This is a genomic window from Amycolatopsis sp. FDAARGOS 1241, from assembly GCF_016889705.1.
In the GTDB taxonomy this organism is placed as follows: Bacteria; Actinomycetota; Actinomycetes; order Mycobacteriales; family Pseudonocardiaceae; genus Amycolatopsis.
The window spans coordinates 5,427,311-5,484,450 of the sequence record NZ_CP069526.1; the positions used below are offsets into that span (position 1 = coordinate 5,427,311).

53 protein-coding genes and 3 pseudogenes are annotated in these 57,140 nt (G+C 68.7%); 34 read left to right on the forward strand and 22 right to left on the reverse strand.

Going from position 1 to position 57,140, the window contains the following annotated elements; translation table 11 throughout:
• Nucleotides 1-217 precede the first annotated feature (217 nt).
• From I6J71_RS26670 to I6J71_RS26700, 7 genes and pseudogenes are all read left to right on the forward strand, one after another.
• Nucleotides 218-421 (forward strand): cold-shock protein, encoded by a 204-nt coding sequence (locus I6J71_RS26670; RefSeq protein ID WP_204089353.1) that lies wholly within the window; start codon nucleotides 218-220, stop codon nucleotides 419-421.
• A gap of 229 nt (nucleotides 422-650) precedes the next feature.
• On the forward strand, nucleotides 651-1,109 hold the full coding sequence (locus I6J71_RS26675) for a DUF6292 family protein (RefSeq protein ID WP_204089354.1): 459 nt from the start codon (nucleotides 651-653) through the stop codon (nucleotides 1,107-1,109).
• A gap of 279 nt (nucleotides 1,110-1,388) precedes the next feature.
• Nucleotides 1,389-1,727: a hypothetical protein gene (locus tag I6J71_RS26680; RefSeq protein WP_204089355.1), complete on the forward strand. Its 339-nt coding sequence runs from the start codon at nucleotides 1,389-1,391 to the stop codon at nucleotides 1,725-1,727.
• A 21-nt stretch (nucleotides 1,728-1,748) separates the two neighbouring features.
• Nucleotides 1,749-2,063, forward strand: a complete 315-nt coding sequence (locus tag I6J71_RS51130; protein WP_370541979.1) for an STAS domain-containing protein — start codon at nucleotides 1,749-1,751, stop codon at nucleotides 2,061-2,063.
• 103 nt (nucleotides 2,064-2,166) lie between these two features.
• Nucleotides 2,167-2,589 carry an ATP-binding protein gene (locus I6J71_RS26690; protein WP_204089357.1) on the forward strand — a complete coding sequence of 141 codons (423 nt, stop codon included), beginning with the start codon at nucleotides 2,167-2,169 and terminating at the stop codon, nucleotides 2,587-2,589.
• Between the two features lie 8 nt (nucleotides 2,590-2,597).
• On the forward strand, nucleotides 2,598-3,116 hold the full coding sequence (locus tag I6J71_RS26695; protein WP_239153928.1) for a zinc ribbon domain-containing protein: 519 nt from the start codon (nucleotides 2,598-2,600) through the stop codon (nucleotides 3,114-3,116).
• A 115-nt stretch (nucleotides 3,117-3,231) separates the two neighbouring features.
• Nucleotides 3,232-3,804 (forward strand): annotated as a pseudogene (locus I6J71_RS26700) (leucine zipper domain-containing protein); the annotation flags it as partial.
• 107 nt (nucleotides 3,805-3,911) lie between these two features.
• Here the strand turns inward: I6J71_RS26700 and I6J71_RS26705 are convergent.
• Nucleotides 3,912-4,058 (reverse strand): annotated as a pseudogene (locus tag I6J71_RS26705) (integrase core domain-containing protein); the annotation flags it as partial.
• A 578-nt stretch (nucleotides 4,059-4,636) separates the two neighbouring features.
• On the opposite strand from I6J71_RS26705, the gene I6J71_RS26710 reads away from it, so the two are divergent.
• Nucleotides 4,637-4,873: a transposase gene (locus I6J71_RS26710; RefSeq protein ID WP_204089359.1), complete on the forward strand. Its 237-nt coding sequence runs from the start codon at nucleotides 4,637-4,639 to the stop codon at nucleotides 4,871-4,873.
• Between the two features lie 14 nt (nucleotides 4,874-4,887).
• Nucleotides 4,888-5,424: an IS3 family transposase gene (locus I6J71_RS26715; protein WP_204089360.1), complete on the forward strand. Its 537-nt coding sequence runs from the start codon at nucleotides 4,888-4,890 to the stop codon at nucleotides 5,422-5,424.
• 93 nt (nucleotides 5,425-5,517) lie between these two features.
• Here I6J71_RS26715 and I6J71_RS26720 read toward each other — a convergent pair.
• Nucleotides 5,518-6,314, reverse strand: a protein-coding gene (locus tag I6J71_RS26720) for an IS5 family transposase (RefSeq protein ID WP_204097260.1) whose coding sequence is annotated in 2 segments (ribosomal slippage) — nucleotides 5,518-5,984 and nucleotides 5,984-6,314 — 798 coding nt in all. Because the reading frame shifts where the segments join, the coding sequence is not laid out codon by codon here.
• A gap of 262 nt (nucleotides 6,315-6,576) precedes the next feature.
• On the opposite strand from I6J71_RS26720, the gene I6J71_RS26725 reads away from it, so the two are divergent.
• From I6J71_RS26725 to I6J71_RS26740, 4 genes are all read left to right on the forward strand, one after another.
• Nucleotides 6,577-9,798 (forward strand): ALF repeat-containing protein, encoded by a 3,222-nt coding sequence (locus I6J71_RS26725; protein ID WP_239153929.1) that lies wholly within the window; start codon nucleotides 6,577-6,579, stop codon nucleotides 9,796-9,798.
• A gap of 7 nt (nucleotides 9,799-9,805) precedes the next feature.
• Nucleotides 9,806-10,141, forward strand: coding sequence for a hypothetical protein (locus I6J71_RS26730; RefSeq protein WP_204089362.1), 336 nt, complete (start codon nucleotides 9,806-9,808; stop codon nucleotides 10,139-10,141).
• Between the two features lie 168 nt (nucleotides 10,142-10,309).
• Nucleotides 10,310-10,522 (forward strand): hypothetical protein, encoded by a 213-nt coding sequence (locus I6J71_RS48950; protein ID WP_239153930.1) that lies wholly within the window; start codon nucleotides 10,310-10,312, stop codon nucleotides 10,520-10,522.
• Between the two features lies 1 nt (nucleotide 10,523).
• On the forward strand, nucleotides 10,524-11,294 hold the full coding sequence (locus tag I6J71_RS26740) for a hypothetical protein (protein WP_204089363.1): 771 nt from the start codon (nucleotides 10,524-10,526) through the stop codon (nucleotides 11,292-11,294).
• 561 nt (nucleotides 11,295-11,855) lie between these two features.
• Here I6J71_RS26740 and I6J71_RS26745 read toward each other — a convergent pair.
• The 4 genes from I6J71_RS26745 to I6J71_RS26760 all read right to left on the reverse strand — a co-directional run bounded on the left by I6J71_RS26745 (nucleotide 11,856) and on the right by I6J71_RS26760 (nucleotide 14,046).
• On the reverse strand, nucleotides 11,856-12,089 hold the full coding sequence (locus I6J71_RS26745) for an integrase core domain-containing protein (protein ID WP_204089364.1): 234 nt from the start codon (nucleotides 12,087-12,089) through the stop codon (nucleotides 11,856-11,858).
• A 69-nt stretch (nucleotides 12,090-12,158) separates the two neighbouring features.
• Nucleotides 12,159-12,955 (reverse strand): IS5 family transposase gene (locus I6J71_RS26750; protein WP_204096803.1). Its coding sequence is split into 2 segments (ribosomal slippage): nucleotides 12,159-12,625 and nucleotides 12,625-12,955, totalling 798 coding nucleotides; the frame shifts between segments, so codons are not numbered across the junction.
• Nucleotides 12,956-12,976: 21 nt separating this feature from the next.
• Nucleotides 12,977-13,684, reverse strand: a complete 708-nt coding sequence (locus tag I6J71_RS26755) for an IS3 family transposase (RefSeq protein ID WP_204089365.1) — start codon at nucleotides 13,682-13,684, stop codon at nucleotides 12,977-12,979.
• A gap of 41 nt (nucleotides 13,685-13,725) precedes the next feature.
• Nucleotides 13,726-14,046 carry a transposase gene (locus I6J71_RS26760; RefSeq protein WP_204089366.1) on the reverse strand — a complete coding sequence of 107 codons (321 nt, stop codon included), beginning with the start codon at nucleotides 14,044-14,046 and terminating at the stop codon, nucleotides 13,726-13,728.
• 693 nt (nucleotides 14,047-14,739) lie between these two features.
• On the opposite strand from I6J71_RS26760, the gene I6J71_RS26765 reads away from it, so the two are divergent.
• Nucleotides 14,740-15,294: a YceI family protein gene (locus I6J71_RS26765; protein ID WP_204089367.1), complete on the forward strand. Its 555-nt coding sequence runs from the start codon at nucleotides 14,740-14,742 to the stop codon at nucleotides 15,292-15,294.
• 13 nt (nucleotides 15,295-15,307) lie between these two features.
• Here the strand turns inward: I6J71_RS26765 and I6J71_RS26770 are convergent, their stop codons facing one another.
• Entirely contained in the window at nucleotides 15,308-15,823 is a 516-nt protein-coding gene (locus tag I6J71_RS26770; protein WP_239153931.1) for a hypothetical protein, read from the reverse strand.
• 444 nt (nucleotides 15,824-16,267) lie between these two features.
• Nucleotides 16,268-17,397: pseudogene (locus tag I6J71_RS26775) on the reverse strand (IS3 family transposase).
• Nucleotides 17,398-18,576: 1,179 nt separating this feature from the next.
• Between I6J71_RS26775 and I6J71_RS26780 the strand changes: the two are divergent.
• The 5 genes from I6J71_RS26780 (at nucleotide 18,577) to I6J71_RS26800 (ending at nucleotide 21,955) form a co-directional block, all read left to right on the forward strand.
• Nucleotides 18,577-18,810, forward strand: a complete 234-nt coding sequence (locus tag I6J71_RS26780) for a hypothetical protein (RefSeq protein WP_204089368.1) — start codon at nucleotides 18,577-18,579, stop codon at nucleotides 18,808-18,810.
• A 752-nt stretch (nucleotides 18,811-19,562) separates the two neighbouring features.
• Nucleotides 19,563-19,745: a hypothetical protein gene (locus I6J71_RS26785; protein ID WP_204089369.1), complete on the forward strand. Its 183-nt coding sequence runs from the start codon at nucleotides 19,563-19,565 to the stop codon at nucleotides 19,743-19,745.
• Between the two features lie 396 nt (nucleotides 19,746-20,141).
• Nucleotides 20,142-20,840, forward strand: a complete 699-nt coding sequence (locus I6J71_RS26790; protein ID WP_204089370.1) for a hypothetical protein — start codon at nucleotides 20,142-20,144, stop codon at nucleotides 20,838-20,840.
• Between the two features lie 175 nt (nucleotides 20,841-21,015).
• Nucleotides 21,016-21,309, forward strand: coding sequence for a hypothetical protein (locus I6J71_RS26795; RefSeq protein WP_204089371.1), 294 nt, complete (start codon nucleotides 21,016-21,018; stop codon nucleotides 21,307-21,309).
• 58 nt (nucleotides 21,310-21,367) lie between these two features.
• The gene (locus I6J71_RS26800) at nucleotides 21,368-21,955 is read left to right on the forward strand and encodes a hypothetical protein (protein WP_204089372.1); all 588 of its coding nucleotides are present in this window, start codon (nucleotides 21,368-21,370) and stop codon (nucleotides 21,953-21,955) included.
• 40 nt (nucleotides 21,956-21,995) lie between these two features.
• Here I6J71_RS26800 and I6J71_RS26805 read toward each other — a convergent pair whose 3' ends face one another.
• The 9 genes from I6J71_RS26805 to I6J71_RS26845 form a co-directional block, all read right to left on the reverse strand.
• Nucleotides 21,996-22,193, reverse strand: coding sequence for a hypothetical protein (locus tag I6J71_RS26805; RefSeq protein WP_204089373.1), 198 nt, complete (start codon nucleotides 22,191-22,193; stop codon nucleotides 21,996-21,998).
• A 71-nt stretch (nucleotides 22,194-22,264) separates the two neighbouring features.
• The gene (locus I6J71_RS26810; protein ID WP_204089374.1) at nucleotides 22,265-22,969 is read right to left on the reverse strand and encodes a maleylpyruvate isomerase family mycothiol-dependent enzyme; all 705 of its coding nucleotides are present in this window, start codon (nucleotides 22,967-22,969) and stop codon (nucleotides 22,265-22,267) included.
• Entirely contained in the window at nucleotides 22,966-24,630 is a 1,665-nt protein-coding gene (locus I6J71_RS26815; RefSeq protein WP_204089375.1) for a (2,3-dihydroxybenzoyl)adenylate synthase, read from the reverse strand. The genes I6J71_RS26810 and I6J71_RS26815 overlap by 4 nt, the downstream gene beginning before the upstream one ends.
• Nucleotides 24,611-26,698: an acetate--CoA ligase family protein gene (locus tag I6J71_RS26820; RefSeq protein ID WP_204089376.1), complete on the reverse strand. Its 2,088-nt coding sequence runs from the start codon at nucleotides 26,696-26,698 to the stop codon at nucleotides 24,611-24,613. Before I6J71_RS26820 ends, I6J71_RS26815 begins: the two co-directional genes overlap by 20 nt.
• A complete protein-coding gene (locus tag I6J71_RS26825; protein ID WP_204089377.1) occupies nucleotides 26,695-28,272 on the reverse strand; it encodes an FAD-dependent monooxygenase in 1,578 nt (525 codons plus the stop codon). Before I6J71_RS26825 ends, I6J71_RS26820 begins: the two co-directional genes overlap by 4 nt.
• Nucleotides 28,269-29,084, reverse strand: a complete 816-nt coding sequence (locus tag I6J71_RS26830; protein WP_204089378.1) for a fumarylacetoacetate hydrolase family protein — start codon at nucleotides 29,082-29,084, stop codon at nucleotides 28,269-28,271. Before I6J71_RS26830 ends, I6J71_RS26825 begins: the two co-directional genes overlap by 4 nt.
• Nucleotides 29,081-30,163 carry a cupin domain-containing protein gene (locus I6J71_RS26835; protein WP_204089379.1) on the reverse strand — a complete coding sequence of 361 codons (1,083 nt, stop codon included), beginning with the start codon at nucleotides 30,161-30,163 and terminating at the stop codon, nucleotides 29,081-29,083. The genes I6J71_RS26830 and I6J71_RS26835 overlap by 4 nt, the downstream gene beginning before the upstream one ends.
• Nucleotides 30,164-30,396: 233 nt before the next feature.
• Nucleotides 30,397-31,230, reverse strand: coding sequence for a PaaX family transcriptional regulator C-terminal domain-containing protein (locus tag I6J71_RS26840; protein ID WP_204089380.1), 834 nt, complete (start codon nucleotides 31,228-31,230; stop codon nucleotides 30,397-30,399).
• 190 nt (nucleotides 31,231-31,420) lie between these two features.
• Complete coding sequence (locus tag I6J71_RS26845; RefSeq protein WP_204089381.1) at nucleotides 31,421-32,140, reverse strand: IclR family transcriptional regulator; 720 nt, start codon at nucleotides 32,138-32,140, stop codon at nucleotides 31,421-31,423.
• 93 nt (nucleotides 32,141-32,233) lie between these two features.
• Between I6J71_RS26845 and I6J71_RS26850 the strand changes: the two genes are divergently transcribed.
• The 12 genes from I6J71_RS26850 (at nucleotide 32,234) to I6J71_RS26905 (ending at nucleotide 45,139) form a co-directional block, all read left to right on the forward strand.
• Nucleotides 32,234-33,595, forward strand: a complete 1,362-nt coding sequence (locus I6J71_RS26850) for an MFS transporter (RefSeq protein WP_204089382.1) — start codon at nucleotides 32,234-32,236, stop codon at nucleotides 33,593-33,595.
• Nucleotides 33,592-34,608 (forward strand): dihydrodipicolinate synthase family protein, encoded by a 1,017-nt coding sequence (locus I6J71_RS26855; RefSeq protein ID WP_204089383.1) that lies wholly within the window; start codon nucleotides 33,592-33,594, stop codon nucleotides 34,606-34,608. The genes I6J71_RS26850 and I6J71_RS26855 overlap by 4 nt, the downstream gene beginning before the upstream one ends.
• 160 nt (nucleotides 34,609-34,768) lie before the next feature.
• Nucleotides 34,769-35,173, forward strand: coding sequence for a hypothetical protein (locus I6J71_RS26860; protein ID WP_204089384.1), 405 nt, complete (start codon nucleotides 34,769-34,771; stop codon nucleotides 35,171-35,173).
• Nucleotides 35,174-35,535: 362 nt separating this feature from the next.
• On the forward strand, nucleotides 35,536-35,871 hold the full coding sequence (locus I6J71_RS26865) for a hypothetical protein (RefSeq protein WP_204089385.1): 336 nt from the start codon (nucleotides 35,536-35,538) through the stop codon (nucleotides 35,869-35,871).
• Nucleotides 35,872-36,069: 198 nt separating this feature from the next.
• On the forward strand, nucleotides 36,070-37,065 hold the full coding sequence (locus I6J71_RS26870) for a DNA ligase (protein ID WP_239153932.1): 996 nt from the start codon (nucleotides 36,070-36,072) through the stop codon (nucleotides 37,063-37,065).
• The gene (gene ligD / locus I6J71_RS26875; protein ID WP_370541980.1) at nucleotides 37,010-37,801 is read left to right on the forward strand and encodes a non-homologous end-joining DNA ligase; all 792 of its coding nucleotides are present in this window, start codon (nucleotides 37,010-37,012) and stop codon (nucleotides 37,799-37,801) included. Before I6J71_RS26870 ends, ligD begins: the two co-directional genes overlap by 56 nt.
• Nucleotides 37,802-38,870: 1,069 nt before the next feature.
• On the forward strand, nucleotides 38,871-39,650 hold the full coding sequence (locus I6J71_RS26880) for an SDR family NAD(P)-dependent oxidoreductase (protein ID WP_204089386.1): 780 nt from the start codon (nucleotides 38,871-38,873) through the stop codon (nucleotides 39,648-39,650).
• Nucleotides 39,651-39,789: 139 nt separating this feature from the next.
• Nucleotides 39,790-40,512, forward strand: a complete 723-nt coding sequence (locus tag I6J71_RS26885) for a sugar phosphate isomerase/epimerase (protein WP_204089387.1) — start codon at nucleotides 39,790-39,792, stop codon at nucleotides 40,510-40,512.
• 52 nt (nucleotides 40,513-40,564) lie between these two features.
• Nucleotides 40,565-41,743 carry a DUF993 family protein gene (locus tag I6J71_RS26890; protein ID WP_204089388.1) on the forward strand — a complete coding sequence of 393 codons (1,179 nt, stop codon included), beginning with the start codon at nucleotides 40,565-40,567 and terminating at the stop codon, nucleotides 41,741-41,743.
• Nucleotides 41,744-41,808: 65 nt separating this feature from the next.
• Nucleotides 41,809-43,287 (forward strand): FAD-dependent oxidoreductase, encoded by a 1,479-nt coding sequence (locus tag I6J71_RS50170; RefSeq protein WP_204089389.1) that lies wholly within the window; start codon nucleotides 41,809-41,811, stop codon nucleotides 43,285-43,287.
• Nucleotides 43,288-43,292: 5 nt separating this feature from the next.
• Nucleotides 43,293-44,069: an SDR family NAD(P)-dependent oxidoreductase gene (locus I6J71_RS26900; protein ID WP_204089390.1), complete on the forward strand. Its 777-nt coding sequence runs from the start codon at nucleotides 43,293-43,295 to the stop codon at nucleotides 44,067-44,069.
• A gap of 128 nt (nucleotides 44,070-44,197) precedes the next feature.
• Complete coding sequence (locus I6J71_RS26905; protein ID WP_204089391.1) at nucleotides 44,198-45,139, forward strand: LysR family transcriptional regulator; 942 nt, start codon at nucleotides 44,198-44,200, stop codon at nucleotides 45,137-45,139.
• On the opposite strand, the gene I6J71_RS26910 is transcribed toward I6J71_RS26905, so the two are convergent.
• The 5 genes from I6J71_RS26910 to I6J71_RS26930 all read right to left on the reverse strand — a co-directional run bounded on the left by I6J71_RS26910 (nucleotide 45,044) and on the right by I6J71_RS26930 (nucleotide 50,301).
• Nucleotides 45,044-46,360, reverse strand: coding sequence for an MFS transporter (locus I6J71_RS26910; protein ID WP_204089392.1), 1,317 nt, complete (start codon nucleotides 46,358-46,360; stop codon nucleotides 45,044-45,046). The genes I6J71_RS26905 and I6J71_RS26910 overlap by 96 nt on opposite strands.
• A 99-nt stretch (nucleotides 46,361-46,459) precedes the next feature.
• Complete coding sequence (locus I6J71_RS26915; protein ID WP_204089393.1) at nucleotides 46,460-47,716, reverse strand: CaiB/BaiF CoA-transferase family protein; 1,257 nt, start codon at nucleotides 47,714-47,716, stop codon at nucleotides 46,460-46,462.
• Nucleotides 47,717-47,762: 46 nt separating this feature from the next.
• Nucleotides 47,763-48,530 carry an SDR family NAD(P)-dependent oxidoreductase gene (locus tag I6J71_RS26920; RefSeq protein WP_204089394.1) on the reverse strand — a complete coding sequence of 256 codons (768 nt, stop codon included), beginning with the start codon at nucleotides 48,528-48,530 and terminating at the stop codon, nucleotides 47,763-47,765.
• Nucleotides 48,527-49,801 (reverse strand): CaiB/BaiF CoA-transferase family protein, encoded by a 1,275-nt coding sequence (locus tag I6J71_RS26925; RefSeq protein WP_204089395.1) that lies wholly within the window; start codon nucleotides 49,799-49,801, stop codon nucleotides 48,527-48,529. The genes I6J71_RS26920 and I6J71_RS26925 overlap by 4 nt, the downstream gene beginning before the upstream one ends.
• Nucleotides 49,798-50,301: a MaoC/PaaZ C-terminal domain-containing protein gene (locus I6J71_RS26930; protein WP_204089396.1), complete on the reverse strand. Its 504-nt coding sequence runs from the start codon at nucleotides 50,299-50,301 to the stop codon at nucleotides 49,798-49,800. Before I6J71_RS26930 ends, I6J71_RS26925 begins: the two co-directional genes overlap by 4 nt.
• Before the next feature lie 205 nt (nucleotides 50,302-50,506).
• Here I6J71_RS26930 and ilvD point away from each other — a divergent pair, with 205 nt between their 5' ends.
• The 3 genes from ilvD (at nucleotide 50,507) to I6J71_RS26945 (ending at nucleotide 56,850) form a co-directional block, all read left to right on the forward strand.
• Nucleotides 50,507-52,354 (forward strand): dihydroxy-acid dehydratase, encoded by a 1,848-nt coding sequence (ilvD, locus tag I6J71_RS26935; protein ID WP_204089397.1) that lies wholly within the window; start codon nucleotides 50,507-50,509, stop codon nucleotides 52,352-52,354.
• Nucleotides 52,355-52,940: 586 nt separating this feature from the next.
• Nucleotides 52,941-55,994: a glycosyl hydrolase gene (locus I6J71_RS26940; protein WP_204089398.1), complete on the forward strand. Its 3,054-nt coding sequence runs from the start codon at nucleotides 52,941-52,943 to the stop codon at nucleotides 55,992-55,994.
• Nucleotides 55,995-56,712: 718 nt separating this feature from the next.
• Nucleotides 56,713-56,850 (forward strand): hypothetical protein, encoded by a 138-nt coding sequence (locus I6J71_RS26945; RefSeq protein ID WP_204089399.1) that lies wholly within the window; start codon nucleotides 56,713-56,715, stop codon nucleotides 56,848-56,850.
• Nucleotides 56,851-57,140: the final 290 nt, after the last annotated feature.

The following is a 57,140-nucleotide window of genomic DNA, read 5'->3' on the forward strand; positions in this document are numbered from 1 at the left end:
CACGAGGGGCAAGACCCGACCCTGCTTGACGGCACGCCTGCGGGTGTGCTCCACTGCTTGCGGTTGAAGATTTTTGTGCTCGTTGTTTCCTGACGCCCGCAGAGGTTTTTGGCGAGCGTCGTCTCGGTGCCTCTCGGGCGTCCTTGGTTTCACGCTCGCAGCCCGGCCGCCTCGTCCGAGGTTGCGCCGCATGTTCGACGCGACAAGGAATACTTGTATGTCCCAGGGCACTGTGAAGTGGTTTAACTCCGAAAAGGGATTCGGATTCATCTCCCCCGACGACGGTGGCAGCGACCTGTTCGTCCACTACTCGGAAATCACCGGCGGCGGTTTTCGCAGCCTCGACGAGAACGCCCGAGTGCAGTTCGACGTAGGCCAAGGCAACCGCGGCCCGCAGGCCACGGCGGTGTCGGTCCTCTGACCACCACCATGCAGGCCGGGCGTCCACGTCGACGTGGACGCCCGGCGGCACCCGCCCGCCCACCCACATCCCGGTCACATCCGACCCTCTGGGCTTCGAGGTGCAGACCATGACGTCAACACCCGCCCAGCCAGGCGAAGGACCGGCAGCGCGACTCACGTCCTGCCGTACCCGTCACCTGCGCGAGCACCAGCGACACCGCGCCCGCGCAGCGCGCACGGTCGCCCGCATGGCCCACGACTCGCGGGACAAGGAGCTCCTGCTGTCGATTTTGGACCTTCAATCGCCGGCCTACACCACAATGCCGAGTCTGGAGAGCGCGCTCGCGGCCTACACCCGCGCCGTGGCCGAGCAGATCGGCGTCCCCCTGCACGCGGTGACGCACGAAGTCACCGACACCGCCACGGCCTACCTCGGGCTCACCGCCCGCACCGCCGACCGCCCGCAGCGTGACCTGATGCTCATCGGGGACGAACGACTCGGCTGGTACGTCGCGATCGAACCCCGCGGGAACGATCAACCGCCCGTGATCTGCCACCTCCGCGGCCAGATCGCACCACCGCCCACCGCGGTCGCACAGTTCGTCACCGACGTCCTCGACGGACACCGCAGCGGACAACTCAGCCCGGTACCTCCACGGCTCGACCGAGCAACCCTGGCGGCCCACATGAGCGGAACCCCGGCATAACTGACCGAACCTCCGAAGCGCCCGATCGCCGTCGGCCACTGCCCCAGCGTTCATGGGCCTTCCACACCATCGTGTTCGCCCGTCATGGTGGGGCCCGACCGGTTGAATGAGGTCGGCGCCCGCGTCGATCGCGTCGATGAGCACCGTCAGCTTCGCAAGGGCCTCGTTCACCTACCTCCAGCAGTTGGCCCCCGAGGTGATCAAGCCCCTGGAGTTTTGGGGGGAGCGTTGCCGTGCCGGCCGGCTCAGCGGCGTCGACGAACAGCGAGCACGGACGCCGTGAGGCACACCACGGGCGCCACGATCGCGACGACGCGCAGACCCCGGACCGGCAGGCCGGGCGTTGCCGGCTCGGTCACCCCGACCGCGGACGTGCAGGTGCAGTCGCTGGGCGCGTCAGTGGTGCTCGCCGCGCGTGGCGAGTTCGATGTGCTCACCGTTCCGACGCTGCAGGAGGCGCTGGAGCAGGCCCTGGCGGGCATGGAGCCGCTGTTCCGCTTTTTCACCGTCGTGGAGGCTCTGCCTGCCGCCGTGACCCTTCGGGTTCCTTCTGACACCGGCGATGTCTGGTTGCGCGTCACCCGCAGCGCCACGCCAGTGGTGCCGTGTCCGACGTAGCTGGCGCTGCACACCGGGGTGGTGGCAGGAGAGGATGGAATAGATGCGGCCTGCCAACCACAGAAGTGCCCACGGATATACCGTCGGCACCGGCCCGCGGTCCATGGTGTCCTGGCCGAGGCGCCGCCGGTGCTGGTCATGGACCTGACCGGGACCGTGTTCTTCTCCTCCGTGGCGATCGGCGTCCTCATGGATGCCGTGCTCACTGCCGGCGAGCGCACCTGCGTGCGGGTCGTGGCCGCCCGGCCCATCCGCCGGACCCTGCAGATGCTGGGTCTGGACCCGCAATTCGACTACTTCGACACCACCCAGGAAGCCCTGACCGCCCCGGCCTGAATGATGGCCACCAAGGGTCGTGCATATCCGCGCTACCGGGGGGGTATGCGAGGACGTGCACTACAAGCCCGCGAAGCAGCGGAGAATCAGGAGTGGCCGCGCGATGTGCCCGGCAAGCGACCCGGCCGACAACCGTGCGCCGGCGTTGCATCTGCACCGCCCGGCCCGTCTCCAGGATGCCTCCGAGCTCAGATACGCCCTCACCGGCTGGGCCCGGACCCGAGACCTACCCGAGGCGCTGATCGCCGATCTCGAGCTCGCGGCCTACGAAGCGCTGGTCAACTCCGCCGAGCACGCCTACCCCGACGGCACCACCGGCACCCTCGACCTGCACGCCCACCACGACGACCACACCGTGCGGGTCACCGTCACCGACCACGGCCAATGGCGGCCCCAGCCCGCCCCCGACCCCTTGCGCGGCCGCGGTCTCCCCCTGATCCACCTGCTGGCCGACCACGCCGACATCGCCCCGACCGACCAGGGCACCGTCATCACCATGGCTTGGCAGCTCACCCGCGACCGCTGAGCTACGCCGTGAAGCTGCGCGGAGTTGGACAGCTGACTGGATCACGCGAGCACTACGGCCTCCCAGGGGCGTTGCACCGCGGCTCCCATCGGCGATTTGTCTGGGAAAGGGGGGCCGCCGGGATACCGGAGAAACCTGCCAAGTGGGCGCGTAGCGCCTGGGCGGCGCGGCAAGCCGGCGACGGCCGGACTCGCCGGTTCGCGCTCGCCGGCCTGATCCACTGCGGTGTTTGCGACCGGCGGCTGGACTCGCACTGGAACCACGGGCGTCCGACCTACCGCTGCCGTCACGGCCATACCAGCACCCAGTGCGCTGGCCAGCCGCGGCCGAAGACGCTCTACATCCGCGAGGACCATCTCATCGATCAGATCAGCATCCGGCTCGGAGACCAGGTCAACGATGACTACGCCACGCCCGAGCTTGACCGACCACGACACAGACTCGTGGCAGCAGCGCTGCGCAACTCAGGAAAGATCATCGTCTACGACGGCACCGGATGGCGACCACGGAAGACCGATTCGAGCTAGGTGTTGCGGGTCGTGACGTTGGTGTCGGCTGGCGGGGCCTGAAGATGGGGACGGGTCTTTCGGCGGCAGGATGAGAAGTGCGACCCACTCGTCCGCCGAGCAGAAAGGCCCGTCCATGCACCACCGTAATGCCCCGCTGTCGCTCGAGGGCCGTCGCCGGCTCGTCGCGCGCTGCCAGACTCGCCGGATCGCCCACGTCGCCGCCGAGATGGGCATCTCCCGCCAATGCGCATCCAAGTGGGTCAACCGCTACCGGCGCCACGGCGAGACCGGCTTGCTCGACCGGCCCAGCGTCCCGCACCACCAGCCCATCCCCACCCCAGCCGTAGTGGTAACCCGGATCGAGCAGCTGCGCCGGCAGCGGAAATGGTCCGCTCGCCGGATCGCCACCGAACTGGCCGCCGACGGCACCACGATCTCGGTGCGCACCGTGGGCAGGCACCTGCTCCATCTCGGCCTGAACCGGCGCCGGTTCCTCGACCCGACCGGCGCCAGCAACGGGAGTCACGGCGGATTATCGCCCGCTGGCCCGGGCACATGATCCACCTCGACGTGAAAAAGACCGGCCGAATCCCCGATGGCGGCGGCTGGCGCGTCCACGGCAAAGGCAGCGACCGGGACCGGCTGATCGCCCGGGGCAAAAACCCGAGGCCAGCGGGCCCGCTACACCTACCTGCACTCCGCCATGAAAACGTGGCGGACGTGTATTGCGTGCCGCGGTCGGAGTGAAACACCGCGCCCGGGTCGAGGTGTCCGTGGGTGATGGCCATGCCCAGGGCGTCGATGACCAAAGACTTCGATGTAGTTGGCGACGGCGAAGCGGGCACGGGCGCGGGTGGGGAACGGTTCGCGGTGATACATCTCGTTTTTCAGTGAGGCGAAGAACGACTCGGCAGCGGCGTTGTCCCAACACACCCCGGTCCGCCCGACACTGGCGCGGACGTGATTTTTCCTGCAGAACCGGGCCTCAGCCTTGAACTGCGCACTGAACCTCCGACGCTGCTCGGGCATACACACATCCTCTCAAACAAGAGGCCCAGTCCAAGATTCCGCCGAAGTACTCGAAGACCATCTCACCGCCACCGCAGCCTGAGGAAGCCCGCGCGTTCTTCGCCCGCCACGTCATCACCCACATCCACCGCCTCGTCACCGACATTCAAGGTTGGTGGATTCCTTCGGAGGCTCGCTTGGCACGGCCGGCCTTGTGAGAATCCGGTGGTGCCGGCGCCCGCTTGCCACCGCTGCTTGACCGATTGGGGTGAGGTGTACCAAGGATCTTGGACTGGGCCAGGCTCGTGCGCATATGATCCGCTAACTGCCAACCGACGACCATCCGTGTGGCCAGGTCGATCACGGTCGCCAGATACAGCCACCCTTCACCCGTTTGGGGTTCGGTAGCCGAGGCTGCTGTGGAGTCGTTTCCGGTTGTAGAGCGGTGGGTGAACCCGATCGCGATTCGGGCGGTTTCGTCGGGCAGGGCTTCGGTGTAGGCCAGGCGGGAGTAGCCGTCGACTGTGCAGATGGTGATCGAGACTGGCAAGCCGGTGGCTGAGGTCGCGCGTGATCTGGGAATCAACGCGGGCACGCTAGCCAACTGGGTCAACGCGTGGCGGCGAGAGAACCCTGGACCTGAGCAGCCGGTGAGTCCGTTCGAGCGTGCTCGGGTGGCTGAGATGGAAGACGAGATCCGCCGGTTGCGGATGGAAAACGAGTTCCTGAAAAAAGCCGCGGCCTTCTTCGCTCGGACGTCGCAGTAGCCGAGCGCTGCGCCGTGATCGACGCGGAGAAGGCCCACTATCCGATCACCTGGATGTGCCGGCTGCTCGGGGTGCCACGCTCGTCGTTTTATGCCTGGCGCCAACGGGTAGACACCGAGACCGCCACCCAGGCCCGCCGCCGCGAGTTGAGCACCCACGTGACCCGAGTGTTCACCCAGGGACGGGGCACCTACGGCTGCCGCCAGGTCGCCGCCCAGCTCAACCGGGAAGGCCACGCATGCAGCGTCGGGTTGGTCGCCGACGTGATGCGTGAACTCGGGCTGGCCGGATGTCAGCCACGGGCCTACAAACGCACCACGGTGCCCGGCGAAGAGCCGGTGCACAGCCCGGACTTGATCGGTCGCGCGTTCACCGCGCAGGCGCCGGGGCGGCGGCTGGTCGGCGACATCACCTACCTGAAGGTCATCGCTGGTGCCGTGACTGTCAGTGCGCAGTCACGGTGGCTATCGACGAGCTCACTGGCGACGCGACAATGGCTTGCCCGCGCTGCCGCCGCACCCCCAAGGGCATCGCCACTCGCCAGATTGTGAGCGCCTGCCGGGCCAGCCTCGCCACTGTCCACGCCCACCGCGCTCAGCCGGCACCCAGTATGCTGCATTTCGGCGAGCGGCTAAGAGCTTGTCTCATTTGGCGAGTTTCTTGTGGCAGGTGATGGTGGCGGCGAGGGTGAGGAAGGCGAGGTAGTGGCCGGCTTTGCGTTCGTAGCGGATGGTCAGTCGCCGGTAGCCGGTCAGCCAGGCGATGGACCGTTCGATCACCCACCGGTGTTTGCCGAGTTTCTCGGCGGATTCGATGCCCTTGCGGGCGATGCGCGGGACGATCCCGCGCTGGCGCAGCCAGGCGCACAGGGCGGGGATGTCGTAGGCCTTGTCGGCGTGGAGTTTGGCCGGTTTCCGGCGCCGCGGTCCGCGGCGCGATCGGATCGGCGGCAGCGCGTTGACCAGAGGTCTGAGCGCGTGGCTGTCGTGAGTGTTGGCCGCGGAGATCGCGACGGTCAGGGGCAGCCCGGCCCCGTCGGACAGTACGTGGATCTTCGAGCCCGGTTTGCCGCGGTCGACCGGGCTCGGACCGGTCAGACCGCCCCCCTTTTGGCCCTGACGGATGCTCCGTCGAGGACCGCGCGAGACCAGTCGATCAAACCCCGGCCGCCCAGTTCGTCCAGCACTGCCTGATGCAACTGCCGCCACAGCCCGGCCTCGGTCCATTCGGTGAACGTCCGGTGCGCCGTGGGCACCGATACCCCGAACGAGGGCGGCAGGTGCCGCCACGCACAACCACTGGTCAACACGAACACGATCGCCGTGAACACCGCCCGCGGATCAGTCCGCGCACGACCACCACCCTGCGGACGCTCCTTTGCCGGCGGGACCAGCGGTTCCACCAACGCCCACAAGTCATCGGGCACCAGCCGTTGCGACAGCGAGTCGATCACGGTACAAGATCATTGCAGCCCAGCGGGAAAGATCCAAACGAGACACGCTCTAAGCCTCTACGGCGATTCTCGTTAGCTCTTGGGGGATTGAGGAATGCGTTCGTCTGTCAGACGTCTTTTAGCTGTCTTTTGTGTTACCGCAATACTCACCTCAGCGAACGATGTGGTCGCTGCGCTGCCTGCGTCCGCCGACACACCGAGCGGGGCGACAGTCTTCACGCCACCCGCCGACAGAACTAAGGTAGAGGTGTTGTGGAGGCTCGGCGGCCCGGTCACTCGCGCCGATGCGGCCAAGGCACTGACTGGTTCCGATGCCGATGTCGCCACCTTCCTTGATACACGGCTTCAACAGGACCTCGCCATAGATCGCGACGTGCGCGTCAATCAGATGATGTCCGCGGGCGGAGCCTCCACCAAGATGGCAGCGCAGCAAGCGCTCGACGCTGGCACCGACGATGCACTGGTTCAGTTCCTAGGTGAAGGTTGGAAAGCGCCCTACGAGATTGACCTGACCTTGCGGGTCAACCAGGTGATGTCCGCAGGTGGCACGCAAGTCAAAAAGGCTGCCCAAGCCGCACTGGACGCAGGGACCAAAGACGCACTGACCCAGTTCCTCGCGAGCGGCTGGCGGACTCCGTTCGGGATCGACCAGAGCGTTCGGGTCAACCAGGCTATGTCGGCAGGCGGCCCGGAGGTGAAGAAGGTTGCCCAGCAGGCTCTGGACGCCGGGACTGCGGACGCGCTGACGCAGTTCCTGGATATCGATCTGCCGGTCGCGCAGGCCCGTGACGCCGAAACCACGAACATCACGCAGTTGGCCGCGACTGCCACCAACGCGGCGACGCAGGCCGCAACCGAGACTGCCGCTGCACAAGCCGCGTCCGACCGCGCGGTCGCAGAAGCCGCGGCTGCGCAGACTGCAGCCCAGGCAGCCAAGGACGCGGCTGCGGCCGCCCAAGGTCACGCTGGCCAGGCCACCGATGCCGCAAATCGTGCTGCGGTGGCTGCTCAACGCGCAGCTGCGACCGCTCGCGAGGCGATAAGTGCCTCGAACGCCGCTGCTGCGGCGGCCACCACTGCTGCCGCTGCTGCGTCCCGTGCGGCCGCAGCAGCGGGTGCAGCCGGCCGAGCCGCGTCGAGTGCCTACGACGCCGCCGCGCTTGCCGTGGCGGACAGAAAGAATGCGGACGGCGCCAAGTTCGCGGCGCAAGTCGCGCGAGATGCGGCTAACGCGGCGAGCACCGCGGCTAACGCGGCGGACTGGGCCAGGACTGCTGCGCAACAAGCCGGGGCGGCGGGAGATGCCGCGAAGGACGCCGCTGCTCAGTCCGTGACGGCCGCCGATGCTGCGACTGATGCGGCCAATAGTGCCGCTGCCGCCGGCGCAGATGCGCGCGAAGCGCAGGCAGCCGCCGCGCGTGCCCGTGCTCAAGCAGCGCGTTCGGTCGCCGCGGCCAACGCCACTCAAAATTGGGCCAACCAGGCTGCAACGAACGCCGGTCAGGCCGCGGCCGCGGCCCGCGCGGCCGGCACCGACGCCACGAATGCGGCGCTGGCAGCAGATGACGCCGCCGCCCACGCTGGCGAAGCGGCTGACGCGGCCCAGAAGGCTACTGATCACGCAAATGCTGCAACCGCCGCGGCGAACTCCGCCACCACCGCCACTAACCAGGCGATCGAAATCGCTACCGCCGCCCGGAAGGCCGATGCGGACCGGATCGCGCTCGCCGGACAGCAAGCCGATGACACCGCCAAAGACGCCCTCGCCGTGTCCTCGACAATTCCGACACCGCCGCGCTGGGACCTTGATCAGGCCAGCCTGTGGAACGCCGAAACCAACAGGCTGATCGCCGAAGCGAACGCGCCCGGCACTGATCCGGCGACCGTAGCTAACGATGCCCGTAAGGTCGCGCTGACCTTGGCCACCGGCGGCGGATCGTGGACTCAGGCCGCGGCGACTGCTGCCCTGGGAAGCACCGATGATCAAGCGGCCGACTTCATCAAGTCCGGTCTGTCTGCAGCCGCCGGTCAAGACGACCGGGTGATTCTCGGTGATCTCATCGCTAACGGCACTGCGGCTTTTCGGCAGGCAGCCTCCGCGGCACTGGCTGGCTCAGACGCCGACGTCCAGACTTTCCTGCGAAACCGCGACTACCCGGGGCGCGAGCAGGATGACGAACTCCAGGTGAACCAGATCATGTCGGCCGCACGCGAGGCCGGACAGAGCACCGTCGTACAGCAGGCGCAGAAAGCGCTCGATGCGAACACTGACCAGGCTTTGCGTCAATTCCTGGATACTGATCAGTACACGGCGGCGGGCATTGACGACAACGTCAAGGCCAACCAGATCATGTCGGCGGCCAAGGCATCAGGAGCCCAAGAGCTCGCAGCTGCTGCGCAAGCCGCGATCGACGGGCCAGCGGATCTGTTGCATCAGTTCCTGACCGTCGGACAATACGAGGCCGCGCGCCGCGATCAGAACACAGCTGCGCACAACGCTGCCATCGACGCACTGATCGCCCAGGCGTCCAGCGCTGCTGCCGACGCGAGACAGCACGCCAACGACGCGCAAGCAGCTGCAGCTCGGGCGCGTAACGCGGCTCAGGAAGCCGCCGACTATGCGAACCAGGCTGCGGCAGCGGCGAACGAGGCCGCGGGCTACGCCACACAGGCGCAGGCGGCCGCCGAACGCGCGGCTGTTTCCGCGCAGCAGGCCCAGCAATCTGCGACCACCGCTGCGCGGGCAGCTGCCTCCGCCGTTGCGTCGGCGGACCAAGCTACTCGATCTGCACTGTCTGCACAACGCTCGGCTCAGCTCGCGGCAGACTATGCACAGCAAGCAAGCGATTCGGCTGACATCGCCTGGGACGCGGCGGTCAAAGCAGGTCAAGACGCCGACGACGCCGCCGCAGCGGCCAGGGAGGCTTGGCAGGCGGTCGTCACCAAGGCTGAGACCGAGAAGCAGCAACTGATCGACAGCCGCACGGCGAGCTGCCACAATCGTGCACCGATTTCTGGTGCAGGTTCGGCCAACCCCATCCAGTCACCACTCAGCGAAGCAGACTGCGTACTTCTCGTCACCGGAACGGACGCCGACCGCGAGAAGATATTCGGCCAGCTGGAGCAAATGTGCCGGGAAGCGAACGACGGCGACACCGACCTGATCAACCAGTGCTTGGACCCGGACAACCTGTGGAGTCCCGACTTCGACCCGTTCGTCGATCCCGAGAGGGTTTTGTCGGAGCGGACTGTCATCGGCCCGCCAGTGGAAGGAGAAGCGCTGGCCGGGCTCGAAGAACTGCTCGGTATCGCCGAAGAAGGAACCCAGGCGATCTCGGTGGCGGCCGAGGCGAGCAGGCTCGCTCAACCGGGCGACCATCGACCAGAGGCTGCTCAGCGAGGACGCCGCATTGGCGGAGAGGGCAGAGGCTCTGGCCAAGGACCCAGCGTGCCTCAACAGCTTCACCGGTGACACAAGGGTGCTGATGGGCGACGGTACTAACAAGCCCATCAAGGACGTGGCGATTGGGGGCCCGGTCGCCAACGCTGATCCCGAAAGCTCTCGGCTTCAGGTGCACCTCGTAGCTGCCCTGCACGTCACCGACAACGACACGGACTTCGACGATCTGACAGTCAGCACGCCCGCGGGGCCGAAGACGATCACGACCACTGCGCACCACCTGTTCTGGAGCGCCACTCTCCACCGCTGGCTCGACGCAGCCGCTCTGAAGGTGGGCGAACAGCTCACCACCCCCGGCGATGGGCGTGCCTCGGTCGTCGCGAACCGCCAGTACACCGGTGCTAACAGGACCTAAAACCTGACCGTTGACGCGGTTCACACATACTACGTCCTAGCTGGCGATACCCCCATACTTGTCCACAACTGCGGCGTCGCACCCAACGTCACGGAAAGTGGCCTGGATCACTCCTTTGACCGTCACGCACAGCAGTGGTTCGGCGGTCAGCCGACCCGTGCAGCTAACATGGCTGAGTGGCGCAGCATTATCGAGCGCGCAGCAGGGAGTTCGAAGGTGATCCCATGGAGTTCCGGTTCCGCGAAAACGTGGGCCTACGTCTCACGCATCGACGGCAAGTGGTTCGTGGCACAATTCGACCGAGCGACCGGTGACCTTGTTACCGCTTTTGTGCCGAACAACGGACAGATAAGCGCCATGCTTCGCCTGATGGGGCAATGACGTGGCCGATCTCCTGTACCCAGAACCGCCGCATCTGATGATCGCCGTCTACGATGATCGCCCTGAAGAAAGAACCTTTCAGCTGTTGTTTGAGGCTTCACGCGAACTCGAATGCGAGCCCAACGGGTTGCTCGAAGTCTCGCCGCGCGACCTGGAGTTCGATTTCTTGTCGGATGTGGGTTCCATGCGCCAGCGGCTGCAGGTCGGTTCGGATCGGCTCGCAGACTTGGTCGCGGGGGCCGACCCGGTGTCGCGAGTGGTCAAGGCCGGGCTGACGCATCGCAAGCTCGGCAGGATGATCGTCGAGTACCTCCCTCGCCGAGGAGGCGATCGCCACCCGATCGCAGTGTCAATGAGTGCCGCGACTCTCGGGCTGCCGGATTCCCTGTGGGCGAAAAAAGACCGGAGCGCGGCCAAACGTATCGCGGACTGGAGCCGGGAAGCACTAGAACTTGCGTCGTCGAAGTGTGACCCCCTGTATGGCGGCATCGCAGTCGAGATGACACTGCCCTCACCGTCTTCGTTGTCGACGACACAGAGCAAAGTCCCTAGCGAGCTGTTCGTGTCTAGGCGACTGACGGACCGTGACCAGTCTCTTGTCGATCGCCTGCGGCAAGTGTTCGCAGACGGTGAGGTCACGAATTGGCGCAACGGGCTGTTCTGCGCAGGATGGGCGCCCTACGTTTCAGGTGGACAGGGAATAACCGATTTGGCAGATACACGGGGACGGGCAAGCAAACTCGTGAAGCAGGCTGTCTCCGCCGGCAGATGAGCTGCGAGTACGACGGTACTCTGACCTTAACCAAGCGCCGCCGTCGACGACGATGGTTCCGGAACGCGCTTCGAACTCGAACCCAGCTTGCGCCACGTCGCCGAGTACAAGATGGGGCCGAAGTTTGCTCTTGCTGCCGACGGCCCGACAGTTGTCCGGCTCAGCGTGATCATGCCGTTGGACAAATCTTCCACTTCCTAAACGCTAGGGTTTCGAGGCCAGCCGGCAGGGCAGGAACGTCTGAACGCAGGATGGTTTCGCCTGGCGAACGGCTACCCACAGTGTGTAGAGCTACGGGGAATTCACTGCACGGTTGATGAACGGAGCAAGTTTGAAATCCGGAGCGGCGCCGACCGGCCCGCTCGATGCTTGGCCTCGGTCATGTGGCTGCGATGTCCGGGTTGCTGAGACCATGGTCACCGGGCGCCCACGTTAATCGTGGTGCTTGGTCGGTCGGCTTGTCCAGACTGGCCTCGTGGTTGAAGCGTGCAGACATCACCTGGTCAAGCTGCGGCGGCGATCTGTGATGCGCCCCGGGTCTGGTGCAGGCCTCGTTGTCTGTCACCGAGCCCGGGCGGGCTCGAGGGGTTGATCGTAGCGTGACGCTTGGTGGCTGGCTTCGGTCTGGGCTGGGGTGCGCTGGCCGAGCTCGCCGTGGACACGGCGATGGTTGTACCAGTCGATGTATTCGGCGACGGCGATCTCGACATCGCGAACTGATTGCCAACCGCGACGACGGACAACAGGGTTATGGATCAATTCTCCCTTGAACAGCGAGTTGAAGGCCTCGGCCATCGCGTTATCGTAGGAATCTCCACGCGAACCGACCGAGGCGACCACTGCCGCGTCCGCTAAGAGCTTGTCTCATTTGGCGAGTTTCTTGTGGCAGGTGATGGTGGCGGCGAGGGTGAGGAAGGCGAGGTAGTGGCCGGCTTTGCGTTCGTAGCGGATGGTCAGTCGCCGGTAGCCGGTCAGCCAGGCGATGGACCGTTCGATCACCCACCGGTGTTTGCCGAGTTTCTCGGCGGATTCGATGCCCTTGCGGGCGATGCGCGGGACGATCCCGCGCTGGCGCAGCCAGGCGCGCAGGGCGGGGATGTCGTAGGCCTTGTCGGAGTGGAGTTTGGCCGGTTTCCGGCGCCGCGGTCCGCGGCGCGATCGGATCGGCGGCAGCGCGTTGACCAGAGGTCTGAGCGCGTGGCTGTCGTGAGTGTTGGCCGCGGAGATCGCGACGGTCAGGGGCAGCCCGGCCCCGTCGGACAGTACGTGGATCTTCGAGCCCGGTTTGCCGCGGTCGACCGGGCTCGGACCGGTCAGACCGCCCCCCTTTTGGCCCTGACGGATGCTCCGTCGAGGACCGCGCGAGACCAGTCGATCAAACCCCGGCCGCCCAGTTCGTCCAGCACTGCCTGATGCAACTGCCGCCACAGCCCGGCCTCGGTCCATTCGGTGAACGTCCGGTGCGCCGTGGGCACCGATACCCCGAACGAGGGCGGCAGGTGCCGCCACGCACAACCACTGGTCAACACGAACACGATCGCCGTGAACACCGCCCGCGGATCAGTCCGCGCACGACCACCACCCTGCGGACGCTCCTTTGCCGGCGGGACCAGCGGTTCCACCAACGCCCACAAGTCATCGGGCACCAGCCGTTGCGACAGCGAGTCGATCACGGTACAAGATCATTGCAGCCCAGCGGGAAAGATCCAAACGAGACACGCTCTAAGCGCTCGGTATAGCGAATGGCTCGATATTGAACTCCGCGATCGGAATGATGGACGAGTCCAGTCACGTCTCGTCCGACTTCGTTGCCTGGCCCAGATTCCCATCTCCAGTGCATCGAGGGCGAGATTCGTGTGCAGCGAGGTCGACACTTGCCAACCGACGACCATTCGGGAGAACACATCGATGACGAACGCGGCATACACCCAGCCGGAAAACGTCCGAATGTAGGTGATGTCCGCTACCCAGAGCTGGTTCGGCTGGTCGGCGGTGAAGCGGCGGCCGACCAGGTCCGCCGGAGACGGCGAAGCCGCAGCAGCGATGGTGGCCCTGGGCCGCCTGCCTCGCCGTAGCCCCTGCAGACCCTTCTGGCGCATCAGCCGCTCGACCGTGCAGCGAGCCACGCGAATTCCCTCACGGTTGAGTCGGGCATGGACCTTCCGCGCTCCGTAGACGCCGTAATTCTCGCGGAACACGCGCTCGATCTCAGTCAGCAGTTCTGCGTCTCGCACAGCACGTTTCGACGGTGCGCGCTTCTTGGCTGACCAATACGTTCTCGGGGCGATCCGCCCATCCGCAGCGTTCAAGACTGCACAGATCGACTCGACCCCGAGATTCTTCCCCTCGACAACTCGCTCGCGGTGGTCGTCGATATAGTCGACGACCACCGCGAGGGGAACCTCCCGCCGAGGCGTGGAATAGTCAGGAGTTACTTGATTTTGCGGTCGAGCTCCGCGGCGGCGAAAAACGCCGAGGCCGTCTTCAGGATCTCGTTCGCCCGCCGCAACTCACGCACCTCGCGTTCCAGCTCGGCGATCCGCGCGGCATCGTCGCTGGTGCGGCCGGGTGCCGTGCCGGCGTCGATCTCGGCGCGCTTGACCCACGTCCGCAACGCTTCAGGGTGCACGTCCAACTGGCCCGCGACCCGGCGGATCACCGCCATCCGCTGACCCTGGGCAGCGATCGCGTCCAACGCCATCCGCGTCGCCCGCTCACGCAGCTCGTCGCTGTACTTCTTCGGTGCCGGCATGCTCTGCATCCTCCCTGGGATCAGAGCCTGCACAGAACTCGGGGCGCATCACTGCGGGGCCTGACGCCGTTGTTGCCTGCGCGCTTTCCGGGTACCGTGGCCCGATTCTTCTTACGGTGGCGAAGGCTCTCCTGGCCGGCACCCGCGCCACATCGACGCAGGTTGGCGAGCTTTCGGGCCATATCACGCACCGACGAGAGCCAAGGTTAGGACGGGACTCCGCCAACGACTCTCTTGGCCCTTCACCTCGCGCGTGTGGCTAGTGAGCGTATCCCAGAGGGACTCGTACCCCCACGCCGACGACCAGCAGGTTCGCAAGTAAGAACTTCCAGCCCGCAGAGAAGTCGCTGGCCAGAGACCAAACTGTGTGTCCGAGGACGACCTTGCTCGCTAACCACAACGCTCCGGATCCCTGGCTGACCTGCAGGTTCCCACTAGTTGGACCCTGAGCCACCCCACGCCCCATGGGCACTACAACGCTGGCCGCTATCGAGAAGTTCGCCCGCTGACACGTCGCCACCTCGCCCGGCAGGGCGGGGTGGCGATCCGGTCGATCGTGTCGTTGTCGCAGTCGATCTCGACCATGACCGGGACGACGTAGCGGACCCGGCGCTGGCCAGGAAGCGCCCGCGCCGCGACCCGGACGGCGACGTCGACTTGGACGGCTGAGCGTCCCGGCGTAACGTCGAGTTTATGTCGTTTCGGGACGGCCAGTACCGGTCCGGTCCGCAGTCGGCCGAGCTATTGGTGAAGACGCGGCGCACTGGACTCGGCTCGCGCGTCGGGCACGATCTCACGATCGAGGCGTCAGAGTGGGTTGCCGCCGTGTCGGTGAACACGGCGGACCCCGCGTTGTCCTCGGTCTCGGTCGACGTCGTCGCCGGCTCGCTGCGGGTGCGGTCCGGAAGCGGCGGAATCAAACCGCTCACCGACTCCGACCGCGCCGAGATCGAGAAAAACATTCAGACGAAGATTTTGCACACCGACCGATATCACGCAATCACGTTCCACTCGACGCGAGTCATCCAAGATGGCGAATCGCTCACCGTCGACGGCAATCTGACCATCATGGACCAGTCACACCCGATCACCGTGCTGGCGACGGTCAGCGACGACCGCAGGATCCGAGGCGGCGCAACCATAGTCCAGACACAATGGGGCATCAAACCCTATTCGGCGTTTTTCGGGGCGCTGAAGCTGGCAAACGAGGTCGCAATCGAATTCGACGCGGAACTCACCCCGCCCTAGCCACGCAGAATCATCAGGCCGGCCGCCGCTCGCCGAAATGCAGCATACTGGGTGCCGGCTGAGCGCGGTGGTCGTGGACAGTGGCGAGGCTGGCCCGGCAGGCGCTCACAATCTGGCGAGTGGCGATGCCCTTGGGGGTGCGGCGGCAGCGCGGGCAAGCCATTGTCACGTCGCCAGTGAGCTCGTCGATAGCCACCGTGACTGCGCACTGACAGTCACGGCACCAGCGATGACCCGTGACTGGGCTGGCATGCTCGGGGGAGGCGATGCACTGATGGATCCACCGACGGTGGGCGGGGCAGGTCAGCCGCTCGAACGGGGACAGGCCGGTCTCGACGGCGGCGTCTTCGGCGGCCAGCTGCGCGGCCAGGCTGCGGTCGGCCAGGTCCGCATAGCGGCGGCTGGCGGACGCGGCCGCGCGATGCTGGGCTATCAGGGACACGACAGCGTCGGCCCGCCGGTGGACCGAGAGCCGGGTCTCGCCGCCGGTCGGCGTTCTCGCCGTAACGAAGGTCTGCTGGAACATCATCGCCCTTTCCCACGGAGACAAGGCCGGTCAGGACCTCGCTCCTGAGCCACGCACGCCATTGGTCGCTGTCTGAGGTCAAGTCTCGCTCACCAACCCGGGCATGTCGTCACAGCAGGCAACCATCCTGGCGTAGCTGCTCGCCGGGGCTGCGCGATACCAGCTACCAGGAAGCGGCACAGCTGGCTCAAACTTCGTCACGCTGACTCATTCCCCTCGCAGCGGCGCATCGTGGTAGTCCGGAATTCCCCGGGGGGATGGTCAGCGCGGAAAGCGCGCCGGCGGCAGCCGCGACGGCGAACGCCACCCGGAACCCGTCGGCCGTGGGTACGGACACCGGCCCCACCTGAACGGTGAGCGCGGCTAGGAGCGACCCGATGACGGCCGAAGAAATCGCTGTCCCGAGCGTCCGCGCAAGGCCGTCGAGGCCGGAAACCCACCGGCGGATCACAGCTTGCCAAGGCGGGCCTGCCGGCGTCGGCGGTGGTAGGTGCGTTCGATCCAGGTCACGATCGCCAGGCGCAGCTCGTCACGGGTTTGCCAGCGTTGCCGGTCCAGGACATTGTTCTGCAGCAATGCGAGGAAGGACTCCATCGCGGCGTTGTCGCCGCATGCGCCGACTCGGCCCATCGATCCGCGTAAACCGTTGCGGTGTAATGTGTTCACGAACTTCCACGACCGGAATTGGCTGGCCCCTGTCCGAGTGCACGATCGTGCCGGCCGGGTCTCGCTGCCGGACTGCGTTACGCAACGCCGACGCGGCCAGTCACGCCGTCATCCGCGAGTCGATCGAGTAACCGACGATCCGGCCGGAGCAGACGCCCTTGATCGCGCAGAGATCCAGCTTGCCCTCGGCGGTGGGATGTTCGGTGATGTCGGTCGGCTACAGCCGGTCTGCGGCGTCGGCGGTGAACCTCTTGTGCACCAGGTCGTCGTGCACCGGTGGCCCGGCCCGTCTGGTCAGGCCCTTCTTCTTCGCGAACACCGACCAGATCTTCTGCTGAGCGCACAGCCGCGCGACCCGGTTCAGTCCGGCCGTGATGCCATGGGCCGGCGGTTCATCGGCGATGAACCGATATCCGAACGCGGGGTCGTCGCGATGGATGTCGAGCGCGGTGTTGATCAGGTAGGCGTCGTCGAGATCGCGGCGGGTGAGCGGGCTGCTTTCCAGGCGGAGTAGGCCTGCGTGGAGAACCGCAGGACCCGACAGGTCACCGCGACGGGGATCCCGTCGGCGGCCAGGTCCTTGACCAGCGGGTATGTCATTTTGGGGAGATTTCCTTGGCGAAGTACGCCGCGGCCCGGCGCAGGATGTCGTTCTCCTGCCCGAGCAGCTTGGTGCGTGTGCGCAGTTCACGCAGCTCCGCCGACTCCGTGGTCGTGGTGCCGGGCCGGATCCGGTCTTCGGTGTCGGCGATCTTGAGCCAGCGGTGCAGGCAGGACTCGCAGATCCCGAAGTCTTTCGCGACCTGCGAGATCGGTGCTTCGCCCTTGCGGGCGACCGCGACCACGTCGCGGCGGAACTCCGGCGGCAACGCTTTCGGAATGTCGGACAACCCTTCCAGCGAGGAACGCATCCTCACAGGTCAGGAGTCAACCAAACCAGGAGCAGTCCCTCCGAGGCTGCATACAAACAGTGCGCCACCCGAACAAAAGCGAGCAACCTAGGCGGAGTCAACTCCGAGAACGTGTCCAAAATTCTTTGAATTCGTTTGTTACGCCATAAAATTCACCCTTCCTTCGTTGCTCATTCAAATCTGGCGAACCATCGAACGCGATCTTCCTGTATTCATCAGCCGGAAGATCTGGAAGCTTCTTCCTACGCTTTCGCGCCAGGTCCCGGGCCACGCCCTCCTTCACGAAGACTGCGGCGGCAGCAATAGCGGTTGCCATCATCATACTAGATCCACTAGGAGACTCTGGGCCATACGAGATCAACCAATTGGCAACCCCGCATACCTTCATAAAGTCTTCATTACTCGAGGACCCTACCCACTGGGCTGCCTCATCTTCGCCATACTCGATCAGGTGTCGCGCAGTCAGCCCTCGAGTAGTCGATAGCATTATCCCTCCAAGCAGTAGTTAATGACACGGACGAAGACACCTGTCATCTTACACTGCCAAGCACCGACTGGTCATACATTCTTATCCACCACGCCTACGATCCTCATTTCTCCGGAATTTCCCAACCCCTGAGCAATGCTTCCCTGATGAACCCAGTTGTCAAATCGCTTTTGAGCGGCAGTCTTAGTGGCGCCACCACCACTCTTAATTTCACTCCCTTCAAATTCTCCATTTCCCAAGTCTATTGCGCCATCATAGACTCGGATTTGCGAGCCGTTCCCTCGAACATAAACTCTTCCTCGGACTACCGTATTTCCAGCTTGCTCAAGCTGGTCCCAGACTAACTTCTCCGCTTCTGCGCCGACGTTGGCGCCTAGCGACCCTGCAAACTTCCCATCCCCGGTACGGATCGATCCGCCGTCGTAGCGGAATACTCCTGGTTCGACTTCTTCGAGACACTCGAGCGGGTGGGATATCGCTCAGGCAGCAGTCGGGTGCCTCGGCGGCATCGTGGGCGCCTACCAGGCGTATGGCGCGCTTGCCACCTACGCCGCTAGCGTAATCGGCCCGCTCAGCGAGGGCGTCGCACAAGGCCTGCTCCTGGCGACCGGATGTGCCGCCGGGGCGTTGGGGCTGAAATTCACGCCCAACCCGAACGCGTAACCGTCGATCCGACATAAGGAAGGACCGCAATGCCAGACAACGACAGGTCACCCGTCAGCAGTACTCCGCCGCCTCCAGGAGCCTTCTGGGGTGGCCTGTCGCTTGTCGTCTTGGCCCTCGTTGGCCTGGGAGTTGCCATCGCGGCCATCTCCGGAGCGATCGGCGGCGCGACGATCATCTACATCATCGCCGGATTCGTTCTGGCAATCTGTGGGGGAACACTGGGCAGCATGATCTTGTATGCCTGGAACCGGAACAGATAGCCCCATGAACACCTCACGCTGGGGCCGACGGTCTCGGCCACTCCTTATCGGTATCGCGGTGTTCTGGGCAGTCGCCGCCGGCATCACCATCTACAACGCCGTCGCCCATCCACAGCGCGTCAGTCTGTTCAGTCTTCGCAGCGTCGTTGATCACCATGACCGTGATCAACGAAAAAAAGGGCCCGAAGGCGGTAGTCGTACACGCTCAATGAGCAAGACTTGCTGGGTCCAGACAGAGCGAGGGGCCCCGCCTCCTGGGGAGCGGAGCGGGGTCGTTCGTTCTGTTCGTCAGCGTTCCGATGCCACGCCACACGCTGGTCGGCAACTATGACGCCACACGCGGAGCGGATGGAAGTTCGGCGTACGCAGCGCCCCCGAGAGCGTGACATTGGCGAGGGACACGGCACGCTTTACAGGTCTGTCCAGCGGAAACGCCGACCAGCCACGTGTGTCTCGCGACCGAACGTTTCTGACGCACGTGGGTACGAACTAGATTCCGACCGAGCACGTAGCCCACAACCCCGAACCGGCGGCAACTCGCTTTACCACTCAGAAACCGAACGACGGGACGCCTACCCAGAGTGCCTGCACATCTACAATCACCACCGCAACGCGAAGGAGTGCCCGGAATCATCTGGTTCCGGGCACTCCCGTCTCTAATCTCAAGAGCCTGGCGGCGACCTCACGGGGTTAAACAGCGCCCCGCGACCGCGGGCGGGATCACGTTCCTGCACCTCGAGGACGAGACGGGCATGGCCAATGTGATCGTGTTGATCAGACTGTGGCGCCGCGAACGAAAGCTGTGGCTGTCCAGCCCGGCGCTGCTGGTGCGCGGCATCGCCCAGGTCGGGCAGGGCACCGTGTCCCTCGTCGCCGACCAGGTCATCCCGCTCGACCTCAAGAGCCTCGCCAGCAGCAGCCGCGACTTCCGCTGAACGAGGATCATCCGGGTGCGTGGCCCACCGGGCTGGGGCAGCCCAGGAGAGGGCACCGCTGCGGCAGCGTTGCAGATTGTGATCAGACATCGCGCGCGCCTTCGGCGCCGACACGTTTTCATGTCATTTCAGGTCGACAACGTCCACTCGACTGGACCACTCGGCTACAAAATGAGGGTTTTGTATCGCATGCGCACAAAATCGCACGCAAGTGCATAGTGTGCACCGACGCCTGTGGAATGGTCCGAATCTGCGAGGCCCGGTCCGCGCCCACGGCCTCGGCTGCCGACCGCGCTGCGCCGCGGCGTCGGAATTTTCCGCAGGCGGGCGTGCGGCTGGCGCGGCGCGTAACGGGGCGGGTGGACGTCGCGATCTTCCTCGCGAAACGAGGAGATCATGCGCAAAGTCCTTCTGGTCGGTCTTGCCCTGTTGCTGTCCGCTTGTTCCACTTCGCCAGGACACATCGTCGAGAGCGTGGCCGGTTCCGCCGCCCCTGTGAGCACCCGCCCGGCGCCGACGTCGTCGTCGCCACCGTTCGCGCCTGAGGACCTGGCTGAGTACGCGCCGGCCGAAGACGCCCTGAAACCGTTGGGGCTTGCCCAGTTCGGCGAGCCGGTGCCGTGGGTGATCAGCGCGGCGCCGATGCAGCTGGTTAACAAGTGCGGCCGTCAGCTGCAGGCGTGGGACTCCCATGTCCGCGCTGGTGAGCGGGTGTCCTGGTCCAATGGCGGTCCGACGATCGAAGACCACACTCTCCTGTCGGCCGAGCAGCGCATCGGCCGCTACGAGGGCATCAGCGGGGCGCAAGTGATCGAGGACGTCAGGAAAGCCCTTCCCTGCACGTCGGCGACCCCGGAGAACACACCGTTCGGCATCGTCGAGGAGTTTTCGCTGCCCAAGGTGGCCGAGGCGCAGTACGGGTTTTGCGACGACGCGGAGGGCCTTCCCGGCGCTGGTGAATGCGTTCTGCTTCTGGCTCACGGCGATCGGGCAACCTCGATCCACACGAACCTCTACCCCCACAACCCGGATACAGCGCGTGAGCTGCTGCAAAAGGCTGCGCCGATCTTCGCGGCCGCGCTCAGCAAGCCGTGACGTCACGACCCGCCAGACACGAGTAAGGCCACGCTCCCGGTCGGGGATTCCGCAGCTCAGGTCGGGCTTCCATGCTTGTTGCAGCCACGATTACGCACGGAAGCGCGCACTACGGAGTGTGGCGGTAGTGTCGCGTCATGACGACTGTACGTAGCGACGTCCCGGCGGGCCAGCCGTGCTGATCCCCGGCACGGTCCCCGGCGAACCGGGCCGCCCCGAGCTGATGGCCGTGCGTTCCAGCGGCGGCCTGCACCGCCACCTCCTCGACAAGCAGGCCGGCGAGGCGCTGTGCCGAGGACTGCGCAGCGGGACCGTCCGCCTCGACCTTGGCCCGCTGTACCCGGAGGTGTTCGCCGACCTCTCCGGCCGGCGCTGCCTGCGGGCCGCGGTCAAGGCCGGCTACACCCAGATCATCACCGACGACGGCCCCCTCGACCTGGCCGAGGTGCTCACCCGCGAACGCTGGTGAGCACCGGCCACCGGAACACCACCAGCACGGCGGGGCCGGCCGGTGCGAAACTCGCGGAATGTCTGGGTTTACGCGGGATTCGAAGTACTACGGTGACCGGCTGGTCTACGAGGTGCTCGACTCGAAGTGGCGGCGGTACCACGAGCGGTGCGGCTGCGAGGACGGCTGGATCAGCCACGTCGAACCGGCCGGGTTCACCATCGTGCGCGCACGCCGCGAGTTCGTCGCGCTGACCGGGCCGGGCCTGACCGAGGACGTCGACGAGACTCGGCTGACGACGAACGCCCTGTGGGAGGCCGTCACCGGGCAGGAAGGCGCTCAGCATTGGTTCGAGCCGGTCCGGGTCATCGACCGCAGCGAGAAGGCCGAAGCCGAGCGCAAGGCCGAGAACGACCGCGTCTACGGGGAGCGCCGGGAACGCGCCGCGGCGGCCAAGCGCGAGCCGATCACCCCGGCGCAGCTGCAGTACCTGACGAAGCTGGTCACGCAGGTGAGCCGGGAGCGCTTCTACGACGATTTCGCCGCCGCGATCAAGGGCAGCACGGTCGAACCACGCCGCCCGCGGGAGACGACCAAGCACGCGCTCAAGCGGCTGACCAAGGCCACCGCGCGAACCCTCATCACCCGCCTGACCGGCCGGGCCTGACCGCGCTCGCCCGTTCACGGACGTGTCCGCACACCCGCGTTCAGAGCGTGCTGAAGATCGACGAGAGGCCGGCCGCCGCCACGTCCGCTACACCGTCTGGGGCGGACACGCGAGTTGCGCGGACAAAGCCGCGGCTGCAGTACTTCGGCGGTCGTCCGGTGCCGGCGTAGGGCACCTCGCGACCGCAGTTGGCGCACTCGACGCTGATCAGCCGTCCGTCCTCGAACTCGCCGTTCATGACACCAGTTTCGTCACGACAGAACCGGTTCGCATGACAAATGCAAGAGGTGCTGTGTGCCCGGCGGGATGTCAGAGCCAGCGCGGCAGCGCGGGTCGGTCGGGAGCCGGGACGCGGCCGGTGAGCCAGCCGGCCAGGTCGGCGGCGGGGGCGTGCACGGCCGCCGCCTGGTCGGCGGCGTCGGGGGCGCCGAGGGTCCACGTGCGGTCGCGGTCGGTCGGGGTGAGGACCACCCCCGGGCAGTCGTCCTTGGCGGACAGGGCCGCGCCGGCGTCGTCGAGCACGAGGTCGACGACGCCGGGCGGCAGATCCTCGACCGAGGCCCCCAGGTCGACGGCGTGCAGCCAGACCTCCCGGATGCGCATCCAAGGGACCTCGGCCGCCGGGATCGCGCGGCCGAGGGCGCTGCGGACCTGTACCCGCCACTGGTCGGGGGTCAGTGCGTCGAGCGCCGTGTCGAGCCGCTCCGCCGTCTCGGCCAGGTCCGAGCGCAGCGTCGCCGGGGGCAGCCCGGCGGAGTGTTCGATCTCCGTGGCCCGCTGCGCGGCATCGGCGTACATCGGCGTCTCGACGCCGGTCCGCGCCCACGTGGCGAGCCGGATCAGGGCTTCGGCGTTGCGGGCCACGTGCCCCACGACGTGCGCACCGGTCCAGCCCGGCAACGCGGTCGGTCGGGCGAGCTCGGTGTCCGTCCGCTTCTCGACGACCGCGAGCAGGTGCGCGGTGCCCTCCCGCATCCACGGCAGGGTGGCCGCGGTGTCGTGCCTGCCGCTCATGCGGGCGCTCCGTTCAGCCGGTCGGCGATGTCCGCGCGGAGGGCCTTCTTGTCGATCTTGCCGACCTTGGTCGCGGCCAGCTCGTCGACGAGGACCAGGTGCTCGGGCAGCTTGAAGCGGGCCACCCCGATCGCGTCCATCGACGCGCGGATCTCCTCGAGGGTCACCGTCGCGTCGGGCCGCGGGACGACGTAGACGCAGACCCGCTCCCCCAGCTGCGCGTCCGGCATGGCGACGGCGGCGACCTGGGCGACGGCCGGGAGCTGGTAGACGAGGTTCTCGACCTCCTCCGCGGAGATCTTCTCCCCGCCCCGGTTGATCATGTCCTTGTCGCGGCCCTCGACGATCAGGTTGCCGTCCGGGGTGCGCCGGCAGATGTCGCCGGATCGGTACCAGCCGTCCTCGGTGAACGCGCGGGCGTTCTGCTCGGCGGCCTTGTAGTAGCCCCGCGGGGTGTACGGCCCGCGGGTCAGGAGCGATCCCGGCTCGCTCTCGGGCACGTCGTGGTCGAACTCGTCGACGAGGCGCACCTCGTCGTCGGGGCACATGGGCCTGCCCTGGGTCCCGCAGACGACGTCGGCGGGGTCGTCGAGGCGGGTGAGGTTGAGCAGGCCCTCGGCCATGCCGAAGACCTGCTGCAGGGTCGCCCCCAGCACCGGGGTCACCTTGCGGGCCAGCTCGTCGGCGAGGCGGGCGCCGCCGACCTGGAGTACCCGAAGCGTCGCGAGATCGGTGCTGCCGTGCTCGGCGGCGTGGTCGAGCCAGCGCCCGGCCACGGCGGGGACCACGGCGGTGTGGGTGACCCCCTCGGCGGCGATGGTCGCGAAGGCACGGCCGGGTTCCGGCGACGGGAGGGTTACGACGCGGCCGCCCGCCAGCAGCACGCCGAGGATCCCCGGGCAGGCCAGCGGGAAGTTGTGTCCCGCCGGGAGGCTGACGAGGTAGCGGGTGTCGGCGTCGACCGCGGCCAGCTCCGCGCTGCGGCGGGCGTTGTACAGGTAGTCGTCGTGGGTCCGGGCGATCAGCTTGGGCAGGCCGGTCGTCCCGCCGGAGAGCAGGAAGACCGCGACGTCGTGGCTGTCCGGGTGCGTGAGGGCGGTCGACGGCCCGGGGGCGCAGAGCGCGCGCAGGTCGACGCTGCCCGGAGCCACGTCCTCGCCGGCGACGAGCACGTGCCACGGCCCGCCCGTGACCTCCCGAACATCGTCGGCGAGCTCGTGGGCGAGGGCCTGGTGGTCGAAGTCCCGCATCCGGTCGGGTACCGCGATCGCGGTCGCCTCGGCGTGCCGGGCGAGGTAGGCCAGCTCCGTGCGGCGGTGCGCGGGCAGCGCCATCACGGGGACGATCCCGGCCCGCAGGCACGCGAGGGTGAGGACCACGAACTCCCAGCCGTTGCCCAGCTGCACCACGATCCGGTCGCCGCGGCGCAGACCGAGCTCGAGCAGCCGGGTCGCCGCGGCGTCGGCCCGATCGGCCAGCTCGAGGTGGCTCCACCGCAGCCTCGCCTCGGCGTCGACGAGGGCGGGCGCATCGGGGCGTGCGCCCGCCACCGCACGCAGCGCGGTGCCGAGCGGCAGCCCCGCCCAGTAGCCCTTCGCGACGTACTCGTCGGCGAGGGGCGCGGGCCACGGGACGGTGTGGTCACGGATGGGGGTGGGCATCGTCGGCCTCCCTCGGGGTCGGACGGGTCACGACGACGGCGTCGAGCGCGAGCAGGCCGTCGGGGGTGAGTCGGAGCGGGTTGACCTCGATCTCGTCGAGGTCGGGGTTGGCGACGAGGAGGTCCCCGAGCCGCGCGGCGGTCCGACCGAGCGCGGCCGGGTCAAGGACGGGTCCGCCGCGCCAGCCCTCCAGGAGGACGTGCCCGGCGAGCTCGGCGGGCATCTCCGCGGCCTCGTCCGCGGTCAGCGGCGCGAGCCGGATGGCCACGTCGGCGAGGGCTTCGGCGGCCGTGCCGCCGAGCCCGAGGAGAAGGACGGGCCCGAAGACGGGATCGCGGCGCGCGCCCAGCACGAGGTCGACGCCGGGCGCGGCCATGGTCTCGACGAGGTAGCGGGTCGCGCCGATCCCGTCGAGCCGGTCGAGGGCGGCGTCGAGCCCAGCGGCGTCGGTGATCCCGAGGTGGACCCCACCGATCTCGGTCTTGTGCAGCACGGCCGCGTCGAGGATCTTCACCGCGACCCGGCCGCCGAGCTCGGCAAGCGCGGCGTGCGCGCCCGTACGGTCGGTGCAGACCCGCCGGGGCGGGGTGGCGATGCCGATCCGACCCAGCAGCGCCTTGGCGGCGTCCTCGTCGTGGGCCCCGGCGACGCCGACCGGAACCTGCTCGGGGATCGCGGTCCCGACCCGGCGGGCGCGGGACCGGGCGTCCGCGAGCAGCGCCCCGACGGCGGCGGCCACCCCACGCGGTTCACCCGCGACGGCGATCCCGGCGTCGAGCAGGGCCCGGCGGGCCTGCGTGACGGCGGCTCCGGTCCCGCCGACGCCGAGCACGACGGGCACGTCCGGGACCCTTCCCTCGGTGGCCGCTGCGACCAGGTCGACGGCGTCCGGCTCGTGCAGCGCGTAGCCCGCGACCACGTCGACCTGCGGATCCGCGGCCACGGCACGAAAGACCTGCCCCAGCTCCGGACCGGGCCGGCCCGTGTCCACGGGGTTCGCCTGGTAGGTCAGCGGCGGGAGCAGGGTGGCCAGCGTCTCCCGGGTGGCGGCGGTGAGCTCGGGGACCCGGCTGCGGCGCCCGCGCAGGTCGTCGAGCAGCAGCAGCCCGGGGCCCGCCTGCGCGGTGACCACCCCGACGCCCGGGTCACGGGCGGGCCGGGCGCGAGTGACCGCCAGCGCCCCGACGGCGTCGACGAGCTCGCGCTCGTCGGCGACCAGCACCGCCCCCGCCTGCGCCAGCGCCGCGCGGGTGGTCCGCCAGGAGGTGGCCAGGGCGCCGGTGTGGGAGGCGGCGAAGGCTCCGACGTCGTGGCGGCCCACGACGAGGGCGACGACGGGTGTCCGGGAGCTGAGGGCCCGCACGGCGGCCACGAGCCGCGGGCCGTCCGCCACGGACTCGACGTGCAGGGCGACGGCACCGGTGTCCGGGTCGTCCACGAGGTGCTCGAGCACGTCCGGGACGGCCACGTCCACCCCGTTGCCGATCCCGACGGCGAGGCTGATCCCGTGGCCCGCCTCGGTCAGCAGGAACGCCAGCGCGTGGTTGACCCCGCCGCTGGCGGCCACCACGGCGACGCGACCCGGCCGGACCTGGGCCACCCCCGGGACGAAGCTCGCGGTCAGCCCCGCTTGCGGGGCGAGGAACCCGCTGGTGTTGGGGCCGAGCAGCCGGATCCCGGTCTCGGCGACGATCCGGGCCAGCTCCGTCTGGTATCCGACACCGGGGCCACCGGCCTCGGCGAAGCCGCCACCGCAGATCACGGCGGCACCGACACCTGCGGCCGCGGCGTCGGCGAGCACGTCGGGACAGGCCGCGGCGGGGACGCAGACCATGGCGAGGTCGACCGGACCCGCCTCGGCCGCGGCGGCGACCGAGGGGTGCATCGTCTCGTCCCGGCCGTTGACCAGCGCGAGGGTGCCGCCCGCGGCGGCGAACCCGTCGAGCGAGCGCACGAGGGCGGCGCCGAGCTTGCCCGGCTTGCGGGAGGCCCCGACGACGGCGATCCCGCGCGGGGCGAACAGCGGGGTGAGCCCGGTGGTGCCGGTGCGGGGCACGGTGCTCGTCATGCGGGAACCCCCACGAGATCGGCGCGGCCGGAGAGCACGGTGGTGAGTGCGCGGTCGCGGGTGGCGTCGTCCGGCTCGGGACCGACGGCGTCGGGGTCGACCAGCAGCGCGGGGATCCCGGCCCGCAACCGGGCCTGCTCGCAGACCAGCATGCGGGTCAGGGCGGTGCCGCCGTGCACGGCGACGAGGACCGGGTTCTTGTCGGCCAGCTCGTGCAGGCGAGCCTCGACCGCGGGCAGGTCCGCCTCGCCCGTGGGGGCCTCGACGACGGCGCCCCACGGCCCCGGGCGGGGTTCGCCCAACCCGAGCCCTGCCACGTCGACCGGGACGCCGGCGTCGGATCGCACGGTCACGACCCGGCCGGTCGAGGACCAGCCAAGGTTGCGGAACGGAGTCTGCAGCGGCTGGGCCCCGTGGGCGTCGACCCAGCCGCGGTGGCTGGCGGCAACGAAGTCCGGGGCGCGGCGGGCGAGCCGGGAGTCGGTGATGCTGCGGGACAGGAAGTGGTAGGCGAACTGCCACGGCTCGAAGGCGTCGTGGTACTCGCCGAAGTGCTCCCACCAGGCCAGACTCGGCCGGGCCGAGTCCTGGATCCGCCGGACGGAGGGCTGGGCGGCCGCCTCGTAGGCGGCCAGGGCGGCGGCGAGGTCGCCCGGGTGCTCGGCGATCGCCGCGGACAGCGCGACCGCGTCCTCCATGGCCATCTTGGTGCCCGAGCCGACCGAGAAGTGGGCGGTGTGCACGGCGTCGCCGAGCAGCGCCACCGGCCTCGGCGCGAGGGTGTGCCAGCGCCGCGTGCGGCGGGTGCGGAAGTTGCCCCAGCGCGAGTTGTTCGTCAGCAGCCGCCTGCCGTCGATCTGGTCGGCGAACAGCTTCTCCAGGTAGGCCTGCGTCGTCAGGTCGCTGGGCCCGGGCGGCTGGGTCACGTCGAACTCGTCGAGCCCGGCCCGGCGCCAGGAGGCCTCGTCGGTCTCCACGATGAACGTCGAGACCTCGTCGGAGATCGGGTAGCCGTGGACGGCGAAGACGCCGTCGGGGCTGCGCTCGTGGACGAAGGTCAGCCCGTCGAACAGGTAGTCGGTGCCGAACCAGATGAACTTGGCGGTGGCGGTCTCGACCTCGACGCCCAGGTCCGCCTCCAGCTGCCTGCGGATCGCCGAGCCGGTGCCGTCCGCGGCGACCACCAGGTCGTAGTCGGCGAGGTCGTCCAGGGTGACCTCGGTGGCGAAGCGCAGCTCGGCCCCGACGTCCCGGGCGCGGGCCTGCATCAACGCCAGCAGCGTCCGGCGCACGACCGCGGCCATGCCGTTGCCGCCGCAGCGGATGCGCTCGCCCTTGAGGCGGACCTCGATGTCGTCCCAGTGCGTGCCGTGGTCGGTCAGCGCCTGGCGCAACACCGGGTCGGCGTCGTGGATCCCGGCCAGGGTGCGGTCGGAGAACACGACGCCGAACCCGAACGTGTCGTCCGCCTTGTTGCGCTCGAACACGGTGACCTCGACGGACGGATCGGCCCGGCGGATCAGGGTGGCGAAGAACAGCCCTCCTGGCCCGCCACCGGCGACGGCGACCCTCACGGCGTCCCCGCCACGAGCGTGTTGCGCAGCTCCCCCACACCCTGGACGCGGGTCACCAGCTTGGAACCCTCGGTGAGGTAACGGGCAGGCTTGCGGGCGTGCCCGACCCCGCCCGGCGTCCCGGTGGCGATGAGGTCGCCCGGCACGAGCGTGATGATCTGCGAGATGTAGGCGACGAGCGCCGCCGGCCCGAACACCAGGTCGGCCGTGTCCGCCTTCTGCACGACGTCCCCGTCCACCTCGCAGGAGATCTCCCCTGGCTCGACGTCGGTGACCAGCCACGGCCCGACCGGTGTGCTGCGCTCGAAGGTCTTGCCCTGCAACCACTCCACGGAGCGGTACTGGAAGTCCCGGGCGGTGACGTCGTTGACCACCGTGTAGCCGGCGATCGCGGCGGCCGCCTGCTCCGGGGTCGCGTGCCGGACCTCGGCGCCGATCACCACACCCAGCTCGGCCTCCCAGTCCACCTGCCCCGACCCGGCGGGCAGCTCCACCGGGTCATACGCACCGACCAGCGCGCGGGCGAACTTCGCGAACAGCGCCGGGTACTCCGGCAGCTCGCGGCCCATCTCCAGGATGTGCGTGCGGTAGTTCAGGCCGACGCAGACCACCTTCTCCGGTCGCGGCACCAGCGTGGCGTAGTCCAGCCCGGCCAGGTCGTGCCGGGTGCCCGACGCCGACTCCGCGGCGGCGCGCCAGTCCGGGCGGGCCAGGAACTCGCCGAGGTCGGCGGCGCCCAGCTCGACGGCCCCGTCGTCGTCGATCCGGACGGCCGCGGTCCCGGTGGCGGTGCGGATGGTCGCGAGCTTCACGAACGGTCCTCTCGTGCGGTGCGGGCGAGGCCGAGGGCCTCGAAGACGGGCTCGTCGGAGTAGCGGAAGGCGTCCAGACCGGAGTCGGTGTCGAGGGCCAGGCCCGCCCAGGAGGGCACGCAGAACAGATCGCCCCGGCCGACCTCGTAGCGCTCGTCGCCCACGGTGACGACGCCGGAACCCTCGAAGACCTGCCACACCGACGAGCCTGCGGTCCGCGTCGTCGCGGTGGAGGTGCCCGACCGGAGCCGGTGCATCTCGCAGCGCATGGTGGACAGACAGTCCCCGGCGGTGGCCGGGTTGGTGAACCGCACGACCGCGTGCCCGGGCTCGACGACGCCGGGGTGCCCCTCGGACTCGAGCTCGAGCTGGGCGGTCAGGGCGGCGTCGGTGTGCGCCCAGCGGTAGGCCATCAGCGGGGACGCCGGGGGCGTCGGGGCGCCGACCGGGGTGAGCCCGGGATGGCCCCACAGCCGCTCGTTGCGCGACGCCTCGGGAGTCTCCCTGGTGGCGAGCTCGTCCGAGCCGAACTCGAAGAACGACGCGTCGATCGTGCGGACCAGCGGGATGTCCAGCCCGTCGATCCAGGCCATGGGCCGGTCGGTGGTGTTGTGGTGCTCGTGGAAGTGCATGCCCGGGGTGAGCAGCAGGTCCCCCCGACGCATGGCGACCGGGTCGCCCTCCACGTTGGTCCACACCCCCTCGCCCTCGACGACGAACCGGAACGCGGTCTGGGCGTGTCGGTGCGCGGGAGCCTCCTCGTGCGGGCCGAGGTACTGGATCGCCGCCCACAGCGTCGGGGTGGCGTACGGGGTGCCGGGCAGGCCAGGGTTGGCCAGTGCGATCGCGCGCCGCTCACCGCCGCGGCCGACCGGAACCAGCTCCCCCGCCTTCTCCGCCAGCGGCAGCAGGGTCGACCAGCGCCACAGGAACGGCACCGTGTCCGGACGCGGCGTGGTCGGCATCAGCCCGCCGATCTGCGTCCAGAGCGGCGTCATGTGGGCCGCCTCGAAGTCGCGGTACAGCGCGTCGAGCTGTTCCTGCTCCTGCGGCGTGATCTCCGGGACGGTCGCGGTCATGCGCTCGTCTCCTCCTTGGTCGGGCCTGAAGTCCTCGGGTGGTCGGGTGCGCTCGCGGCGGACGGTGCCTGCCAGCTCCGCGGGACGAGGGCGATGACCAGAACGCCGGCCAGGGCGGGGACCGCGACCCGGAGATCGCGCCGAGGTCGCCGTGGCTGAGCGCGTACCCCGAAGCTACAACAGATATGCGCCGGTCGTCTAGATTCTGAAACTTTACGGGCCGCCGGTCGCGCTCAGCGCGCGGCGGGCGTGGGCGTGGCATCGCCTCGAGGCACCGCCGCGATCACCTCGTCGACATGGGCGAACGCCTGTTCGCGCAGCAGACCATGCGCCTCGAGGAACACGTCGTGGGCACGCCGGCCGTGCCACCCCTCGGGCAGCAGCTCAAGGGGCAGGTCGGGGTCCCGGAAGGGGAAGTGCCGGTAGTCGTAGACCAGCTGCATTCGCTGGACCAGCGCTTCCCCCGACGACAGCCCGGTGCGATAGGCAGGCAGCCGCGGTGCATAGTCAGCGAGCAGGGTGGCGTAGTCGCGGTCCAGGTCGTGCAGGTCCCAGGCGCGCGCGGCGATGTCGCGATCGGCGACCGCGCCCTCGGAGCGGGAGCGGAAGGTGTCCAGCCGGACGGCCGAGAAGTCGGCGAAGGCCTTGCGTACCTGGTCGAGGCGGTCGTGCGGGCTCACCCAGACCGAGGCGGACAGGGGCCCGAAGCCGAACCAGGCCAGCTTCTTGCGCAGCTGCTCGCGCGTCGCGCGCTCGGCCTCGGGCACCGAGTAGATCACCATGTGCCACTGGCCGTCCCACGGCCCGCGAGCCCGGTCGAAGATCCGCTCGCGGCCCTCGTCGAGGAGCTCCCAGGCCGCGGCCGTGAGGCTGTAGACGGTCTCCCGGCCCTCTCGCCTGCTGTCGAGCCAACCTTCCTTACGCAGCCGGGTCACGACGACCCGGACAGTGGTCTCGGGCACGTCGAAACAGCCCATCAGCGCGACCAGGTGCCGCAGTCGCACCTCACCACCCCGGTAACGCAGGTAGTCACCGAAGAGGTCGAACACCAGCGACCGCGCCTTCATGTGCGCCTCCCGATCACGCTCCGAGTGTGCCACCGCCACATGCGACACCTCCGCGCCGGACGACAGGGACTCGACACGCCGTCCGGGCCGACCCGGGACATCCGGGCCACGGTCGTCAGGTCCTTGGAGCCTCCTGGTTCGAGGTCGACTGCTGGCCGGCGGGCAGATTTTTTCTGATTCGCGCCGCCGCTCAGGGCTCGATCCGGCGGGCGGCAGCGTGCACCTCGGCGGCGAACCGCTCCGGATGGAGCCCCTCGGGCGCGACGACGGCGACGACCGCGAGCGGGGTCCCCCGCGCATCCCGGACCGCGGCCCCGACGGCTGCCACGCCCCGCACGACCTCGCCGAGCGAGAGCGCCACCCCGGTCCGGCGCACCTCGGCGACGCCCTCCTCGACCGCCGCCCGCCGGTCCTCGGCCAGGCTCGTCAGCACCTCTTCGACGCGATCCGCAGGCAGCCAGGCCAGGGCAGCGCGCCCGGTGCCCTCGTGCAGCGCGATCCGCCGCCCCATCGGGTACCCCACCGACACGACATCCGTGGGGGTGAGCACGAGCATCGGCGCGATGTGGTCGGAGTGCACCCTATGCAGGATGGTCGTGGCCTCGACCGTCTCGAGCAGCTCGTCGAGCACGGGGCGGGCGCGGGCGAGCAGCCCGTTCCGCCGCTCCGCGATAGCGGCCAGCTCGACGAGCCGGGTGCCGAGCTCGTAGCGCCCGTCCGGCTCGGCGCGGTCGACGACCCCGGCCTTGAGCAGGCTGCCCACGAGCCTGCCGAGGATCCTGCGCTCCAGACCGGTCTCGCGCACCAGCTCGGCCATGGTGCTCGCGCCCCGGCGGGCAACGGCATCAAGCACCTGGAACGCCCGGTCTGCCGTCTGGGCTGACTCCGGCACGGTTCCGACTGCGGTCACACCGGCTCCCTTGACGTCGGGCGAAAGACGCATGATTATTGGCGAACATCGCCTACTAGTGGGCGATATTAGCACATCCACAAGGAGGTGGACATGAGCACACTCCCTTCCGCGCGGCAGCCGGAGGCCGCAATAGGCCCGCCCGAGACGAGCTCGGACTCGTCCAAGCACGCCGTCCGGGGCGCGATCGTCGGCTTCCTGATCGACAACTTCGACATCTACCTGCCGGTCGTCGCGCTGGCCCCCGCCATCACGTACTTCCTTGCACCGGACCTCGGGGTACAGACGATCGCTCTCGTCACCTCCTGGATCTTCGTTGCCACCCTCGTCGGACGGCCGCTGGGCGCACTGATCTTCGGCTGGCTCGCGGACACCATCGGCAGACGGCGGGCCACGATCATCGCGGTGAGCGGCTTCGGCGCGACCACCCTGGCCATCGGCGTCCTCCCCGGCTACGCGACCTGGGGGATCGGGGCGGTAGTCGCCCTCGTCGCCCTGCGGTTCGTCGACGGCATGTTCCTCGGCGGCGGCTACACCGGCGCCAGCCCGCTGGCCATGGAGTCGGTTCCGGCGCACCGCCGCGGGGTCGTCGGCGGACTGATCCAGAGTGGCGCGAACGTCGCCTACGCCGCGATCGCCCTGCTCACCGTGGTAACGCTGGCGATCTTCCCGCCCGGCGGCCCGGACTCCGCCTACTCGCAGATCGGCTGGCGGGTCCCGTTCGTCGGCGGCGCGGTCTTCGCGCTGCTGTTCGCGGTCCACTATGCACGCACCGTCGAGGAGTCCGAGGCCTGGAAAGAGGCCCGCGACACCCGTACCGGCGGCGCCGCGATCCTGCAGAAAGGCAACCTTCGCAGCCTGCTGCAGGTGTTTGTCTGGATGACCGGGGTGTGGCTGTGCCTCAACAGCATCACCGCGCTCATCCCGGCCACCCTGCGCGGCAGCAACGGGCTGACCGCGACCCAGGTGACCTGGACCCTCGTCGTCCTCTACGTGGTGCTGACCTTCGTCTTCGTCGGCGGCGCGCTGCTCAGCCAGCGCATCGGGCGGCGGCCCTACCTGATCATCGCCTCGCTCGTCGCCACTGTGCCCGGCGCGGCCGCCTACGCCTGGCTGGTCGGCACCGGCCCGGCCGGCCCGGTGCACGCGGGCCTCATCACGGTCGTGGTCGGGGTGCTGGTGATGGCCCCGGTCGCCGTGGTCACCGTCTACATCAACGAACGCTTCACGACGGAGGCCCGCGGGCTCGGCTTCGGCCTGGGCTACAGCCTGGCCGTGGTCCTGCCGTCGTTCTACGCGACCTACCAGGGCTGGCTGTCGAACCTGATGCCCGCCGCGTACACCGTCGTCGTCCTCGTCGTCCTCGGCGGGCTGTTCCAGCTCGTCGGCGCCCTGCTCGGTCCTGAGACCAAGCACGTCCAGATGGGTCCGTCCACAACCCGGGAGAGTTCATGACCCGCATCGCCCCGCCCGCCGCGCTCTACGTCGCGGCGGTCACCCCCTACGACACCGAAGGGAACTTCGACCCCGCCCAGGCCCGACGGCTCTGGGCCTACTTCCGGGAGGCCAAGGCCGCCGGTCACGACCTCGGCATGGTCGTGAACCCGGAGGCGGGAGAGCTCTTCTACCTCAGCCCGCAGGAGCAGGACGCCGCCTTGGAGCTCGCCCTGGCCGAGCTCGGAGACGTGATGCCCGTGATCGCCGGGATCATCAGCAACAGCACCGCGGACACGGTCGCCCGCGCGATCGCCGCCCGGGACCTCGGCGCGCACGGCCTGTTCCTGATGCCGCCGATCGGCGCCCTGGACATCACGACCTCGTGGGACGCCTCCCGTTATCCAGAGGTCTGGGCGGACGTGATCGGCGAGGTGGTCGAGGCCGTCCCCGACCTGCCGGTGATCTGCCACCCGGTCACCGCACCCACCGCGGGCTACGGCGTCGGCCTTCCGCTCGATGCGACCATGCAGATCCTGGAGCAGTACCCGCAGGTCGTCGGCTGGAAGATGACCTACAACTACGAGGGCTACCGGAAGGTCGGCGGCGCGATCAGGCGGACCCACCCGCAGGTCGCCGTGCTCGGTGCCACCGCGGTCAACTTCCACGAGAACCTCGCGATGGACCTGTTCGACGGCACGGTCACCGGATCGTTCAACTACGCGCTGGAGCCGATGCTGGAGCACATCGCGGCCTGGCGCGCGGGCGACCTCGAGGGCGCCCGCAAGATCTGGCTCGACGGCGGCCTGATGGCACTGCACGAGTTCGTCTACGCCGAGTGGGGCCGGCTGCACATCCGCTACAAGACTGCGACCTGGCTGCGCGGGCTGATCGACAGCCCACTGATGCGCTCCCCCATGCCGAAGCCGCTCAAGGCCGAGGTCCAGACTCTCACCGGCCTCCTCGCGGGCGCAGGCCTCTCGGTCCGCCCGCAGGCCGAGATCGACGCGGTGGTGAACCTCCTCCCCCGATGACCGACCGACGACCGAGGAGCCGATGAGTCGTCCATCGGCCCTCGGTCGCCGTCTCAGCTCGCTCGACTCAGCGTCCGGGGTCTGTAGCAGGAACCGCGAACAGGGCCAACGCCTTCACAGCCTGCTGCCCGTTCACGGCGCCACCCCGTACCTGGCGTTGATGGTGATCACGTTCGGCGGCGGAGCGGTGCTGTGCGCCGCGAGGTTTGTCTCCAGCCCGGAGGCCGGCGCGGGCTGGGCGGCGGCGTTGGTGCTCGCGGCCGGCAGCGTGGCGCTGGTCCTCGTGCCGGCGCTGCGTGCCCCGGTGATCGCCGAGGACGAGACGTCGCTCGGCGTCGACGCGACCTTGCGCGCCCAGTCCGCCCTGCTGTTCGCGCAACCCGCGGTGTTCACGCTCCTCGCCTGGATCGACGTCGCCACAACCTGGCCGTCCGTGCCGCCGTGGTTCCCGCTGCGGGTGGGCTACATCGTCCTGGCGCTCGCGATGCTGGCCGCCGCCGCGTTCTCGTTCCGGCGCCGGTACCGCCACCTGCCATCGAGCAGCGACGGGACGGTGGCACGGTGAGCGCCTTTCAACGGCATCGGCGCCACCACGGCCCCGACCCTTGAAGGCGGCAGCCACTTCCACGACCACGACCCGACGACGAGGCCATCATGCGGCGCCGGCCGGACGAGGGCGGCGAGTAACGCGCACGCGGCGGGCGGCGACCTGGGGGTGTGCGTTCCCCGAACCCGTCGCCAGACCCGCTGACGCGGTTGCTGACTGCGTGGCGCCGCGACGTCGAGGCCGAGCCCCTCGCCTCGTCGCTGGCGATCGCGGCGCTGCGCCGCCGCGGAATGGCGAGACTGTCGAAGCGGTGACCCATCGTGAAGGGAACCGCGGTACAGCCTGCAGGTGACGACCCAACCGCCGGGAGGACCGCCGAGATGATGCTGAGCTCAGGCTTCACCGAGACGACGCCGGCGCCGCGTTCGCGCAGTGTGGGCCGCCGGTTCGCGCGTGCCGGCGACGTGGTTTCGCAACCCGCGGGGCTCCGGCACGCGGTACGTGGCCAGGCCGACTATCCGTTGTGCGACAGCACCTTGCGCATCGTCCTCTGGGTGACGCCGTTCGGGCCCCAGGTCGGCGGCATGAACCTCGGGACGTGCCCGCGCTGCGCGGCGCTGGCCGCCGACGTGGTGAACGCCGAACCGACGTCGAAACCACCCGTCAGGCTGGTGACCTGCACTTTTCCCGCGGCAGTCGCCGGAGTGCCGGGTTAGGCTCGCGCCAGATGCCGCCGGGCGCCGTCCGCCCGGCTCACCGGCGAGCCGGGGAGGTCCGATGGCCACGCGCGTGCCGGGCGACCGGTCAGTGGTGCCCGGCTACGTGGAGCCGATGCTCGCGACACAGACGGCGGCCGGTTACGCGACGACCCGAAGTACGCGTACGAGTTCAAGTGGGACGGCTACCGGTCGATCATGCGCGTGGCCGCCGACGGCACGACGGTGCTGACCAGCCGCAACAACAACGACTTCACCGGCCGCTTTCTCGAGCTCGCCGGCGCCCTCACAGACACGCTCGGCGGCCGGCGCGCGGTGCTCGACGGCGAGATCGTCGCCCTCGACGAGCAGGGCCGGCCGGACTTCGGGCTGCTGCAGAACCACGACACCAACGCCGCGGCGGTCGCCTACTTCGTGTTCGACATCCTGCAGCTCGGCGACGACGTCCTGCTCGACGCCTCCTACGACCAGCGGCGCTCGGGCCTCGATGGCATCGAGCCCACCGACACGAACCTGGTCGCGATCACCCCGTCCTACAGCCACGCCGACCTCTCGGCCACCGGCATGACCCCACACGACCTGCTCGACCTCGCCGCGACCAGTGGCCTCGAGGGCCTGGTGGTGAAGGTCCGGGCGTCGAAGTACCGACCGGGCCGGCGCAGCCCGGAGTGGTTGAAGCACCCGCTGATCCAGACCCAAGAGGTCGTGATCGGCGGCTGGCGCCCGGGGCAGGGCAGCCCCGACGGCCTGCTCGGTGGGATGCCGCTCGGCGCGCACGACCGCGACACCGGCGACCTGCTCTACATCGGCGACGTCACCGGCTTCTCAGCGAAGGAACGCGCCCGGCTCCAGGAACTACTAGAGCCCCTCGAACGGCGCACCCACCCCTTCGCCGCGACCCCACCACGCGAAGACACCACCCGCGCCCGCTGGGTCACACCGAACCTCGTCGGCGAGGTCGTCTATCGGCAGTTCACCCGCGGCGCCGGCCGGCTGCGCCACACCGCCTGGCGAGGCCTGCGCACCGACAAGCCCCTCTCCGGCGTGCTCGTTCCCGCGCCCACTTCCGGCGAACCCGACCCCACCCGCGGAACCAGCGGCAGCGCCCATCGATCTTGGCCGACGCGTCACCGTGCAAGTGCAGCACCGTCAGCTCACACTGTCCAACCTGGACAAGATCCTGTACCCGGCTGATGGGTTCGCCAAGAGCGAGGTAATCCACTACCACAGCCAGATCGCCCCGCTGCTGCTGCCTCATCTGAAGAACCGCCCGGTGACCTTCATCCGCTGGCCGGACGGCGTGGAAGGCGAGCAGTGGTTCGCGAAGAACACGCCGCGAGGCGCTCCCTCGTGGCTGCGCACTGTACAGCTGCCCAGCTCCGGATCCCGGGGGTCCGGGAAGACGATCGAGTACCCGCTGATCGACGACTTGCCAGGACTGGTCTGGGCGGCGAACCTCGCCGCGCTCGAGCTACACGTTCCACAATGGACCATCTTCGCCGGCGGGCCCGGCCTGCCCGACCGGCTCATGTTCGACCTCGACCCCGGACCAGGCACCTCCGTCGTCGAATGCTGCCGCGTCGCCGAACGGCTCCACGATCTCCTGGTCGCCGACGGCCTTACGCCGATGCCGAAAACCTCCGGCTCGAAGGGCATGCAACTCCTGACGTCGATCGTCACCGATGACGCCGGCGCACCCGCGCCGTACGCGAAACGACTCGCGCAACAACTTGCCCGCGAAACTCCGAACGACGTCACCGCCGTGATGGCCAAGGCTCAGCGCACCGTGCGAGTGTTCATCGACTGGAGCCAGAACACCCCGGCCAAGACGACCATCGCCCCCTATTCGCTGCGCGGCCGCGAACACCCGACGGTCTCCCCCCGGTCACCTGGAAAGAGGTCCACGCCTGCCGCAAATCGGCCCAGCTGACCTTCACCGCCGACGACGTCCTCAACCGCGCCGGCACGGTCGGCGATCTCCTGGCCGACCTCGCCGATCAGGGTGCACGACTCCCCAAGACGGACTAGACACCCGTCAGATCCCAGCGAGGCGCTCGCCGGTCCTACTGCGCCCGACCCAGACGCAGCTTCTTCTGGTCAGCAGTCTCGTAGAACACCTGGCCCGCCACACGCCCGTCGGAACCAGGCAGCATCGCCGGACCGAGCTTCCACGCCGGGTTTCAACGGTCATCCATGAAATCCCACTGCGCGAGGTCATCATGAACGGCGAGGTAACGCACCGCCCGCTCGACCACCAGCCAGGCCCGCACCTCACCGGTCAGCACGTTCACGGCCCCCACCGGAACACCCGCCGGAACCTGCCCGACACGGCGATCTCCTCCAACCGACAGAGCAACGACTGAGCGCATCATCGCGGTGACGACCTGGATCGCTCGCGCGGTACACCGGATCGGCACACCCCGATCCCTGACGCGGCCCACTGGTCGAGTTGTTCGTCGCGCCGTTCATCGAGGTTCCGCCTCAGCCTGTCGGCGACGATGACGGACTCGCTGAATCTGCGCCGCGGCGGAAAGCCACAGCTCAAGCGAGTCGGAGCCGTTGCTCCAGCCGGTTGCCGTGCCTGGCGTCGACGAAGGTGCCGCCGGAACGTCTCTTGAAGCGCGTGCACAGACTGATGCGCAGAACGCAACAGATTCCCCGGATCAGTGCGTTGTGTATTTCAATCCTGGGCGCCAGTGTCGATGCATGCGAACTTTCAGCGACTCGGCGGCTGCCCTCGGCGCTGCACGGCCGGCGGTGGAACCCGCCGGAGAGTCCGGCTGACGGATCGTCGGCTCCGGTGGAACCCGCCGGTGGCGTGTGTGCTCTGCGGATCGCGGAAACGCGGGTGTTGTCGACGCCCGTGAGTTCTGTCGTGCCCGGAGCCTGTGGATTCCGGCGGGTACGTGACCGCCGGTGGAAGACGTCTCAGGAGGATCAGTGACGATCGATCACCACCCATACAGGGGGAACCTGTCCGAGTTCGATGGGGGCCCGGCATGAGACTGGATGGCCGGGGCGCGGTCGTGACCGGGGCAGCGCAGGGGATCGGGCTCGCCATCGCGACGCGGCTGATCGCCGATGGCGCGGCCGTTCTGCTCACCGATGTCAACGGTGACGCCGCGCAGCAGGCCGCGAAGACGCTGCGCGAGCAAGGCGGTGCCGCGGAGGCGTTGCCGGTCGACGTGACCGACGAGGCTCAGGTGCGCGCCCTTCTCCCCCGGGCCGAGGACCTGCTCGATCGACCCGTGGACATCACGGTGGTCAACGCCGGGCGGCAGACCTTCAACCAGTTGCTCGACGTCACCAAGCAGGAGTGGGACGCGGTATTCGACGTGAACGCCTGGGGCGCCTTCCTCACGGCCAGGGAGGCTGGCCGGCACCTGCGGGCGGCCGGCAGGGGCGGCAGCATCGTGGTGATCGCGTCGCGCTCGGCGCGGCTCGGTACGCCGCATTCGCCGCACTACGCGGCGTCGAAGGCGGCCGTGCTGAACATCATGAAGTCCTGCGCGCTCGAGTTCGCGCCGGACGTTCGGGTCAACGCGATCGCGCCGGGGATGGTCGACACGGACCTGTGGGCGCGGGCCGATGCCTTCGAGTCCGAATTGGACGGAAGCGCGGCGGGAACGGCACGGGCGGGCAGGATCCGGCAGATCCCCGCGGGCCGCCCGGGCAGCCCCGCTGACATCGCCTCGGTCGTGTCGTTTCTGGCCTCCGACGACGCCGGTTACCTCACCGGCGAGTGCGTCCACGTCTCCGGCGGCGACTACATGCTCTGACCGTGCACCCCGACCACCGACGAAACGGAGCTGACGAAAGTTGACGAACAGCGTGCGACGCGAGCCACTGGTACTCAGTCAGGGGTCCTTTTTGGACCTGTCCACACCCGAATTCCTCAAGATCTGTTCGGATTCCGGCATGGCTGCGAGCGTGTGGGACATCCCGGTGCACCGCGACGGCGCAGACGTGGTCGCGAAGGCCGCTGACGATCTCGGAGTCGAGCTCTTCAGCATGTGCCGGCTGGGCTACTTCACCGAGGACGACCCGGACGACGCACGATGGCGCTCGAACCTCGAGGTGCTCGACACCACGGCGCGGCTGGGCATCGGCACGATCGTAGTGGTCGTCGGCGCGGTGACGACCACCTTCGCCGAGGCAGACAGCAGGATCAGAGCCGGCCTCCAGCGGATCCTGCCGCACGCGCAAGAACGCGGAGTGCGGCTGGCCATAGAGCCGTTCCACCCGATGATGGCCGCGGAGCGGTCCTCGGTGTGCCGCCTGGCCCAGGCGACCGCGCTGGCACAGGAGTTCGCCTCCGAGTGGCTGGGTATCGCGCTCGACGCCTACCACGTGTGGTGGGACCCTGATCTGGCCGAGTCCGTTCGCGCGGCTGGCCCCCACGTCATGGCGGTCGACCTGTCCGACTGGCTGGTCCCGACCACCAACCTCTTGCGCGGCCGTGGCCGCCCCGGCGACGGCGTGATCGACCTGCCGGGCTTCATCCGGCTCGTCGAGAGCACCGGGTACACCGGGCGCTGGCAGGTCGAGGTCCTCAGCGACGAACCGCGAGAGGGTTCCGACCTGGATTACGCCCTCGATCTTCGGGAACGAACGTCCCGCCTTCTGACGAGCATGCGGTGACCCTCGCCCGCGCGACCACTCATCCCTCGATTCCCCCAAGGAGACAATTCGCATGACCGACTCGATCACCCTCAAGCTGCCGCGTCCGGACGGCACAGCGGAGCCACACACGATGGGTCCCGCTCGCGAGTTCCCCGCGCCGGCAGCCGCGTTCGCCCAGCGCGACGTCTACGCGGCCCCGCACGTCGTCGCCGCGCCGCTCGGCGAGTACACCCCGGGGATCGAACCGCCGGTGGACTGGGAGGCCACGATCGCGTTCCGCCGCCACCTGTGGCGGTACGGCATCGGCGTGGCCGAGGCGATGGACACGTCCGAACGCGGTCCCGGCGGCTTGACCTGGGAACAGACCCAGGACCTCATCCGCCGCTCCAGCGAGGCCGCGACCGAAGCCGGCGGCGAGATCGTGTGCGGAGCGGGCACGGACCAGCTCGACGTCACCTCGCCCACCCTCGACGACATCGCCGACGCCTACCTCGAACAGCTCGACTTCATCCAGGGCCTCGGCCGCGGCGCGGTCCTGCGAGCCAGCCACGTGCTCGCCCGGGTCGCGTCGGGGCCGCAGGACTACGCCTACGTCTACGACAAGGTGCTCGAACGCGTCGAGACGCCGGCGCTGATCCACTGGATCGGCGAGGTGTTCGACCCGGCGCTGCGCGGCTACTGGGGCCACGTGGACGTGGACGAGGCGCTGAAGGCGGTCGTCACACTGGCCGAGCGTCATTCCGAGCGGTTGCGCGGGTTCAAGTTCTCGCTGCTGGACGTGGAACGCGAGGAGCGGCTGCGCCGCGAGCTGCCCGACGGGGTCCTGGTCTTCACCGGCGACGACCACGACTACCCGAAGCTGATCCGCGGCGACGGCGAGCACCACAGCCACGGTCTGCTCGGCGTGCTCGACCCGCTGGCGCCGATCGCGTCCGTCGCCTTCCAGAAGCTGGACGCCGGCGACGCGGACGGGTTCACCGCCAACATGGAGTCCACCCTCACCCTGGCCCGCCGGCTGTTCGAGCACCCGGCCGGCGAGTACAAGACCGGCGTCGTGTTCCTCGCCTACCTCTCCGGCCACCAGAACCACTTCCGCATGGTCACCGGCCGGGAAGGCCTGCGTTCGGTGAACCACCTCACCGACGTCTTCCGGCAAGCCGACGCACTGGGGCTGCTGCCGGACCCGGCGCTGGCCGCCGAGCGCATGCGCGCGGTGCTGACCGTCGCCGGGTGGGACGCGGCGCGCTGAACCGGGCGCACGGCAGCGACCGCGACCCCGTCGAGACCGAACCGGTTAGCCGCGAAGGAGCGACTTTGTCCACAGATTCAGCGATCACGTATGACCTCGTCGTCGTGGGGGGTGGCGGCGCGGGCCTGGCCGCCGCCACCCAGGCGGCCGAAATGGGTGCGAGTGTCGCACTCCTCGAGAAGAACCCCGAACTGGGCGGGACCACGAGCCGGTCGATCGGCTCGTTCTCCGCCAACGGCACCCGCCTGCAGCGCAAAGCCGGGGTGGCCGACGCGCCGAGCGAGCACTTCGAGGACATGGCGAAGTTCGCCGGCCCGCTGGTGGAGCGCGACAACCTGGCCTTGCGGCGGGTGTACGTCGACAACTCCGCAGACACCCTGCACTGGGTCCAAGACCACGGCGTCGCCCTGTTCGGCCCCATGCCCGAACCGCCGCACCGCGGCCCGCGCATGCACAACGTCCTGCCGAACTCCTCGGCCTATATCTACTGGTTCGAGCGCGCCGCACGCAAAGCAGGCGTGCGCATCCTCACGAACACGGCCGCCCGCCACCTGGTAGTGGAGGAAGGCCGCGTCGTGGGCGTCGAAACCGAGACCACAAACGGCACCCGGCGTGTCATCCGGGCCCGGCGCGGCGTGGTGCTGGCGGCAGGTGACTTCAGTTCCAGCGTCGAGATCAAGACCAGCCAGTTCGCGACGGCACGGGCGGCGCGGGTCGAGGGCATCAACCCGACCAGCACCGGGGACGGGCTGCGGCTGGGGATGGAGGTCGGCGGCCGCATCCTCAACGGCGACCTCGCGGTCGGCCCTGAGATGCGGTTCGTGACCCCGTCACGCAAGCTCCTGCTCCAGAAGCTGCCGCCGTGGCGGATCCTGACCACGATCATGCTGCTGGCGCTGCGGTGGCTGCCGGACGCGATCCAGCGCCCGTTCATCATGTCCTTCGCCACCTCCTACCTCGCACCGTCCCCGAACGTCTTCAAGCAGGGCGCGATCCTGGTCAACGCCGACGGCGAGCGGTTCACCGACGAAAGCGCGAACCCTCAGCTCGAACTGCCCGACCAGCCCGGCGGCAAGGGCTACCTGGTGATGGACGAGGCCACGGCCACCCAGTTCAAGAAGTGGCCGAACTTCATCTCGACCGCGCCCGGTGTCGCCTACGCCTACATCGACGACTACCGCCGAAACCGGCGCGACATCTTCCACAGCGCCCGCACCGTGCCGGATCTGGCGGCCAAGATCGGTGCCGACCCTCGCAAGCTCGCCGCCTCGATCGGGCAGTCGGCCGGCAGCGAACAGAACTTCGTGGCGCTCGGGCCGCTGAAGAGCTGGATCGTGCTGACCGAGGGCGGGCTGGCGATCGACACGGACATGCGCGTTCTCGACCAGCAGGACGACCCGATCCCGGGACTGTTCGCGGCGGGGTCCAACGGTCAGGGCGGTCTGCTTCTGGAAGGCCACGGCAACCACGTCGGATGGGCGTTCATCTCCGGCCGCATCGCTGCCAAAAGGGCTCTGTGGTCGCCGACGAAAGAAGGGAAGTAGCCCGCGTGGAAACTTCGACCGAACCGCGCCGCGACCTGCCAAAACTCACCGACCAGCTCGCCGGCCACCGGATCCTGGTCACCGGCGCCGCCGGGGACATCGGGTCCGTCGTCGCCCGCACAGCCGCGGCCCGAGGGGCCGACGTGCTGCTGATGGACATCGAGTCGCCGGCGCTGGCGGAGCTGTCCGCCGAGCTCGGCGCCGGCAGCGCCGGCGCGAACCTCCTGGACACCCTGGCAACGATCGCGGCGATCGAGGCCTTGGCGGACGGCAAGCCCATCACCGGGCTGGTCAACGTCGCCGGCGCCCACAACCGCGAGGCCGCGCTGGAGCTGTCCGCCGACGACTGGGACCGCGTCCTCGCCATCAACGCCCGGGGCACGTTCGTGGTCACCCAAGCCGTAGCGAGGGCGATGGCCACGACCGGCGGCGGCGCCGTCGTGAACTTCGCGTCGATCGCGGCCTGGCAGCCCCGGATCAACCTGGCCCACTACTCCTCGGCCAAAGCGGCGATCGTGGGCCTGACGTACTCGCTGGCGCTCGAACTGGCCCCGCAGGGCATCAGGGTCAACGCCGTCGCCCCGGGCGTGATCTCAACCCGCCTGACAGCGCCGACGTTGGAAGAGCCGGTGTCCCGGGCGGAACGGCTGGGCAAGATCCCCCTCGGCCGGTTCGGCCGGCCTGACGACGTCGCCGAAGCCGTGTGCTTCCTGCTCTCCGACAGCGCATCGTTCGTGAGCGGTCACGTACTGACGGTGGACGGAGCCCAATCGGTGGTCTGACGGACCTCCTGGGAGAAGGCCGGCCGGAACGGAGACCCCGTCCGGCCGGCCTTTCGCGCGCCCTGCGGTGCGGTTGCGCGGCCCGGCGAGGATGACATGCTGACGGGACACGAGCGGAGGACGACAAGATGGCGATCGACGACGTCACCCTGCACCAGATCCGGGTGTTCCGCGAGGTCGCCAGGACGCGCAGCTACACCAGCGCCGCCCGCCACATGAACCTCTCACAGTCGACGCTGAGCCGGTCGGTGTCGCAGCTGGAGCGCACGCTGGGCGTGACACTACTGCAGCGCGACACCCGCAACGTCGTGGTCACCGCTGAAGGGGAAGAGTTCCTCAAAGTCGCCGACCAGCTCATCGACACACTGTCGGTGGGGCTTGAGCGCTTCGACCGCTATGCCAAAGCCCAGCAGGGCACGCTGGCGCTGGCCACCCTTGCGTCCTTCGCGGCGGCGGTGCTGCCGAGGCTGCTGAGCGCGTTCTTCAGCGGCAACGAGTCGCTCGACTTCCACCTCGTCGACGGCGGGAACGACGACGTGCTGCGGCATCTGGAACAAGGCACGGTCGAGGTGGCGATCACGGCGGATGTCGAGGTGCCGCACGGCCTTTGGGTCACACCCGTGCTGGAGGAGAAGTTCTACGGCGTCGCCCCCGACGACCATCCGTGGGCCGACCAGGACGCGGTCACCTGGAACGATTTCGACGCCGAGCGGTATGTGGCCGCGCGCTCAGGCACCAGCATCCGGGCCATCACCGATCAGGCGCTCGCCGACGCGGGGGCGGAAGTCCGCCTGCGGTTCGAGGTCGCCAACATCGCCACGCTGGGCGGTCTGGTTCGCGCCGGGTTCGGCGTGTCCGCCCTGCCGGCGCTGGAGTTCATGGGTTACCGGCTCGACGATCTGACACGCGTGCCGATCGTCGGGCCGGGCCCACATCGGGTGCTGGCCGTTATCTCACGGCCCTACACCGAGTTGTCACCGACCGCCCGCCGCTTCCGGAAGGTCGCTGCTCAGGAACTGCGGAGAATGAGCCTGCCCACCGGGATCAGCGTGCTCGCCGCCGAGCCCTGATCGTTGCGCCACGTTCAGCCGGCGCATCGTCAGCAGCGTGGCGATGCCGATCAGGCTGACCCCGAGCACGAAGAAGTACGGCGACCGCAGATTGCCCGTGGAGCTCACCAGCCAGGTGCAGATGTAGGGCGCCGTTCCACCCGCGATGACGACCGACACGTTGGTCACGAGAGCAGTGCCGGTGTAACGGACTTCCGGTCCGAAAAGCTGTGGGGTAAGGGTGTAGTTGCCCGCCTGCGCGGTGGCCATGTTGACAGCGACGACGAAGTACCCCACGCCGGCGAGGAAGAGGTTGTTGAAGTCCATGATCACCAGCGCCGGGTACGTCACGATCGCGTAGGTGGCCAAGCCGATGATCGTCACGTTCACGGAGCCGATCCGGTCGACCAGCCGGCCCGCCAATGGTGTCATCAAAACGCCGAAGAGAGTGCCACCCGCGGTGATCCAGTAGACCGGTGTCTTCGCGTAGTGCAGGCTGGTGATGAGGTAGATCGACAGGAAGGTCGCGCCGACGTAAGCGGTTCCCTGGACTCCGATGCCCAGCAGGATGCCCTTGACGAGCGGGCCGGGGTAGGAGCGGAAGGCTGAGATCAAGGGAAACCCGTGCGGCCGCCTCTCGTCGTTGTCGATGCGCGGCAGGAAACGCCGGGCGATGAAGCAGACGATCGTCAGGGGCAGCCCGGCCCAGAAGGGGATGCGCCAGGCCCACTCGTTCAGCTGGCTGGTCGTCACCAGACCCGACACCAGGCCGACGGCGGCCGACGCGATGGCGAACCCGCCGTTGGTGCCCACGGGCACGAACGAGGCATACCACCCCTTCTTGTCCGGCGGTGCCACTTCGTTGATGACCGTGGCTGCGCCGCCGACCTCACCGCCGGCGAAGAAGCCCTGCGCGATCCGGACGATCAGCAAAAGGATCGGCGCCAGCACACCGACGCTGGCGTACGTCGGGAGAAAGCCGATGGCCGTGTTGGCCAGGCCGATGCCGACCACCGTGACCAGCAGCGCCGGTCGCCGCCCGAACTTGTCGCCGAAGGCGCCGAAGAAGATCCCGCCGATGGGGCGGATGACGTAGGACAACGCGAACACGGCCAAGGTGGACAGCAATGCGGCTGTCGGGTCGTTCCCGGGGAAGAACAGCGGCGCGATGATGGCCGCGACGTACCCGTAGAGGGCCCAGTCGTAGTACTCGATCAGGGTACCGAGGCTACCGGCTACCACGACTTTCCGGATGCTTCTCGCGTCTCCCTGCGACGCTGCAGGACTGTGAGCGCTCATCTTCCTACTTTCTCTGGTTCGACGGTGATGGCTACGGTCAACTCAGGACCACTGGGGCCCGTTTCCCCCGCGCTCTCGATCCGATTCGGATCCGATCACCCCCGCGTTCTTCAGCGCCGCGATGCGCTCTTCGGCCAAGCCGGCTGAGATGAAGACTTCTTCGTTGTGTTCGCCGATCTTCGGCGGGACCGCTCGCAGGCGCGCCGGCGTGTCCGACAGCGTGATCGGCATGCCGATCCACTTGACCCGGCCCACCCCGTCGACATCGCCCTCGATCACGAGCTCGTTGTGCACGACCTGGGGATCGGTGAACAGGCCGTCGTAGTCGTTCACCGGCGCGACGAGCACGTCCTCGGCCTCGAACCGCGCCATGATCTCCTCGCGCGGGAACTTCGCGATGGCCTCGGCGAGCAGCTGCCAGGTTTCGCGGGTGTGGTCGAGGAGACCTTCGACGGTCTGGAAACGCGGATCGTTCACATCCTTTTCGGACAGTCCACACGCGCGAGCGGCACGCTGCCACGGATGGTCGACGAAGTACTCGCCGATCAGGGTGAACCACAACCCGTCCGCGGCCTCGTAGTAGCCGTAGAGCGCGGTGTTGCCGGGATGCGCGATCCCGGTGGTGGGCCGGGGGAACCGCTGCCCGGTGTTGAGGTAGGTCGCGGCTTCTTGCAGGTGGCTGGTGATCGCGGCGTTGAGCAGGTTGGAGTCGACGACCTGGCCGCGGCCGGTGCGTTCCCGCGCGGCGAGGGCGATCATCATCCCCTGCGCGAACTGCATGGACGCGAGGTAGTCGATCATGAACGTGCCGGTCGGCACGGGACCGCTTTCCACGGTGCCGGTCAGCGCCATCAAGCCGCTCACCGCCTGCGCGGCGAGGTCCTGACCGCGGCGGTGGACATACGGCCCGGACAGGCCGTACCCGGTCGCGTAGGCGACGATGATCCGCGGGTTGACGGCCGACAGCTGCTCCCAGCCCAGGCCGAGGCGGTCCATGACCCCGGGACGGAAGTTGCTGGCCACGATGTCGGCGTCGCGGGCGAGGTCGAGGATCAGCGCGCGCCCGGCGTCGCTCTTCACGTCGACGGTGATGCTCTTCTTGTTGCGGTTGGTCGCCGACCAGTGCGGGCTGAACCCCGCGGCCAGCAGCGGTTGCTGGTTGCGGCCGATCTCGCCGACGTCGATGCGTTCGATCTTGATGACCTCGGCGCCGAAGTCCGCGAGGACCTGGGTGGCCGAGGGGCCTTGTTCGAGCTGGGTGAAGTCGAGGATCCGGATTCCCTCGAAGGCGTCGGTCACGGTTCCCCTTCGGTGTCGGGTACGGGCGTGCGGGCGGCGGAACGGGTCAGGTCATCAGGTCGCCGCCGCACACCTTCAGGCACTCGCCGGTGATGTAGGAGGCGTCGGGTGAGGCGAGGAAGGTGATCGCGGCCGCGACTTCCTCGGGGCGGCCGAGCCGGCCCAGGGGGTTGTCCTTGATCCGGTGTTCGAGCGCGGACTCGGCGCCCTGCCCGGTCAGCCGGCCGATCTCGGCGTCGGCGTGATCGGACATGCCGGTGGCGATCCGGCCGGGGGCGACGGCGTTCACGCGGATCCCGCGCGGCGCGAGCTCGGCGGCGAAGGACTTGGTCAGGCTGGCGACGGCGGCCTTGGACGCCGCGTAGTGCGCGGACAGCGCGTTGGGCAGGAAACCCTGGATCGAGGCCAGGGTGACGATGGCGCCGCCGTCGGCCAGGCACCGCGCGGCGAGCTGGAGCGTGAGGAGCGTTCCGCGCGCGTTGACCTGCAGCACGCGGTCCCAGTCCTGGGTGCCGAGCTGCGACGCCGGGCCGAACAGCTGAATGCCGGCGTTGGCGACCACGACGTCGAGACGTCCGGTGCGGTCACCCGCGGTGGCCATGGTTTCGGGCGACGTCACGTCCAGCGGAAACGCCTCGGCCTTGCCACCCTCGGCGAGGATGGCGTGCGCCGCGGCCACGGCCAGGCCCTCGTCGACGTCGGCGATGAGCACGTCGGCGCCGAAGCTCGCGAAGCGGCGGGCGGCGGCGAGCCCGATGCCACGACCCGCGCCGGTGATGAGCACCCGGCGGTCGGTGAAGGAGTTCTCGATCATTCGGCCGGCCCCCAGTGCGCGACACCGGTGTCGCGGTGCCGCCGGTTCTCGATCCCGACGACACCGCATTCCTGGAGCCCGGCGATTTCGGCGGAGGTGAAGCCGAGTCCGGCCAGGACCAGTTCGTTGTCCTGGCCGACGGTCGGCGGAGCGGTGCGCACCCGTGCCGGCGTGGCGCTGAGCTTCACCGCCGAGCCGACCAGCTTCACCGTCCCGGCGTGCGGGTGCTCGGCCGTGACGACGAGTTCGTTGTGCGCGACCTGCGGGTCTTCGAACAGGTGGGGGTAATCGTTGACCGGAGCGGCGAGCACGTCCTGCTCCTCCAGTGCTTTCAGGGCCTGGTCGAGCGACAGGAGGTCGAAGGCGCGCTGGAGCAGCGCATGGGTTTCCTCGACGTGCTCGGCCAGCCCCTGCACCGTCGCGAAGCGAGGGTCGTCGCGGTGCTCGGCGAGCCTCAGCGCGTCGCAGACCCGCTGCCACGGCCGGTCCACGAAGTACTCGCCCACGAGCGCGAGCCACCGGTCGTCCGCGGTGCGGTACTGCGCGTACAGCGCCGTCGAGTGGCTGTGGGCGATGCCGTACGGCGGGCGCGGGTACTCGCGGCCGGTGTTCAGGTAGGTCGTCGCCTCCTGCAGGTGCAGTGCGACCGCGGAGTTGAGCAGGCAGGAGTCGACGACCTGGCCCTCGCCCGTGCGCTCCCGCGCGGCCAGCGCGAGCATGATGCCCTGGGCGAAGTGCATCGCGGCGACGTAGTCGATGGCGTACGTGCCGGCGGCGGTCGGTGAGTCGGCGGAGCCGGTCAGGGCCAGGACGCCGCCCATCGCCTGCGCGGCCAGGTCCTGCCCGCGGCGCTCGGCGTACGGGCCGGACCGTCCGTAGCCCGAGGCGTACGCGCAGATGATTCGCGGGTTGATCGCGCGCAGGTCCTCGTAGCCGAGGCCGAGCCGTTCCATGACCCCGGGGCGGAAGTTGCTGGCGACCACGTCTGCCGTCTTGACCAGGCGTTCGAGGACGTCACGCGAGCCAGGGGCTTTGAGATCGAGGCTGAGGCTGAGCTTGTTGCGGTTGTTGGCGGCCCAGTGCGGGCTCATGCCGTTGACCCGCGGGCTGTGGTCGCGGCCGATCTCGCCGACGTCGTGGCGTTCGATCTTGATGACCTCGGCGCCGAAGTCCGCGAGCACCTGCGTTCCCGACGGTCCCTGCTCGAGCTGGGTGAAATCGAGGATGCGCACGCCCTCGTAGACGTCACGCAGTCCTCCCCCTCCGCTCATCGCGCGGGTACCGCGGCGTCGTGCTCCGCCGGTTGCGGCGCGTTATCCGGTTCGGCGTGCAGCAAGATCGCCTTGCGGCCACTTTGGACGACCTGACCGTGCTGGTTGACGAGCTCCACCGCGAAGGTGACCACACCCTGGTCAGGGCGCTTGGTCCGGCGGCGCAGCTCGTCCACCACGAACCGGACGTGGATGGTGTCGCCGAACCGGATCGGGGCCTTGAACGACCACTCCGAGATCCCCAGGAACGCGATCGCGGTCCCGAACAACAGCCCACCGCCCAGCATCAGCCCATGTGCCATCGACAGGCCCAGCAAACCGTGCGCGATCCGTTCGCCGAACTCGGTCTTCTCGGCGTACGCCCGGCTGACGTGGACTTCGGAGTAGTCGCCGGTTGTGCCGGCGAAGGTGACGACATCGCCCTCGGTGACGGACCGGGTCGCCGATTCGAACTCCTGGCCGACGTAGAGCTGGCTCCAGGTGAGACCACGTGCTGCCACGGTGTTTCCTTTCCTCGCGCCCTGGGGGTTGCCGTGACGCTAAGGCGAGGTGACACCGGGCATCAATTCATTCGCCGCCGTCATCTGTTGAGTCTTGTGCGGCCACTGTTGCCAACGTCGCAAGAATTCTCCCGAACCAGTGCGTTGCATGCCTGGATCTCAGCGGTCAGAGTCGAGGCACCCCAAGCACTGGAGAAGGACGGCGATGGCGACTCTTCGTTCCCGGACCACCACCCACGGCCGCAACGCGGCGGGCGCGCGCTCGCTCTGGCGCGCGACCGGGATGACCGACAGCGACTTCGGCAAGCCGATCGTCGCGATCGCCAACTCCTACACCCAGTTCGTGCCCGGCCACGTGCACCTCAAGGACCTCGGCGAGATCGTCGCCGAGGCCGTGAAGGAAGCCGGCGGCATCGCGCGCGAGTTCCACACGATCGCCGTCGACGACGGCATCGCGATGGGGCACTCGGGCATGCTCTACTCGCTGCCCTCGCGCGAGATCATCGCGGACTCCGTGGAGTACATGGTCAACGCGCACCAGGCCGACGCCCTCGTCTGCATCTCCAACTGCGACAAGATCACGCCGGGCATGCTCAACGCCGCCATGCGCCTGAACATCCCCACCGTGTTCGTCTCCGGCGGGCCGATGGAAGCCGGCAAGGCCGTGGTCGTCGGCGGCGTCGCCCAGGCGCCCACCGACCTGATCACCGCGATCGCCGCCTCGGCGTCGAATGCGGTCGACGACGCCGCCCTCACCACCGTCGAGCAGGCCGCGTGCCCCACGTGTGGTTCGTGCTCCGGCATGTTCACCGCGAACTCCATGAACTGCCTCACCGAAGCCCTCGGGTTGTCCTTGCCCGGCAACGGCTCCACCTTGGCGACCCACCGTGCTCGCCGAACGCTTTTCGAGGAGGCCGGCCGCACCGTCATGGCGCTCGCCCGACGGTGGTACGACGAGGACGACGCCTCCGCGCTGCCCCGCTCGATCGCCACCCGCGAGGCGTTCGAGAACGCGATGGCGCTGGACATGGCCATGGGCGGCTCGACCAACACCGTGCTGCACATCCTCGCCGCCGCCCAGGAAGGCGAGGTCGACTTCACCATCAGCGACATCGACGCCATCGGCCGCCGCGTGCCCTGCCTGTCGAAGGTGGCGCCGAACTCCGACTACCACATGGAAGACGTCCACCGCGCCGGCGGCATCCCCGCCATCCTCGGCGAACTCTGGCGCGCCGGCCTGCTCCGCGAGAACGTGCACGCGGTCCACGCCGCGTCTCTGTCAGACTGGCTGTCCACTTGGGACGTTCGGTCCGAATCGCCGTCCGACGCGGCGTTCGAGCTCTACCACGCCGCGCCCGGCGGCGTCCGCACCACCCAAGCGTTCTCCACGGACAACCACTGGTCCTCACTCGACACCGACGCCACCGGAGGCTGCATCCGCGACCTCGAACACGCGTACACCGCGGACGGAGGCCTCGCGGTCTTGCGCGGAAACCTCGCCGAGAACGGCGCCATCATCAAAACCGCCGGGGTTCCCGAAGGCATCCTCCGCTTCGAAGGCCCCGCGCTGGTCGTCGAAAGCCAGGAAGAAGCCGTGTCCGCGATCCTCACCAAGCGGATCCAGCCGGGAGACGTCCTCGTCGTCCGCTACGAAGGCCCCGCCGGCGGCCCCGGCATGCAGGAGATGCTCCACCCCACAGCGTTCCTCAAGGGCACCGGCCTCGGCACTCAGTGCGCCCTCGTCACCGACGGCCGCTTCTCCGGCGCCTCCAGCGGCATCTCCGTCGGCCACATCGCCCCCGAAGCCGCCGCGGGCGGCACCATCGCCCTCGTCGAAAACGGCGACCGGATCATCATTGACGTCCACAACCGCGTCCTCGATCTCGACGTCCCTTCCGAAGTCCTCGCCGAACGCAGGGCCAAAATGGAGAACTCCGAACGCCCGTGGACCCCGAAGGAACGCGAGCGCGCGGTGTCGAACGCGCTGCGTGCGTATGCCGCCATGGCGTCCTCTGCTGACACTGGCGCGGTCCAGCGCGTTCCCGGAAGGTGATTCGGCGTAACGGTCACGTCCGCGGATGGTTCGCCCGTTGCCAACAGTGGGCGCTCGAAGGTTCCCTCCGCTGACTGCCGGGTCTTCCTCGCACGCTGGGAAGCGAGCGAGGAAGACCAGCGTGTAGCACTCGGCGTCCGATTCACGCAGCCGAGGATGCGCTACCGCGGCCGTGGAACTGTCCGGCCTGGCGGGCAGCCTGTCGCAGTAGCCGCGGTCGCGCGACAGGTTCGAGGTGGCCGGCCGAGGCACCACCCGCGGCCGCGCCGGACGTCCACAGTGGATCATGCGGCGGCAGTCGGCCGCATGATCCACGGTTACATCGTTTCAGTCTCGAGGGCAATCCGCCGACCGGATGTGCTTCGGCTCCCGCGCGCACGCCGCCCTCGACCCCAGCCGCCACATCCGAAAAGATCGCCTCAACTGCTCGGATCCAAGGAAATCTACGGTGGATCAGCCCTTGATCGCGTGTTACGGTGAGGCATCCCAGCCCGCGAGCGGGACGTGAGCGCCAGTGTTTGAAACGTTTCACTCGCGCTGGTCGGGCAGTCTTGAGAAAGTCCCCTGTGTCCCCCTGGGAGTGTTGATGACAAATCCCCTGTCCCGCCGGAGAATGATCCAGCTGTCGGGCTCGGCCGCGCTGGCCGGCGGCCTGATCGCCGGTGGCGCCGGAACAGCGGCCGCCGACCCGGCCGCCCCGGCGGTCCCAGCCTCGGACCTCCCGGTAGGGCCGACGCAGAGTTCGCGCTGGGCGGGCGGGGCCTCGGCCATCACGTCGAGTTCGTTCGCGACACCGCCGCGGCAGTTCCGGCCGGCGGTGCGGTGGTGGTGGGCCGCGCCGCTCAGCGTCGAGGAGACCGTCCGCGAGGTCACCGCGATCCACGCTGCGGGCTTCGGCGAGGTGGAGATCGCCTTCTCCGCGGACTCCTGGGCGAACGCCGACCAGCGGACCAACCTGCGTGCGGCGCTCGACGCAGGCGCGAAGCTGGGCATGAAGATCAGCATGACGATGGGCGCGGCGTGGCCGGTGCAGACCCCCAACACGGGCAGCGGCAGCGGCTTCTCGCAGCAGGAAATGCAGTACGGCCGCGCGGATGTCCCGGGTGGACACACGTTTTCGGGCGCCCTGCCCAAGCCGATTGACGATTTGGCCGGAACCCGGCCCAGCTCTGTCGTGGCGGCGACCGCGGCGCGGGCGGTCAAGCGCGGCCCGGCCGCGGAGTTGCTGCCGGTGGCCGAACAACCCCGATGGGGCACCCCGATCCGCGTGCCCGCCGAGTCGACCGTGCTCGACGCCGCGTCGCTGGTCGACCTCACGGCGCGGGTCGCCGACGGGAAGCTCACGTGGCAGGCGCCGCCCGGCGACTGGATCGTGTTTGCGTTCTGGCAGCGTGACGCCTCGAAGGTGGTGACGAGCGCGTTCGACAAGAACGCGGCCGCGAAAGCGGCGGAGTACCTCGACGCCAACCAGATCGGGCCGGACAACGTCGCGGCGCTCAGGAAAGCGGGTGCCGACCTGTTCGAGGATTCCCTGGAGCTCAACGCCAACTCGTTGTTCTGGGCGCCTTCGTTCCCCCACGAGTTCAAGGCCCGCCGCGGGTACGAGATGACCAAGTTCCTGCCGGTGATGTTCCAGCACGGCATGAGCCTGTACTGGGTGCCCACGACCCCGCCGCGGCCCGACTTCGAGCTGTCCGACGGCACCGGCGACAAGATCCGCAACGACTACTACACGCTGCTGACCGACCTCTACATCGACGACCACCTGGCTCCCTTCCAGGCGTGGGCCGCGAAGTACGGCCTGCAGTACAAAGCCCAGGCCGCCTACGGGCAGGACCTCGAACCGATCCGGAGCTTCCGCGCGCTGGCTCGGCTGGGCGGCCGGGTCGAAGGTGAGTCGTACAACTCCGGCGACCGCTTCCCGACCAACATCGACAACTACGGCTGGCGGTACGCTCTCGACTGGCAGCGCACGATCGTCGGCGGCGCCCACCAGGGCGGCGCGACCCGGATCTCGACCGAGCTGGGCGCGCAGCCGCAGAACTCCGGCCAGACGAACCTCGGCGACTACAAGGCGATGATCGACAAGGAGTGGGCCGCGGGCATCACGCAGCCGTTCCTGCACGGCTACCAGTACATGTCCCCCGGCGCGCCCTGGCCCGGCAAGTACCGCTTCGGCGACACGTCCCACGACAGCTTCAACGACGTGAACAAACCGCAGTGGCCGGTGTTCGAGCAGGCCACCGCGTACTGGGCGCGCGGCACACAGGTCCTGGAGACCGGTGCGCCGCGCACCGACGTCGCCATCCTGCGCAAGGGTTTCCTCACGACGGCCGCCCGTACCGCCACCGACGACGGGACGCAACCCGCCCAGCTGTTCGAGACGCGGCGCCTGGAGCGGCGCGGCTTCTCGATCCAGTACCTCGACCCGGAGGGACTCGCCGAGGACGGCACCGTCGGCGACCGCGTCCTCTTCCCCGAAGGACCGCAGTACCGCTGCCTCGTGATCGACGAGCGCGCACTGTCGGTGGCGGCCGTGACGGCGCTGACCCGCGCCGCGGCGGCGGGCGTGACGATCGTGTTCGTCGGCGAACTGCCCGGCCGCGACACGACGTACGCCTCCGGCAACGCCGGCGACCAGGAGGTCAAGCGGCTGGTCGACCGGCTCGTGCGTGACAAGCACGTCCGCCGGTGCGCAACGCAGGGCGACGTCTCTGACGCGCTCGACGCCGCCGGCGTCACGCCCCGGGTCGCGTGGACAGACGCCGAGGTGCTCACCCAGCTGCGCGAGACGAAAGACGCGCTGCACCTGTTCCTGTACAACCCCGGCAACAGCGCCGTCACCTTCGCCCCCGCTTTTGAGGGCCCGGGCGCGGTGTCCGAACTGGACCTATGGACCGGCGCGATCAGGCCGATCTCCGTCTACGAGAGCACCCGCAACCGGACGAACGTGCCGATCACTCTCGGGCCCCAGGAGACCCGGGTGCTCGCGCTCGACCGCAAGGCGAAGCACCCCGTGCACGTGGTCGGCGCCGGGGTCGATTCAGGCCGCCTCGAGACCTCGGCGGACGGCACCATCCGTTGGTACTCCACGGAAAACTGCGCTCAGCAGCTCAAGCTGAGCAACGGCCGGACGGTGCAGGTGACGGCCCAGGTGCCCGGCCACGTGGCGAATCCCGGTCCCTACAGCTGGAGCCTGTCGGTGGAGGCTTACACCCCGAGCGGGCACAAGACCATCTCCATCCCGACGCTGTCGGGCACCCTCCCGCTGTGGGACTGGCGGGACCGCCCGGAGATCGCGGGTGAGTCCGGCATCGGTACCTACACCGGAAAACTGACGATCCCGGGCGAGTGGCTGGGCCAGGGCCGCGGGGTGCAGCTCGACCTCGGCACGGTCGAGGGCACGGCCGAGGTCTCCGTCAACGGCCGGGCGGTGGGCACCCAGATCACGTCGGACGTGCGGTGGGACCTGAGCTCGTTCCTGCACGCCGGGGACAACGAGCTGAAGGTCGTCGTGCGCACGACCATCCGCAACGCGGTGACGAACTACAACAAATCCAGCACGCGGACCTCGTCCTACGGTCTGCGCGGCCCCGTCCGGGTCGAGCCGTTCGCGGTGACGACGGTCTACCACCCCTGACCGGTGCGGTGCGGGGCACTCGCCCCGCACCGCACCCGCACAAACAGCTCGACAGAATCCAGCACGCGCGAGCCCGAGGAGAGCCCGAGAGGTAGCGCACTCGACGGCAGGCAGCGATACAGGCCGACACCCCAGCCACCCCCGTGGCCCAGGGAAACGACCCTCGGCATGTCGCCGGCGCCAACGGCCGTTCCCGCATCGAGTTGGCCCGCGCGAGCGCCACAAACATCGCCTGCACCCGCGCCACCGTCAACGACCGCAACGGCACATTACCGACTGCCGCATCTCCAGCCAGATATCCAGCCACTGTCCGACCGTCACCGCGCTGCTCCCGGGAATCACGTCAGCGCCCAGCAGATACGCCCGCGCCTGCTCTGCGGCAGTCCGCGTCCGGAACCCGCCGCGCCGCACCCGATTCCGACGACCATCCGGACCACACGGCAACTCCAACGAGAAATACCAACTTCCATGCCCGCGCGCCACCAGTCGAGGACAACGACCGCCACCAACACCATCAGGCTCTCGAACCCTGCAGCCACAACGCTTGTACACCGCCGCTCGACGTGCCTTCACAACCTCCATCATCAAGGTCTACCGTGTGCGCGACTTGCCACACGAACTCCACGCCTGACACCGCAGCGATCTTCTCGATGTCGGGGCTGTCCGCCCCGTTGCGGACAGCCCCATCGGGATCGGCTGCTCACTCGTCACTCCCGTGATGACTGAGTCGCACCAGCACATCGCACACTGCGCTGATGTTGGCGGCCACCTGCCCGACATCAACGCCGTCGACGGCGACCCACAGCTCGCCATCCGGCCCCGCGACGAGTGTCGCCTGAACCTGGTTGATGACTGACGCAGTGTGCCCGTCGCCCAGCCCACGTAGCGAGTCGCTCGGACAACCGAGCGTCGACGACGCGGAACCATCCCAACACCCCTTCAGGGTGTCGAAGCGCGGAGTCCTTGTGCGTACGCCGGTCACTCGCCAGCCGGTTCCCCTCGCAACTATGCTGTCGACACGATCACCCTCGGATGCGCGTACACCGCCGCTACAGGCGTCGTCTTCAGGCCGTGGTGTTGTCGCGGTCATCGTGGCTGCCCTTCAGATGGTCGCGCGATCGGGCATACGGCCGTCCAGGTTCCCGC

Coding starts and splice junctions, on each gene's coding strand:
- I6J71_RS26860 (WP_204089384.1), top strand. CDS start 34,769: ATGGTGATCACGTTCGGCGGCGGAGCGGTGCTGTGCGCCGCGAGGTTT.
- I6J71_RS26765 (WP_204089367.1), top strand. CDS start 14,740: ATGTCGTTTCGGGACGGCCAGTACCGGTCCGGTCCGCAGTCGGCCGAG.
- I6J71_RS26945 (WP_204089399.1), top strand. CDS start 56,713: ATGACTGAGTCGCACCAGCACATCGCACACTGCGCTGATGTTGGCGGC.
- I6J71_RS26690 (WP_204089357.1), top strand. CDS start 2,167: ATGTGCCCGGCAAGCGACCCGGCCGACAACCGTGCGCCGGCGTTGCAT.
- I6J71_RS26870 (WP_239153932.1), top strand. CDS start 36,070: ATGCGCGTGGCCGCCGACGGCACGACGGTGCTGACCAGCCGCAACAAC.
- I6J71_RS26835 (WP_204089379.1), bottom strand. CDS start 30,163: ATGACCGCGACCGTCCCGGAGATCACGCCGCAGGAGCAGGAACAGCTC.
- I6J71_RS26840 (WP_204089380.1), bottom strand. CDS start 31,230: ATGAAGGCGCGGTCGCTGGTGTTCGACCTCTTCGGTGACTACCTGCGT.
- I6J71_RS26710 (WP_204089359.1), top strand. CDS start 4,637: ATGGTGATCGAGACTGGCAAGCCGGTGGCTGAGGTCGCGCGTGATCTG.
- I6J71_RS26820 (WP_204089376.1), bottom strand. CDS start 26,698: ATGACGAGCACCGTGCCCCGCACCGGCACCACCGGGCTCACCCCGCTG.
- I6J71_RS26865 (WP_204089385.1), top strand. CDS start 35,536: ATGATGCTGAGCTCAGGCTTCACCGAGACGACGCCGGCGCCGCGTTCG.
- I6J71_RS26670 (WP_204089353.1), top strand. CDS start 218: ATGTCCCAGGGCACTGTGAAGTGGTTTAACTCCGAAAAGGGATTCGGA.
- I6J71_RS26770 (WP_239153931.1), bottom strand. CDS start 15,823: ATGATGTTCCAGCAGACCTTCGTTACGGCGAGAACGCCGACCGGCGGC.
- I6J71_RS26880 (WP_204089386.1), top strand. CDS start 38,871: ATGAGACTGGATGGCCGGGGCGCGGTCGTGACCGGGGCAGCGCAGGGG.
- I6J71_RS26780 (WP_204089368.1), top strand. CDS start 18,577: ATGCCAGACAACGACAGGTCACCCGTCAGCAGTACTCCGCCGCCTCCA.
- I6J71_RS26850 (WP_204089382.1), top strand. CDS start 32,234: ATGAGCACACTCCCTTCCGCGCGGCAGCCGGAGGCCGCAATAGGCCCG.
- I6J71_RS26760 (WP_204089366.1), bottom strand. CDS start 14,046: ATGCCGGCACCGAAGAAGTACAGCGACGAGCTGCGTGAGCGGGCGACG.
- I6J71_RS26800 (WP_204089372.1), top strand. CDS start 21,368: ATGTCTGGGTTTACGCGGGATTCGAAGTACTACGGTGACCGGCTGGTC.
- I6J71_RS26925 (WP_204089395.1), bottom strand. CDS start 49,801: ATGAGCGGAGGGGGAGGACTGCGTGACGTCTACGAGGGCGTGCGCATC.
- I6J71_RS26805 (WP_204089373.1), bottom strand. CDS start 22,193: ATGAACGGCGAGTTCGAGGACGGACGGCTGATCAGCGTCGAGTGCGCC.
- I6J71_RS26885 (WP_204089387.1), top strand. CDS start 39,790: ATGGCTGCGAGCGTGTGGGACATCCCGGTGCACCGCGACGGCGCAGAC.
- I6J71_RS26810 (WP_204089374.1), bottom strand. CDS start 22,969: ATGAGCGGCAGGCACGACACCGCGGCCACCCTGCCGTGGATGCGGGAG.
- I6J71_RS26815 (WP_204089375.1), bottom strand. CDS start 24,630: ATGCCCACCCCCATCCGTGACCACACCGTCCCGTGGCCCGCGCCCCTC.
- I6J71_RS26785 (WP_204089369.1), top strand. CDS start 19,563: ATGGCCAATGTGATCGTGTTGATCAGACTGTGGCGCCGCGAACGAAAG.
- ilvD (WP_204089397.1), top strand. CDS start 50,507: ATGGCGACTCTTCGTTCCCGGACCACCACCCACGGCCGCAACGCGGCG.
- I6J71_RS26940 (WP_204089398.1), top strand. CDS start 52,941: ATGACAAATCCCCTGTCCCGCCGGAGAATGATCCAGCTGTCGGGCTCG.
- I6J71_RS26745 (WP_204089364.1), bottom strand. CDS start 12,089: ATGGCCGAGGCCTTCAACTCGCTGTTCAAGGGAGAATTGATCCATAAC.
- I6J71_RS26890 (WP_204089388.1), top strand. CDS start 40,565: ATGACCGACTCGATCACCCTCAAGCTGCCGCGTCCGGACGGCACAGCG.
- I6J71_RS26790 (WP_204089370.1), top strand. CDS start 20,142: ATGCGCAAAGTCCTTCTGGTCGGTCTTGCCCTGTTGCTGTCCGCTTGT.
- I6J71_RS26920 (WP_204089394.1), bottom strand. CDS start 48,530: ATGATCGAGAACTCCTTCACCGACCGCCGGGTGCTCATCACCGGCGCG.
- I6J71_RS26905 (WP_204089391.1), top strand. CDS start 44,198: ATGGCGATCGACGACGTCACCCTGCACCAGATCCGGGTGTTCCGCGAG.
- I6J71_RS26855 (WP_204089383.1), top strand. CDS start 33,592: ATGACCCGCATCGCCCCGCCCGCCGCGCTCTACGTCGCGGCGGTCACC.
- I6J71_RS48950 (WP_239153930.1), top strand. CDS start 10,310: ATGGCTGAGTGGCGCAGCATTATCGAGCGCGCAGCAGGGAGTTCGAAG.
- I6J71_RS26675 (WP_204089354.1), top strand. CDS start 651: ATGGCCCACGACTCGCGGGACAAGGAGCTCCTGCTGTCGATTTTGGAC.